This window comes from Pseudomonas bubulae (genome assembly GCF_900618535.1).
GTDB lineage: Bacteria > Pseudomonadota > Gammaproteobacteria > Pseudomonadales > Pseudomonadaceae > Aquipseudomonas > Aquipseudomonas bubulae.
Window position 1 is genome coordinate 229056 of record NZ_UYJA01000004.1, and the last position, 56097, is coordinate 285152.

Annotated in this window: 51 protein-coding genes and 1 pseudogene (2 of these 52 running past the window's edge); 24 read left to right on the forward strand and 28 right to left on the reverse strand. The window is 59.8% G+C overall.

Translation table 11 applies throughout. The annotated features are described in order from the left end of the window. The 4 genes from PPTH39_RS15555 to PPTH39_RS15570 form a co-directional block, all read left to right on the forward strand. Positions 1-731, forward strand: the 3' portion of a protein-coding gene (locus PPTH39_RS15555; RefSeq protein ID WP_095020483.1) for a M16 family metallopeptidase. The gene continues 616 nt to the left of window position 1, outside the view; the window shows 731 of its 1347 coding nt (coding positions 617-1347); the start codon falls outside the window, past its left edge; it ends in the stop codon at positions 729-731. Then, complete coding sequence (locus PPTH39_RS15560; protein WP_165446526.1) at positions 724-2178, forward strand: M16 family metallopeptidase; 1455 nt, start codon at positions 724-726, stop codon at positions 2176-2178. Before PPTH39_RS15555 ends, PPTH39_RS15560 begins: the two co-directional genes overlap by 8 nt. Positions 2179-2254: 76 nt before the next feature. Further along, positions 2255-3298: a hydrolase gene (locus PPTH39_RS15565; RefSeq protein ID WP_130872164.1), complete on the forward strand. Its 1044-nt coding sequence runs from the start codon at positions 2255-2257 to the stop codon at positions 3296-3298. Further along, the gene (locus tag PPTH39_RS15570; RefSeq protein ID WP_095020485.1) at positions 3298-4134 is read left to right on the forward strand and encodes an AraC family transcriptional regulator; all 837 of its coding nucleotides are present in this window, start codon (positions 3298-3300) and stop codon (positions 4132-4134) included. The genes PPTH39_RS15565 and PPTH39_RS15570 overlap by 1 nt, the downstream gene beginning before the upstream one ends. 10 nt (positions 4135-4144) lie before the next feature. Here PPTH39_RS15570 and PPTH39_RS15575 read toward each other — a convergent pair whose 3' ends face one another. Both PPTH39_RS15575 and PPTH39_RS15580 read right to left on the reverse strand, forming a co-directional pair. Then, positions 4145-4999, reverse strand: coding sequence for a sulfurtransferase (locus tag PPTH39_RS15575; RefSeq protein WP_095017833.1), 855 nt, complete (start codon positions 4997-4999; stop codon positions 4145-4147). A gap of 30 nt (positions 5000-5029) precedes the next feature. Beyond that, complete coding sequence (locus PPTH39_RS15580; RefSeq protein WP_095026834.1) at positions 5030-5698, reverse strand: TetR/AcrR family transcriptional regulator; 669 nt, start codon at positions 5696-5698, stop codon at positions 5030-5032. A 158-nt stretch (positions 5699-5856) separates the two neighbouring features. Between PPTH39_RS15580 and PPTH39_RS15585 the strand changes: the two genes are divergently transcribed. The 3 genes from PPTH39_RS15585 to PPTH39_RS15595 all read left to right on the forward strand — a co-directional run bounded on the left by PPTH39_RS15585 (position 5857) and on the right by PPTH39_RS15595 (position 8292). After that, the gene (locus PPTH39_RS15585; protein WP_130872165.1) at positions 5857-7287 is read left to right on the forward strand and encodes a coniferyl aldehyde dehydrogenase; all 1431 of its coding nucleotides are present in this window, start codon (positions 5857-5859) and stop codon (positions 7285-7287) included. A gap of 171 nt (positions 7288-7458) precedes the next feature. After that, entirely contained in the window at positions 7459-7941 is a 483-nt protein-coding gene (gene coaD / locus PPTH39_RS15590) for a pantetheine-phosphate adenylyltransferase (protein WP_004419754.1), read from the forward strand. Positions 7942-8040: 99 nt separating this feature from the next. Further along, complete coding sequence (locus PPTH39_RS15595) at positions 8041-8292, forward strand: YfhL family 4Fe-4S dicluster ferredoxin (protein WP_016782613.1); 252 nt, start codon at positions 8041-8043, stop codon at positions 8290-8292. 129 nt (positions 8293-8421) lie between these two features. Here PPTH39_RS15595 and mutM read toward each other — a convergent pair whose 3' ends face one another. After that, positions 8422-9234, reverse strand: coding sequence for a bifunctional DNA-formamidopyrimidine glycosylase/DNA-(apurinic or apyrimidinic site) lyase (gene mutM / locus PPTH39_RS15600; protein WP_130872166.1), 813 nt, complete (start codon positions 9232-9234; stop codon positions 8422-8424). A gap of 150 nt (positions 9235-9384) precedes the next feature. Here mutM and PPTH39_RS15605 point away from each other — a divergent pair, with 150 nt between their 5' ends. Then, the gene (locus PPTH39_RS15605; protein WP_094999786.1) at positions 9385-10581 is read left to right on the forward strand and encodes a class I SAM-dependent rRNA methyltransferase; all 1197 of its coding nucleotides are present in this window, start codon (positions 9385-9387) and stop codon (positions 10579-10581) included. A gap of 167 nt (positions 10582-10748) precedes the next feature. On the opposite strand, the gene PPTH39_RS15610 is transcribed toward PPTH39_RS15605, so the two are convergent. Beyond that, a complete protein-coding gene (locus PPTH39_RS15610) occupies positions 10749-12440 on the reverse strand; it encodes a DUF4153 domain-containing protein (protein ID WP_094999785.1) in 1692 nt (563 codons plus the stop codon). A gap of 381 nt (positions 12441-12821) precedes the next feature. Between PPTH39_RS15610 and ilvD the strand changes: the two genes are divergently transcribed. Continuing rightward, positions 12822-14669 (forward strand): dihydroxy-acid dehydratase, encoded by a 1848-nt coding sequence (gene ilvD / locus PPTH39_RS15615; RefSeq protein ID WP_130872167.1) that lies wholly within the window; start codon positions 12822-12824, stop codon positions 14667-14669. A gap of 210 nt (positions 14670-14879) precedes the next feature. On the opposite strand, the gene PPTH39_RS15620 is transcribed toward ilvD, so the two are convergent. Further along, entirely contained in the window at positions 14880-15935 is a 1056-nt protein-coding gene (locus tag PPTH39_RS15620; RefSeq protein WP_095017836.1) for an HAD family hydrolase, read from the reverse strand. 219 nt (positions 15936-16154) lie between these two features. On the opposite strand from PPTH39_RS15620, the gene PPTH39_RS15625 reads away from it, so the two are divergent. Further along, complete coding sequence (locus PPTH39_RS15625; protein WP_083369724.1) at positions 16155-17546, forward strand: L-cystine transporter; 1392 nt, start codon at positions 16155-16157, stop codon at positions 17544-17546. Between the two features lie 121 nt (positions 17547-17667). On the opposite strand, the gene PPTH39_RS15630 is transcribed toward PPTH39_RS15625, so the two are convergent. Next, positions 17668-18180 (reverse strand): dihydrofolate reductase, encoded by a 513-nt coding sequence (locus tag PPTH39_RS15630; protein WP_130872168.1) that lies wholly within the window; start codon positions 18178-18180, stop codon positions 17668-17670. Between the two features lie 90 nt (positions 18181-18270). On the opposite strand from PPTH39_RS15630, the gene PPTH39_RS15635 reads away from it, so the two are divergent. Both PPTH39_RS15635 and PPTH39_RS15640 read left to right on the forward strand, forming a co-directional pair. Next, a complete protein-coding gene (locus PPTH39_RS15635) occupies positions 18271-19653 on the forward strand; it encodes a DUF2868 domain-containing protein (protein ID WP_130872169.1) in 1383 nt (460 codons plus the stop codon). Next, positions 19646-21010 (forward strand): GTPase/DUF3482 domain-containing protein, encoded by a 1365-nt coding sequence (locus PPTH39_RS15640; protein WP_094999781.1) that lies wholly within the window; start codon positions 19646-19648, stop codon positions 21008-21010. The genes PPTH39_RS15635 and PPTH39_RS15640 overlap by 8 nt, the downstream gene beginning before the upstream one ends. Before the next feature lie 106 nt (positions 21011-21116). Here the strand turns inward: PPTH39_RS15640 and PPTH39_RS15645 are convergent, their stop codons facing one another. The 7 genes from PPTH39_RS15645 to PPTH39_RS15680 form a co-directional block, all read right to left on the reverse strand. Then, a complete protein-coding gene (locus PPTH39_RS15645) occupies positions 21117-21674 on the reverse strand; it encodes a phosphonate degradation HD-domain oxygenase (protein WP_130872170.1) in 558 nt (185 codons plus the stop codon). Then, a complete protein-coding gene (locus PPTH39_RS15650; RefSeq protein WP_130872171.1) occupies positions 21674-22801 on the reverse strand; it encodes a TIGR03364 family FAD-dependent oxidoreductase in 1128 nt (375 codons plus the stop codon). Before PPTH39_RS15650 ends, PPTH39_RS15645 begins: the two co-directional genes overlap by 1 nt. A 139-nt stretch (positions 22802-22940) precedes the next feature. After that, positions 22941-23963 (reverse strand): putative 2-aminoethylphosphonate ABC transporter substrate-binding protein, encoded by a 1023-nt coding sequence (locus PPTH39_RS15655; RefSeq protein ID WP_094999977.1) that lies wholly within the window; start codon positions 23961-23963, stop codon positions 22941-22943. A gap of 38 nt (positions 23964-24001) precedes the next feature. Further along, positions 24002-25726, reverse strand: coding sequence for a putative 2-aminoethylphosphonate ABC transporter permease subunit (locus PPTH39_RS15660; RefSeq protein ID WP_095017840.1), 1725 nt, complete (start codon positions 25724-25726; stop codon positions 24002-24004). Position 25727: 1 nt separating this feature from the next. Beyond that, the gene (locus PPTH39_RS15665; RefSeq protein WP_130872172.1) at positions 25728-26804 is read right to left on the reverse strand and encodes a putative 2-aminoethylphosphonate ABC transporter ATP-binding protein; all 1077 of its coding nucleotides are present in this window, start codon (positions 26802-26804) and stop codon (positions 25728-25730) included. 217 nt (positions 26805-27021) lie between these two features. After that, entirely contained in the window at positions 27022-27885 is an 864-nt protein-coding gene (locus PPTH39_RS15675) for a LysR family transcriptional regulator (protein WP_095017842.1), read from the reverse strand. Between the two features lie 16 nt (positions 27886-27901). After that, complete coding sequence (locus PPTH39_RS15680) at positions 27902-30175, reverse strand: heavy metal translocating P-type ATPase (RefSeq protein WP_130872174.1); 2274 nt, start codon at positions 30173-30175, stop codon at positions 27902-27904. Between the two features lie 86 nt (positions 30176-30261). On the opposite strand from PPTH39_RS15680, the gene cadR reads away from it, so the two are divergent. The 6 genes from cadR to PPTH39_RS15710 all read left to right on the forward strand — a co-directional run bounded on the left by cadR (position 30262) and on the right by PPTH39_RS15710 (position 35430). Then, positions 30262-30711: a Cd(II)/Pb(II)-responsive transcriptional regulator gene (gene cadR, locus PPTH39_RS15685; RefSeq protein ID WP_094999775.1), complete on the forward strand. Its 450-nt coding sequence runs from the start codon at positions 30262-30264 to the stop codon at positions 30709-30711. A gap of 105 nt (positions 30712-30816) precedes the next feature. Then, positions 30817-31857 (forward strand): DUF5924 family protein, encoded by a 1041-nt coding sequence (locus PPTH39_RS15690; RefSeq protein ID WP_094999774.1) that lies wholly within the window; start codon positions 30817-30819, stop codon positions 31855-31857. Between the two features lie 79 nt (positions 31858-31936). Then, the gene (locus PPTH39_RS15695) at positions 31937-33067 is read left to right on the forward strand and encodes an ABC transporter permease (protein WP_094999773.1); all 1131 of its coding nucleotides are present in this window, start codon (positions 31937-31939) and stop codon (positions 33065-33067) included. A gap of 8 nt (positions 33068-33075) precedes the next feature. Then, positions 33076-33867 (forward strand): ABC transporter ATP-binding protein, encoded by a 792-nt coding sequence (locus PPTH39_RS15700; RefSeq protein WP_153326752.1) that lies wholly within the window; start codon positions 33076-33078, stop codon positions 33865-33867. Position 33868: 1 nt separating this feature from the next. Further along, on the forward strand, positions 33869-34807 hold the full coding sequence (locus PPTH39_RS15705; protein ID WP_094999771.1) for an MlaD family protein: 939 nt from the start codon (positions 33869-33871) through the stop codon (positions 34805-34807). After that, on the forward strand, positions 34804-35430 hold the full coding sequence (locus PPTH39_RS15710) for an ABC-type transport auxiliary lipoprotein family protein (RefSeq protein WP_094999770.1): 627 nt from the start codon (positions 34804-34806) through the stop codon (positions 35428-35430). Before PPTH39_RS15705 ends, PPTH39_RS15710 begins: the two co-directional genes overlap by 4 nt. A gap of 230 nt (positions 35431-35660) precedes the next feature. Here PPTH39_RS15710 and PPTH39_RS15715 read toward each other — a convergent pair whose 3' ends face one another. The 3 genes from PPTH39_RS15715 to PPTH39_RS15725 are packed head-to-tail and all read right to left on the reverse strand — an operon-like array spanning position 35661 to position 40875. Continuing rightward, the gene (locus PPTH39_RS15715) at positions 35661-38723 is read right to left on the reverse strand and encodes an efflux RND transporter permease subunit (RefSeq protein WP_094999769.1); all 3063 of its coding nucleotides are present in this window, start codon (positions 38721-38723) and stop codon (positions 35661-35663) included. Continuing rightward, complete coding sequence (locus PPTH39_RS15720; RefSeq protein WP_094999768.1) at positions 38720-39787, reverse strand: efflux RND transporter periplasmic adaptor subunit; 1068 nt, start codon at positions 39785-39787, stop codon at positions 38720-38722. The genes PPTH39_RS15715 and PPTH39_RS15720 overlap by 4 nt, the downstream gene beginning before the upstream one ends. Next, positions 39784-40875, reverse strand: coding sequence for an efflux RND transporter periplasmic adaptor subunit (locus PPTH39_RS15725; RefSeq protein WP_130872175.1), 1092 nt, complete (start codon positions 40873-40875; stop codon positions 39784-39786). The genes PPTH39_RS15720 and PPTH39_RS15725 overlap by 4 nt, the downstream gene beginning before the upstream one ends. 117 nt (positions 40876-40992) lie before the next feature. On the opposite strand from PPTH39_RS15725, the gene PPTH39_RS15730 reads away from it, so the two are divergent. After that, positions 40993-42156, forward strand: a complete 1164-nt coding sequence (locus PPTH39_RS15730) for an AAA family ATPase (protein ID WP_095020495.1) — start codon at positions 40993-40995, stop codon at positions 42154-42156. Between the two features lie 51 nt (positions 42157-42207). Here the strand turns inward: PPTH39_RS15730 and PPTH39_RS15735 are convergent, their stop codons facing one another. The 3 genes from PPTH39_RS15735 to PPTH39_RS15745 form a co-directional block, all read right to left on the reverse strand. Beyond that, positions 42208-42990 (reverse strand): MetQ/NlpA family ABC transporter substrate-binding protein, encoded by a 783-nt coding sequence (locus PPTH39_RS15735; protein ID WP_095017848.1) that lies wholly within the window; start codon positions 42988-42990, stop codon positions 42208-42210. A gap of 222 nt (positions 42991-43212) precedes the next feature. After that, positions 43213-44109 carry a sigma 54-interacting transcriptional regulator gene (locus PPTH39_RS15740; RefSeq protein WP_094999764.1) on the reverse strand — a complete coding sequence of 299 codons (897 nt, stop codon included), beginning with the start codon at positions 44107-44109 and terminating at the stop codon, positions 43213-43215. A 49-nt stretch (positions 44110-44158) separates the two neighbouring features. Then, positions 44159-44740, reverse strand: coding sequence for an alpha/beta hydrolase (locus PPTH39_RS15745; protein ID WP_094999763.1), 582 nt, complete (start codon positions 44738-44740; stop codon positions 44159-44161). 121 nt (positions 44741-44861) lie between these two features. On the opposite strand from PPTH39_RS15745, the gene PPTH39_RS15750 reads away from it, so the two are divergent. Then, the gene (locus PPTH39_RS15750; protein WP_130872176.1) at positions 44862-45341 is read left to right on the forward strand and encodes an Mpo1 family 2-hydroxy fatty acid dioxygenase; all 480 of its coding nucleotides are present in this window, start codon (positions 44862-44864) and stop codon (positions 45339-45341) included. 100 nt (positions 45342-45441) lie between these two features. Here the strand turns inward: PPTH39_RS15750 and PPTH39_RS15755 are convergent, their stop codons facing one another. Together PPTH39_RS15755 and PPTH39_RS15760 are read right to left on the reverse strand one after the other, a co-directional pair. Beyond that, complete coding sequence (locus PPTH39_RS15755) at positions 45442-46089, reverse strand: HAD family hydrolase (protein ID WP_095024863.1); 648 nt, start codon at positions 46087-46089, stop codon at positions 45442-45444. A 21-nt stretch (positions 46090-46110) separates the two neighbouring features. Further along, positions 46111-46659, reverse strand: coding sequence for a gamma carbonic anhydrase family protein (locus PPTH39_RS15760; protein WP_094999760.1), 549 nt, complete (start codon positions 46657-46659; stop codon positions 46111-46113). A gap of 75 nt (positions 46660-46734) precedes the next feature. Between PPTH39_RS15760 and prlC the strand changes: the two genes are divergently transcribed. After that, positions 46735-48813 (forward strand): oligopeptidase A, encoded by a 2079-nt coding sequence (gene prlC, locus PPTH39_RS15765; protein ID WP_165446527.1) that lies wholly within the window; start codon positions 46735-46737, stop codon positions 48811-48813. After that, positions 48810-49088 carry a YheV family putative zinc ribbon protein gene (locus tag PPTH39_RS15770; RefSeq protein ID WP_094999759.1) on the forward strand — a complete coding sequence of 93 codons (279 nt, stop codon included), beginning with the start codon at positions 48810-48812 and terminating at the stop codon, positions 49086-49088. The genes prlC and PPTH39_RS15770 overlap by 4 nt, the downstream gene beginning before the upstream one ends. Before the next feature lie 126 nt (positions 49089-49214). On the opposite strand, the gene PPTH39_RS15775 is transcribed toward PPTH39_RS15770, so the two are convergent. The 5 genes from PPTH39_RS15775 to oscA all read right to left on the reverse strand — a co-directional run bounded on the left by PPTH39_RS15775 (position 49215) and on the right by oscA (position 53255). Beyond that, positions 49215-50195 carry a sulfate/molybdate ABC transporter ATP-binding protein gene (locus tag PPTH39_RS15775; RefSeq protein WP_095023191.1) on the reverse strand — a complete coding sequence of 327 codons (981 nt, stop codon included), beginning with the start codon at positions 50193-50195 and terminating at the stop codon, positions 49215-49217. 3 nt (positions 50196-50198) lie between these two features. Further along, positions 50199-51071: a sulfate ABC transporter permease subunit CysW gene (gene cysW / locus PPTH39_RS15780; protein WP_094999757.1), complete on the reverse strand. Its 873-nt coding sequence runs from the start codon at positions 51069-51071 to the stop codon at positions 50199-50201. Positions 51072-51084: 13 nt separating this feature from the next. Continuing rightward, the gene (cysT, locus tag PPTH39_RS15785; RefSeq protein WP_095017851.1) at positions 51085-51903 is read right to left on the reverse strand and encodes a sulfate ABC transporter permease subunit CysT; all 819 of its coding nucleotides are present in this window, start codon (positions 51901-51903) and stop codon (positions 51085-51087) included. A gap of 90 nt (positions 51904-51993) precedes the next feature. Continuing rightward, entirely contained in the window at positions 51994-53007 is a 1014-nt protein-coding gene (locus tag PPTH39_RS15790) for a sulfate ABC transporter substrate-binding protein (RefSeq protein WP_095017852.1), read from the reverse strand. 65 nt (positions 53008-53072) lie between these two features. Continuing rightward, positions 53073-53255, reverse strand: a complete 183-nt coding sequence (oscA, locus tag PPTH39_RS15795) for a sulfur starvation response protein OscA (protein ID WP_016782652.1) — start codon at positions 53253-53255, stop codon at positions 53073-53075. 431 nt (positions 53256-53686) lie between these two features. Here oscA and PPTH39_RS15800 point away from each other — a divergent pair, with 431 nt between their 5' ends. Together PPTH39_RS15800 and PPTH39_RS15805 are read left to right on the forward strand one after the other, a co-directional pair. Beyond that, the gene (locus PPTH39_RS15800; protein ID WP_094999754.1) at positions 53687-53935 is read left to right on the forward strand and encodes a TIGR02647 family protein; all 249 of its coding nucleotides are present in this window, start codon (positions 53687-53689) and stop codon (positions 53933-53935) included. Positions 53936-53971: 36 nt separating this feature from the next. Then, positions 53972-55177 (forward strand): annotated as a pseudogene (locus PPTH39_RS15805) (class I adenylate cyclase); the annotation flags it as partial. Between the two features lie 23 nt (positions 55178-55200). Here PPTH39_RS15805 and rnk read toward each other — a convergent pair. Then, on the reverse strand, positions 55201-55614 hold the full coding sequence (rnk, locus tag PPTH39_RS15810) for a nucleoside diphosphate kinase regulator (protein WP_019828269.1): 414 nt from the start codon (positions 55612-55614) through the stop codon (positions 55201-55203). Positions 55615-55906: 292 nt separating this feature from the next. Further along, positions 55907-56097: the 3' portion of a DUF1289 domain-containing protein gene (locus tag PPTH39_RS15815; protein ID WP_153326713.1), read on the reverse strand. The gene runs 28 nt beyond the window's last position; only the last 191 of its 219 coding nucleotides appear in the window; its start codon lies beyond the right edge, outside the window; the stop codon is at positions 55907-55909.

The following is a 56097-nucleotide window of genomic DNA, read 5'->3' on the forward strand; positions in this document are numbered from 1 at the left end:
CGCCCAATAACGCCACCCTGATCATCGTCGGCGATATCGACACCGAGCAGGTCAAGGCCCTGGCCACACGCTACTTCGGCCCGATTGCCTCACGCGAGCTACCTGTGATCAAGGCCCCGCTCGAACTGGCAGCTCCCGGTGAGCGCACCATGACTCAGTACATCGATCATCAAATCCCGAACCTGAGCATGACGTTCAACGTGCCAAGCCTGCACACCCAGACCGACCCACGTTCAGCTCCAGCACTGGAGCTGCTCAGCGAGTTGCTCGGTGGCGGCGACAGTTCAGAACTCAAAAGCAGATTGTGGCGCGGCGAGGAATTGCTGATCAGCGTCGGCTCACATTACAGCAGCATCAGCCGCGGTGATGAGCTGTTCAGCATCGACGCCACCCTCAACCTTAAAAAGATGAAACCGCTGAGCGAGGTTCAAGAACGGATTTGGGCCGTGATCGACTCAGTGAAAAAAACACCCCCCTCCGGCAGTGACCTTGAACGCGCCCGTACGCGGATCATTGCACGGCATGTTTTCAGCCGTGATGACCTGCAAAGCCTGGCTCTGTATCTCGGTGAACTGGACATTGCGGGCTTGTCGCCAGAGGACGACGAAAAGCGCATGCAGATATTGGCGAAAATCACCCCTGAAGATATCCAGCTCGCCGCTCAAACGTTCCTGACCCACGACCGCTTGACCCTCAGCTATGTACTGCCCAAGGAGGCGCGCCATGAATAAGCCTCACGCAATCGCAGCCAGCCGCGCCTTGCGCGTCGCTACGCTGCTGTTCACCCTTGCCTGTGTCTGCGTGCAAGCCAGAGCACAAGAACCACAAGCACGACTGCAATCGCTGCTTGAGTTGAGCACTGCCGTGCCTGCCACCCGCCTGCCGACAATCAAGGCCTGGAAACTGAGCCAAAACACCAAAGTCCTGTTTGTCGAAAGCCACACTTTGCCTATGATCGATGTGCAAATCACCTTTGCCGCGGGCAGCAATCAGGATGGCGATACACCCGGCCTGGCAGCGACTGTACTGAGCCTGTTTAACGAAGGCTCGACGCTCAAGGACGCCAACGCACTGGCCAAAGGGTTTGATAGCCTGGGCGTGGATCTGGGTAACGGTATCGATAAAGAGCGGAGTTTCTTCACCCTGCGCAGCTTGAGCGCCCCGCACATCCGCGAACCCGCCATGCAGTTGTTCACCGAGATGCTCGCCCAACCGGGCTTTACCGTCGAAGGCCAGCGACGGGTCAAAAACGAACTGTTCACCAAACTCAAAATAAACCACGAAGACCCACACGCTCTTGCACGGATGCAGATCTACAACGAACTCTATCCGGGGCAACCTTACACCCGCTCCGACTTCGGCTCGGTCGAGAGCCTGGAGCGCATAGATGAATCACACCTAAGGGCCTTTTACCGTCGCGCCTACACTGCTGCCAACGCACAGATCGTGATCGTCGGCGACCTGACCCTGCAACAGGCGCAGAGCCTCAGCCGCTCACTGGCCAATGCCTTGCCCGCCGGACCAGCACTCGCTGAAAGACACTCGGTGCCTGCCCCGCTGCCCCATGGCAAAACCCTGCATATCGAAGATGAAGCAACCCATACCGTACTGATGCTGGCACAGAATGCCTTGCCCAATCAGCACCCTGACGGGGTAGCGATCCGGGCCGGGCATATTATTTTCAGCCATATCCTCAACAGGCAGTTAAGGGAGGAGCGCAGCATCACCTATGGCGTGCTATCGCAAATTCCCCATGCGCAGGGACCAACCCCCTGGATCATCAGCCTCAATACCCCCTCGCGCTACAGCCAAAGCGCCCTGGTTCATATCAAAGCCCTGTTTGCCCAGTACCTGCAGGACGGACCCAGCGAAACCGAACTGGACGACATCAAGCAGTTCCTGCTGCGGGCGCTGCCACAGCTCACGGCCAGCAACCTGGATATGCGCAACGAACTGTCCATCATCAACCGCTTTAACCAGCCCCTGGCCTTCAACTACAAGATCCAACAGATTCAAGCCTTGACCAGTGAGCAGATCAAAGCGGCGATGAACCGTCACTTCACGACTGACGGCTGGGTCGGCGTAACCGTCGGCCCCAGTGTTGCTCAACTGCCCCTGCCCAAGGTGATGGTGCCAGAAACGACGATGGCACAAAGTTGTATGCCTGCCATCAGATAACCCCGGCACCCGCACGCAACACTTGGGTGTCGGGCCCTGATGTGGCAATTTAGACATCCGCCGTACCTGTTACTCGATGAGAACCTCCGTGCCTTTTCCAGCCAGTCATGCTTCACCCCTCAAGCCTTTTACTCCGGCTACGGGTCTGGGCAACCCCCATGTCCAGACGCTATGGGGGCCGTTGTGGCGTACCAAGCCGGTCATTGAACATCGACGTGAACGTATCTGGCTAAAGGATGGCGATTTTCTCGATCTGGACTGGCACGGCACACCCTCAGACCATGCGCCGGTGGTACTGGTGCTGCACGGCCTGACCGGCTCGTCGGGCTCTCACTATGTACTGGGGCTGCAAACCGCCCTCGCCGCACGCGGCTGGACCAGCGCCGCACTGAACTGGCGAGGGTGCTCGGGCGAACCCAATTTACTGGCCCGCAGTTATCACTCAGGGGCCAGCGAAGACCTGGCCGAGGCAGTGGCCCATTTACGTGCCGCACATCCGCTGGCCCCCTTGTATGCCGTAGGCTATTCGCTGGGGGGCAATGTGCTGCTCAAGTATCTGGGCGAAAGCGGCAGCGACAGCGGGTTGCAAGGCGCTGTCGCGGTATCGGTGCCGTTCCGGCTTGACCAGTGTGCCGACCGGATCGGTATGGGATTTTCCAGGGTCTATCAAGCTCACTTCATGCGCGAGATGCTGGCTTACGTCAAAGACAAAAAACATCGATTCCAGCTCGATGCCCAACACGAAGGTCTGGCCAGCCTGACCAGGCTTGGCTCGGTCGAAGCCCTGAGCAAAATGCGCACCTTCTGGGAGTTCGATGACCGCGTAACGGCACCTCTTAACGGCTATCTGAATGTCGATGACTACTACCGTCGCGCCTCCAGCCGCTACTTCCTCGGCGCCATCCACACGCCGACGCTGATTATCCAGGCCATGGACGATCCGTTCGTGTTCAAGCACAGCATCCCCGACACCAGCGAGCTGTCAGCCTGCACGCAACTGGAGTTGCACACCAGGGGCGGGCATGTCGGATTTCTGGAGGGCTCCCCAAGAAAACCGGGCTATTACCTTGAACGAAGAATTCCGCAATGGCTGGCCGCACTGCGGCTTGAATCTGCGTAATGGACGTAGAACAGGGTGAGTCGATCCGTTTCTGGCAAACACCCCCCCTGACGGGTGTCGAACTGCTGACGGCACGTTATATCGAACATCGCTTTGTGCCCCATGTGCATGATGGTTTTGTGATCGGCATGATCCTCGAAGGCGCCCAGCGCTATCGCTATCGCGGCGCCGAGCATCTGGCTGCCACCGGTACGCTGGTGCTGATCAACCCGGACGAAGTCCATAACGGTCACAAAGGTCATGATGCGGGCTGGCGTTACCGGGCTTTTTACCCGGACAACGTGCAAATTCAGCAGTTGCTGGAAGAACTGGAACTGCCCGCCACCCACTTGCCGACCTTCAATGACACATTGCTGTACGACTGCGACCTGTTTCGCGGGTTATTCCAGCTACATCAATTGCTCGAAGGGCCGGAGACTGCGCTGCAGCAGCAAACCGCATGGCGTCAGATGATGCTTGCCCTGCTCAACCGCCATGCCCGCCTGCCACTACCAGCCAAGCCCGGGGTCGAACACCGCGCTGTAAGCCGTGCCAAGGAAGTACTGCAAGCCCGGCTGGCAGAGCCACCCTCACTGGAAGAACTCGCCGCCGCAGTCAATCTGTCGCCATTCCACTTTGCCCGCGTATTTCAGCGCGCCACCGGCATGCCACCGCACACCTGGTTGATGCAACAGCGTATCGCCCATGCCAGAGCCTTGCTGCAACAAGGCTGTTTGCCACTCCAGGTGGCGACGCAACTGGGCTTTGCCGACCAGAGCCACCTGAACCGGCAATTCAAGAAAGTCTATGGTGTTGGCCCCGGTGCATACCGGTTGGCCAGTGTCGGCACCCCTTAAGCCAACTGGCTCAATCGCCAGTAGCAATGCCCCGCGCAGGATCATTGATCCACTCGCTCCACGAACCCGCATAAAGCTTGCCTAGCGGATAACCCGCCAAGCCCAATGCAAAAAGGTTGTGACACGCCGTCACCCCGGAGCCGCAATAGGCAACCAGCTCCTCGGGAGAGCGGCCGGCAAGTTTTTCGGCAAAGCGCTGCTTGAGCTGCGCCGCAGGCAAAAAGCGCCCCGTAGGATCCAGGTTTTCGCTGAAGGCGGCACATTGCGCGCCCGGAATATGCCCGGCGATCGGGTCAATCGGCTCGACCTCACCTCGAAAACGCGGCTGGGCACGGGCATCGATCAGGGTCAGTCCCGGCTTGGTCAGGCGCTTTTGCAATTGTTCGGCGCTCAGCAGCATATGGCTGTCGGGTTTGCCTTCGAAAGTGCCACGCAAGGTCGGTGACGCATCCAGGCTCAGTGGGAAGCCCGCGGCATGCCAGGCCTTGAGACCACCATCAAGGATAAATACACCCTCGCGCTTGCCCAGCCAGGTCAGCAACCACCATGCCCGGGCCGCAAAAGCACCCGGGCCGTCGTCATACAACACCACATCGCTGTCGGCATTGATGCCCCAGGCCTGCAGACGCTCAACCAGAGTACGTGGATCGGGCAATGGATGACGACCGGTCACACCTTTGATTACAGGCCCGCTCAGGTCGCGTTCGAGATCGGCAAATTGCGCGCCGGCAATATGCCCCTCGGCATAACTGCAACGGCCGTAGTCCGGGTCTTCGAGGGCAAAGCGGCAATCCAGGATAACCAGGCCGGGCTGCGCCTGACGTTCATTCAGGGCATGAGGGCTGATCAGTTGCGCAACGGGCATAGTGAACTCCTGTGAGGGGGTGAAATGCAGTTATTGAACGTACAACGCGTGTTCCAGAGGGACGTAGTATTCCTTGATCAACTCATCGATGGCTTCACGTGCCTGGTCGGTAACAAAACCTGATTCCAGCACCAGCAGTTGGTACACACCGCGCTTGATGGCCTGCTCGCTGAGCTGGTCACTGTTTTCACGGGTGGCGCATAAAAAACCTACCCAGGAGGTGAGAATAATCCATGCATTCAGGCTCAGGGATTCAATTTGCCGGGGGCTCATGCACAAGATTTCGGCCTCGACAAAGCCAGCGTATATGGCCTGGGCCTGTGTGAGGCAGTGCTGGGAAAAACGTCGATAGCGGATGGCCAGTTCCGTGTCGCTGTGCAATAAATGCTCGATATCTCGATACAAAAAACGGTAGCGCCACATGGCATCCAGCAGTTGCTGCAGGTAGTGGTGCTTGTCGGCAACGGTTGGCAAACGCCCGTGGGGAGGGTGCAAAAAGCTCAATACCAGCGCTTCGTACTCGCTGAACAAGACCGCGATAATCGCCTGCTTGTTGGGGAAGTGGTAGTACAGATTACCGGGCGAAATTTCCATATGGGCCGCAATGTGATTAGTGCTCACACTGCGTTCGCCCAACTGGTTGAAAAGCTCCAGGCTGCTGTTGGCGATGCGCTGACTGGTTTTTAGTCGTATGGCCATGGGCTTGCGCTTAAATTAAAAACGAAAGGCATCTTACGGCCTAACCTTGAATCGATAAACAACACGGGGCAGACCTTCAATTGACAGGTTAGAGCACAAGCTCTAAAAACATAGTGCTCTTCTACGATAAATACCGATAAAAACTGCCTGGAGCCATCATGCCTGTCGACAGCACTCACACTCACGACGCCCCGGTTCAACCGGACGCTCTCCAGTCCTTGCTCGACAAGCAGCGCCAGGCCTATGCCGCTCATCCATTCCCGCCACTTGCGCAGCGCCAGCAATGGCTCAAAAGCCTGCGCCAGCTGTTGAGCCGCGAGCGCGAGGTGCTGATCGATGCCATCAGCCAGGATTTCACCCATCGCAGCCCGGACGAGACCCTGTTTGCCGAATTGATGCCGTGCTTGCACAGCATTGATTATGCCCTCAAACACCTTAAGCGCTGGATGAAACCTTCCTCACGCAGCGTAGGCATGATGTTCGCGCCCGCCAGTGCCAAAGTGATGTATCAGCCGCTGGGGGTTGTGGGAATTATTGTGCCGTGGAACTACCCGCTGTATCTGGCCATCGGCCCGTTGGTTGGCGCATTGGCTGCCGGCAACCGGGTCATGCTCAAGCTCAGCGAGTTCACCCCGGTCACCGGGCACTGGCTCAAGGATTTGCTGGGGCGGATCTTCCCCGAAGACATGGTTGCGGTGGTACTGGGCGAGGCAGATGTGGCGGTGGCGTTCTCCGGGCTGGCGTTCGATCACTTGCTGTTCACCGGTTCCACCCATGTGGGCAAACGGGTGATGCGTGCAGCTTCTGAAAACCTGACGCCCGTAACACTGGAGCTGGGTGGTAAATCTCCCGCTATCGTGTCGGCCGATGTACCGCTCAAAGACGCTGCCCAGCGCATCGCCTGGGGCAAAACACTCAACGCCGGGCAAACCTGTATCGCTCCGGATTATGTGCTGGTACCCCAGGATCGGGTAGACGGCTTCGTCGATGCCTACCGCCAGGCCGTTCACAGCTTTTATCCGACCCTCATCGATAACCCGGACTACACCGCAATTATCAATGACCGGCAGCTGGCGCGCCTTGAACGGCTGCAAACCGACGCCACCCTCAAGGGCGCACGGTTGATCCCGCTGTATGAACAGGGCCAGGGGCGGCGCATGCCCCATACGCTGGTGCTGGATGTAAACGACGAGATGCACGTCATGCAGGACGAAATCTTCGGCCCTCTACTACCCGTTGTGCCCTACTCCAATCTGGATCAGGCAATGGCCTACATCAACCGTAGACCCCGCCCTCTGGCACTGTATTACTTCGGCTACAACAAAGCCGAGCAACAGAGGGTTATCCACACCACTCACTCGGGCGGGGTCAGCATCAACGAAACGTTGTTGCATGTGGCTATCGACGACCTGCCTTTTGGCGGCGTCGGGCATTCAGGCATGGGGCATTACCACGGCCACGAAGGTTTCCTGACCTTCAGCAAAGCCAAGGGCGTGCTGTGCAAACAGCGCCTGAACAGCTCGCCGATGATCTATCCGCCTTATGACCGGCAACTGGTACGCATGATCCAGAAGCTGTTTATCCGCTAACGGGCTTTATCGAAAAACTGGCGAGCCTACTGGGCCAACGCCTGAAAAAATCATGAAAAAGCAGTAAATTCGTCGCGTCTATAGTGCTTTCTTCTGCGAATGGCGACTTGGCCGACCGGGAATGCTGCGATACCATCCGACTCCCCAACGGATTCCCGCCAGGACGACGCGATGAACCGAGTGTTGTACCCAGGTACATTCGACCCTATTACCAAGGGCCATGGCGATCTGGTCGAACGCGCTTCGCGCCTGTTTGACCACGTGATCATTGCTGTCGCTGCCAGCACCAAGAAAAACCCGCTATTCCCTCTGGAACAGCGGGTGGAGCTGGCTCGTGAAGTCACCAAACACCTGCCCAATGTTGAGGTGGTCGGTTTCTCGACGCTGCTCGCGCACTTTGCCAAAGAACAGAATGCCAATGTGTTCCTGCGTGGCCTGCGTGCCGTGTCGGACTTCGAATACGAGTTCCAGCTGGCGAACATGAATCGCCAACTGGCCCCCGATGTCGAGAGCCTGTTCCTCACGCCGTCAGAACGTTATTCGTTTATATCCTCGACGTTGGTGCGCGAAATCGCAGCATTAGGCGGTGATATCAACAAATTCGTACACCCGGCCGTGGCTGATGCCCTGACCGAGCGTTTTCGCAAGAAATAACCACTGAAGCGGCGTCCGCGTGCACTGCGGGCGCCAATGCGGCACAATTGCCGCATTCGATTTCAGTTGCCCGGGCCGAGCGCCCCGGCCGGAGTACCCATGTCCCTGATCATCACCGACGATTGCATTAACTGCGACGTCTGCGAACCCGAGTGTCCGAACGCCGCCATTTCCCAGGGTGAAGAGATCTACGTGATCGACCCCAACCTGTGCACCCAGTGCGTTGGCCATTACGATGAGCCGCAATGCCAGCAGGTGTGCCCGGTTGACTGCATCCCGCTGGATGAAGCCCACCCGGAAACCGAAGAACAGCTGATGGAAAAGTACCGGGCAATTACCGGGAAGGCCTGATTCATCGTCTATGCGATGTATGTGGGAGCGGGCTGCTCGCGATAGATTCACTGCGATCGACCCGTTCGACCGAGGTGGTTGCATCGCGAGCAAGCCCGCTCCCACAAGAGTTCAGCGCAGGACTGGTGGCTACGTCTGGCAACGCGGGCAAAACACGCTCGCACGCTGGCCCAGTTTGACGTCACGCAGTTCCGTGCCGCAAACCTTGCACGGTTCATAACCACGCCCGTATACAAACAGCTCCTGCTGAAAATAACCGGGCTGGCCATCGCCACCAATAAAGTCGCGCAATGTGGTGCCGCCCCGCTCGATAGCGGCCGCCAGAATCCGCTTGATCTCAATCGCCAGCTTCAAATAGCGTGCCCGGGAAATACTCCCGGCGGCGCGACGCGGGTCAATACCTGCGGCAAACAGCGCTTCGGTCGCATAAATATTACCCACGCCCACCACCACCGCGTTGTCCATGATGAAGGGTTTGACCGCCATCGAACGCTTGCGCGACAGCTGAAACAGCCGCTCACCATCAAACAGGTCGGTCAGCGGCTCCGGCCCCAGGCGCACCAGCAGCTCATGGTTCAGCGGGTCAAGGCTCCAGAGCATCGCCCCGAACCGGCGCGGGTCGGTATAACGCAGGGCCAGCCCGGACTCCAGCTCGATATCCACATGCTCATGCCTGGCCGCAGGTAACCCGGCCTCCACCAGCCGCAGGTTGCCCGACATGCCCAAGTGGCTGATCAATGTCCCAACCTCGGCATTGATCAGCAAATACTTGGCCCGGCGCTCGACCAGCACAATACGCTGCCCCGACAACCGCACATCGAGATCCTCAGGGATCGGCCAGCGCAAACGACGATCGCGCACAATCACCCGACTGACCCGCTGCCCTTCAAGGTGCGGGGCTATGCCGCGGCGGGTGGTTTCGACTTCAGGTAATTCAGGCATGGGGGCTCCGCACTCTGGAATAGCTGGCGATTCTAGCGGAAATTTCAGCGCCACTGAGCCCGTGATCCGACGCAATGCGGTGAATCAGCCAAGCCTCAGGGTTGCGTCTAAGGCTATAATCGCGCCCTTTTCAATACCCGGAGCGACGTCATGTCCCTGCCAAGCCTGCGCCTTAAAGCCAATGCCGATCGACGCCTGCGCGCCGGCCACCTGTGGGTCTACAGCAACGAAATCGATGTAGCTGCCACACCACTGAACGGTTTTAAGGCCGGCGACCAAGCGGTACTCGAAACCGCCGGCGGCAAGCCGCTGGGCATCGTTGCCATGAGCCCCAACAACCTGATCTGTGCACGCCTGCTGTCGCGCGACATCAAGCTGCCACTGGACAAGTCGCTGCTGGTACACCGCCTGAACGTGGCCCTGTCCCTGCGTGAGCGTCTGTTCGACAAGCCTTACTACCGCCTGGTCTACGGCGACTCCGATTTGTTGCCGGGCCTGGTGGTTGACCGTTTCGGCGACATTCTGGTGGTTCAACTGGCCTCGGCCACAATGGAACACCACAAAGAAGACGTGATCGCAGCCCTGGTGCAAGTCATCAAGCCAAGCGGCATCCTGTTCAAGAACGACTCGGCTGCCCGTGATGCCGAAGGCCTTGAACGCTACGTTGAAACCGTCTTCGGCCTGGTACCGGAGTGGGTTGCCCTGGAAGAAAACGGCGTGAAGTTCGAAGCACCGGTGATCGCCGGGCAAAAAACCGGCTGGTTCTATGACCACCGCATGAACCGTGCGCGTCTGGCCCCGTACGTCAAAGGTAAACGCGTACTGGATCTGTACAGCTACATCGGCGGCTGGGGTATTCAAGCCGGTGCGTTTGGCGCCAGCGAAGTGTTCTGCGTTGACGCCTCGTCCTTCGCCCTTGACGGTGTTGAGCGCAACGCTGCGCTGAACGGCTTTGCCGAGAAAGTCACCTGCATGGAAGGCGACGTGTTTGAAGCTCTCAAGGAGCTTAAAGCCAACGAAGAGCGTTTCGACGTGATCGTGGCCGACCCGCCGGCGTTCATCAAACGCAAAAAAGACCTGAAAAATGGCGAAGGCGCTTACCGCCGCCTGAACGAGCAAGCCATGCGCCTGCTCAACAAGGACGGCATTCTGGTCAGCGCATCGTGCTCGATGCACCTGCCCGAAGACGACCTGCAAAACATCCTGCTGACCAGCGCCCGCCATCTGGACCGCAACATGCAGCTGCTGGAGCGCGGCGGCCAGGGCCCGGACCACCCGGTGCACCCGGCCATCCCGGAAACACGCTACATCAAGAGCATCACCTGCCGTTTGCTGCCTAACAGCTAAGACGCACATCACCTCGTAGCAGCTGCCGAATGAACGAGGCTGCGTTCGATTGCAAAGCAATCGTAAAACCTGAACTCCCGGTCTGTTAGTTAAACCGCGGGCTCAGGTTTTACGACGGCTGCGCCGCCGAACGCAGCCTTCGTTCCTCGGCAGCTGCTACGGGGGGCTCAAGGCTTGCGAAGCTTCTCCAGCTTCGGCGTCAGCTCAACCTCGCCAATCTGCAACGATTGATAAGTCGGCTTCACCACCTTCACATTGCCCTGGCGGATCTTCTCGATCAGCTCCAGCGCACTCTCATCCCCCAGGTAAGTCCCGGCTCGCCGCCATTTGCCCTGAGCATCACGCTTGAAGAAGTGCAACGGTTCGGACCACTTGTTCTTGGGTAATTGCAGGACCTCCGGCTGCCCGTCCTGATCCAGATCCACGGCCCACAGGGCGCAACCTGGCGCCAGGCACAACTGCCCGTCAAACCCCTTGTCCTCAAACTGCTCACTGCCCTCGACCTTGGGCCCGATCCATTCCAGCAACCGCTCCGACCCTCTGGGGCCATTGCCCGAACCTGCTTCCTTGAGGCGTTTCAGCAAGACTTGCCGCTGCGGCCCGGTCAGTACCAGCCCTTGCTCGACTTGCACCAACAACGCGTCATACGCCTGCTTGCCCTGAGGCCCCAGACGATTGCGCAAGGTATCTGCATCAAAGGTATCCACCGCAGTCTTGCCGCTGAGCAAGCGCTGCACCTGATTGTTCGCACTCAACTTGAGCGGGCTGAACCACGGCGTATGCAACCCCAGCAGCACCACCACGCACAGCAGCGCAATTAGCGGATTGCTGGCGCGCAAGCTGCCCAGCCAGACGGCCCTTGAAGCAAACACGGCCCAAACCGCCGCCAGGCTGTGAACAAAAATAACCAGCACCAGCACCATGGCGAGGATCCGTGACGGGGTCAGGCCGTACTGCTCGATACGCAGCCAGGTCGAATACCCTGCCAACACCACCAGCACCGGTAAACACAGCAGGCACAGGTCGATCACCCGCACCAGCCAGACCGGGTACCCGCTGCCCTGGGTGCCATCCTGAAACACGCCATTGAGCAAAAACAAACTGACCGCCACCAGCCACAGCATGATCGGCGTCGAATAACCGGTATCCCAGATCGGCTCCAGCCCGGTAAAGGGCAAAGCGAAGGTGAACACAATGACAATCAACGCACTCAACGGCAGCAAAAAGCGGCATAGCGCCAGCAGAATCCCGCGCAGCAGCCCGATCACCCGGTCCTTTTCACGCCCCATATGAACGCCCAGGGCAAACACCATCGCCGAACTGACATACATAAACCCGTCAGTTGAGAACAGCTTGTTGAGCGCCACGATGCCGAGCATCTTGAACAGCCCGCCCCACAACAGCAGCAATGCCCAGAACACGCCATTCAACAGCAACCCCAGAAGCACGATAAACACCGTGTCCCAAGCATGGCGAAACAGGTCCTGGTAGCGTGGGTAGCGCCCTTCACGGGTCGGCCAGCTCAGAATAAAAACCGTACACACATAGGTAACGACTACGGCAAAGAAGGTCCAGCTGCCCACCAGCCAACTGCCTGAGCGCCAATACTCATCGCCGTCCCAAAATACCCAGGCACTGATTGACGTCATGACTGCCGTGAGTCCGAGCACCCGCCATACCGTGCCACGCTGGCGGATATTCTCATCCAGCAGCAACAGGTTGATGCCACCCACCAGCACTGCCGTCATCAGGCCATAACGGACTCCCGGCTCGTCTATGGCGGTGCTCAGCCACAGCAACAGCCCTTGCACCAGGCCGATCACCAGATACGTTTTGACAGATCGCTCAAGCGTCAGCATTTGGAACCCTCACTACAAAACCAATCGCACACTATTACTTGATTGCCGTTAAATGGTCGTGCCACTTATTAAAAATAGTTCTTTCCCACACAAAAGCAGGCCAGGCCTTACTAGAGCTGATTGCCTCATGCAGTATCCCAAGTCGTTCATTTGTACCCTGGCGCAACCCTCGGGCCCATTCCCTCCCGCCGCCAGCCGTGTAGAATCGACGCATTCATCGCCAATCATCCCCGGCGGGTTTATGAGCTCAAGCCCAGACGCGCGGCGATCCCGCAGCGTTTACGGCAACTCGCGGATACGTGGTCATTTTCTGTGTGATCCGCCTGTCATTAGAAGCTCACTTCCCTGTTTGTTACCTGATTAGCCGCCCGGAGTTGCTCCATGCCTGACTATCGTTCGAAAACCTCCACCCATGGCCGCAACATGGCCGGTGCCCGCGCTTTGTGGCGCGCCACGGGGATGAAAGATGCCGACTTTAAAAAGCCGATCATCGCCATTGCCAACTCCTTCACCCAGTTCGTACCCGGCCACGTCCACCTCAAGGACATGGGCCAGCTGGTAGCCCGCGAGATCGAGCGCGCAGGCGGCGTTGCCAAAGAATTCAACACCATTGCCGTCGACGACGGCATCGCCATGGGCCATGACGGCATGCTGTACTCGCTGCCTAGCCGCGAGATCATCGCCGACTCCGTGGAATACATGGTCAACGCCCACTGCGCCGACGCCATTGTGTGCATCTCCAACTGCGACAAGATCACCCCTGGCATGCTGATGGCCTCCTTGCGCCTCAACATCCCAGTGATTTTCGTTTCCGGCGGGCCGATGGAAGCAGGCAAGACCAAGCTCGCCAGCCACGGTCTGGATCTGGTAGACGCCATGGTGATCGCCGCCGACTCCAGCGCTTCTGACGAGAAAGTTGCCGAGTACGAGCGCAGCGCTTGCCCGACGTGCGGTTCGTGCTCCGGCATGTTCACTGCCAACTCTATGAACTGCCTGACCGAAGCCCTGGGTCTGGCCTTGCCGGGCAACGGCTCGGCACTGGCTACCCACAGCGACCGCGAACAATTGTTCCTGCAAGCCGGACGCACCATCGTTGATCTGTGCCGCCAGTACTACGTCGAGAACGACGAGTCGGTATTGCCGCGCAATATCGCCAACTTCAAGGCGTTCGAAAACGCCATGACGCTGGACATCGCCATGGGCGGTTCGACCAACACCATCCTGCACTTGCTGGCTGCGGCCCAAGAAGCCGAAATCGACTTCGACCTTAAAGACATCGACCGCCTGTCACGTCATGTGCCGCAGCTGTGCAAAGTGGCGCCGAACATTCAGAAGTACCATATGGAAGACGTTCACCGCGCCGGTGGTATTTTTTCCATCCTTGGCTCGTTGGCCCGCGGCGGCCTGCTGCACACCGATTTGCCGACCGTACACAGCAAGACCATGGCCGAAGGCATCGCCAAATGGGACATCACCCAGACTGACGACGAAGCCGTGCACACGTTCTTCCGTGCAGGCCCGGCCGGTATCCCGACGCAAACCGCGTTCAGCCAGTCGACCCGCTGGGACACCCTCGACGACGACCGTGAAAACGGCTGCATCCGCAGTGTCGAGCACGCCTACTCGCAAGAAGGCGGCCTGGCCGTGCTGTACGGCAACATCGCTCTGGATGGTTGCGTGGTTAAAACCGCGGGCGTCGACGAGTCGATCCACGTGTTCGAAGGCAACGCCAAGATCTTCGAAAGCCAGGACAGCGCCGTGCGCGGCATTCTGGCGGACGAAGTACAGGCCGGCGACATCGTGATCATCCGTTACGAAGGCCCTAAAGGCGGCCCGGGCATGCAAGAGATGCTCTACCCGACGTCGTACCTGAAATCCAAAGGCCTGGGCAAAGCCTGTGCGCTGCTCACCGACGGTCGTTTCTCGGGCGGTACTTCGGGCCTGTCCATCGGTCATGCTTCACCGGAAGCAGCCGCTGGTGGCGCGATTGGCCTGGTGCAGGACGGCGACAAAGTGCTGATCGACATCCCGAACCGTTCGATCAACCTGTTGATCAGCGACGAAGAGATAGCAGCCCGTCGTGCCGAGCAAGACAAGAAAGGCTGGAAGCCGGTGGAAGTGCGTCCGCGCAAAGTCACCACGGCCCTCAAGGCCTATGCGTTGCTGGCCACCAGCGCCGACAAGGGCGCGGTGCGTGATAAAGCGCTGTTGGACAAATTGGTGCCATAAGCCAATACGTTGAACAAAAATCCCGGCCATGTGCCGGGATTTTTGGTTCATACACCAACTCTGTAGCAGTTGCCGTAGGAACGAGGCTGCGTTCGGCGGCAAAGCCGTCGTGAAATCAGACACTTCGGTACATCAGAAATATTGAAGACTCAGGTTTACGACGACTACGTCGCCGAACGCAGCCTTCGTCCCTCGGCAGCTGCTACGTCACTACTGGATCTGATCCGGCTTGACGATTACCCAGTTTTTATCCGCCGTTACCGGCAACCCCTCTTTGGCTTGCGCCGCCGCATTCTTGGCCATCATGCCTTCCAGTTGCGCCATGTATTTGTCTTTGCGGTTGATCCACAAGTGCACCCCGCCCTTGGCCACGTCCACGCCGTGAAATAGCATATAGCCATCACTGGACGGCGTATCGCCGCCCACCAGCACCGGCTTTTTCCACTGGTCGATATAGGTCAGGATCGCCGCCTGCTTGCCCGCCATCCATGTCGCCGGAGTCCACAGATAAGGGGTCAACTCCAGCCCCAGGTTGGCTTTCTCGTTGTATGTACCGGCGCTGATCTGTTTGCGGGCAGTGGTCAGCTCACCAGTTTTGCGGTCCTTGAGCAGCGTACTCACGCCAATCACGTTTTGCGGTTTGACGTTGTAACCGTACTTGGGATCGGCCGCGACCATGCGCACCAGCTCTTCCGAAGCCGCGGTCATGACATAGACCTCAATGCCGTTTTCCATCAGTTTGTTGAACAGTTCGACCTGTCCGGTAAACACCTTGGGCGGCTGAACCTCGGAGGTCTTGACCACATCCCCCTCGAAGTAAGTCACTGGCACCGGTTTGCCCGAGGCCATCAGCTCATCCACGTAACCCTTGAGCTGTTGCAGGGTAAAGCCGGAAAACACCTGGGCCACCCACGGGTAACACACCATGTCGTCCACTTCGCACAAGCGATAGTAGTAACTGAACAGGCTTTCTTTATGTTCGGCAGTGTCTTTGAACGGGATCAGTTTGAGCGACGGGTCGAGACTGTCACGGGTGATCAGGCCCTTGTTTTCCATAAACGGCAGCAGCGCTTCTTCCAGATCGTTGCGGTAGCTGGTGTTATCCATGTCAAAGACCGCGAAATTACCCTTGTTCGCGTTGGCAGCAATCATGGCGTCCAGTTGCCTGGCCTGATCGGCGGGCCAGTGTTTGAGTTCTGTGGCCAACACCTGGCCCGCAAGCCCCATACACAGAGTTAACGCTGTCAGCTTGGCGGTCAGGTTCATCAGCTATGCTCCTAGTCAAAAGCACAGACGCTAACAAACCTGTATGACAGTTTTTGGCTTGGGCACGACTATCATCGTCCTGTCTGCGCCACCTGCTTATTCCAAAAACCTTGGTTGTCATTCCACATCGGTATATTTGTAGATATATCAACCTGTTACGATTTCCGGTTCGCAATAGTTACATCCAAGACTGGTACAAGTCGTCCCCTCGGAGCTTTCATGAATTTCCCGCTGATCCTCAATCTGCTGGTGTTCCTCGCGTTGCTGTTCGGCTTGTCGCTGACCCGCCACACTGCGTGGAGCCTGGCGAAAAAAGTCTTGCTGGCACTGGTTATAGGCGTGGTCTTCGGCCTGTGCCTGCACCTGACCTACGGTACAGACAGCCCGACACTGAAAGCCTCCATTGGCTGGTTCGACCTGGTCGGCAGTGGCTACGTGCAATTGCTGCAAATGATCGTGATACCGCTGGTATTCGCCTCGATCCTCAGCGCCGTAGCCCGTCTGCATAACGCTTCGTCCCTCGGCAAGATCAGCTTCCTGACCATCGGCACATTGCTGTTTACCACCATGATCGCGGCACTGATCGGTATCGGCCTGACCAACCTGTTCGGCCTCACCGCCGATGGCCTGGTGGCCGGTGCTGCAGAAATGAGCCGCCTGCAAGTGATCCAGAGCGACTACGCGGGCAAGGTGTCGGACCTGAACGTGCCACAACTGCTGCTGTCGTTTATCCCGCAAAACCCGTTTGCCGACCTGGCCCGTGCCAAGCCGACCTCGATCATCAGCGTGGTGATTTTCGCGGCATTCCTGGGCATCGCCGCGTTGCAGCTGTTCAAGGACGAGCCGGAAAAAGGCGGCAAGATCCTCAGCGCCATCGATACCCTGCAAGCCTGGGTGATGCGCCTGGTGCGCCTGGTGATGAAACTGACCCCCTACGGCGTACTGGCCTTGATGACCAAAGTGGTCGCCATGTCCAACGTGCAGGACATCATCAAACTCGGCAGCTTTGTGGTGGTGTCCTACATCGCCCTGGCGCTGATGTTTGTGATTCACGGCGTGATCGTGTCGTTTTCCGGGGTTAACCCGCTGCGCTTCTTCCGCAAGGTATGGCCGGTTCTGACCTTTGCTTTCACCAGCCGTTCGAGCGCGGCCAGCATCCCGTTGAGCATCGAAGCGCAAACCCGACGCCTGGGCATTCCGTCTTCGATCGCCAGCTTTGCCGCTTCGTTTGGCGCGACCATTGGCCAGAACGGCTGTGCCGGTCTGTACCCGGCCATGCTGGCGGTGATGGTTGCCCCGACCGTGGGCATCAACCCGCTGGACCCTGTGTGGATCGCATCGCTGGTGGCCATCGTGACCTTGAGTTCGGTAGGCGTGGCCGGTGTGGGCGGTGGTGCAACCTTCGCTGCACTGATCGTGTTGCCGGCCATGGGATTGCCGGTGTCGCTGGTGGCATTGCTGATTTCGGTCGAGCCCCTGATCGACATGGGCCGTACGGCACTGAACGTCAGCGGTTCGATGGTGGCAGGCACCGTCACCAGCCAGATCCTGCACCAGACCGACAAGGCCATCCTGGCTGAAGACGATCATGGTGATCTGGCGCACGCCTAAAAGCTTGCCCTAACCCTCTCCCGGAGGGAGAGGGGATTAAAGGCAAAAGCAGATTTGCGTAACACCACAGATCAGCCCCCTCTCCCTCCGGGAGAGGGTTGGGGTGAGGGGCTTTTTGTAACTAAGCCCTTTCCCACACCTCAAAACTGAACGCCGGCTTGCCCTCTGCAGCCTCGTGCAATTCCTCTGATACCCGTTTCCACTGCGCCTGATCGAACTCAGGGAACCACGCATCGCCTTCCGGGCTCAGGCCCACTCGCGTCAGGTACAACCGGTCGGCATCCACCAATCCCTGGGTGTACAACTGCGCGCCGCCAATCAGCATCACTTCACTGACGCCTTGCTCGATTGCCCACGCCTCGGCACGCTCCACAGCCGCCTCAAGGGATGCAAATACCTCGGCACCTTCAAGCTGCAAGCCGGCCTGACGACTGACCACCAGATTAAGCCGGCCCGGCAACGGGCGGCCCAGCGAATCCCAGGTCTTGCGCCCCATGATGATCGGCTTGCCCAGGGTGGTGGCCTTGAAATATTTGAAATCCGCTGGCAAATGCCACGGCATGCTGTTGTCGACGCCAATCACGCGGTTTTCAGCGAGTGCCGCGATCAGGCTAAGGGGGAGTGTGTTTTTCATGGCGCCGAGGATACCAGAGCCACCCGCGCCGACAGTACCCCGCCTGACTAACAGCGGTTATGCTCATGGCTCACTTGAATGGACTGGCCTGTGAATCAACTTTCCCCATTACAACGCCTCTGGCTGACCGAGACCGTGCGCCTGCGCGAAGAACACGCCGGCCCGCTGGACGATCTTGAAGCCAATCGGCGCGCCCGCACCAGCGCCGGCGACCTGTCCACACGCCTGCAAAACCGCGCCCTCTGGCTGGCGGAACGGGATGGCTTGCTCGCCGCCATGCAGCACTGGCTGCAAGGTGCGCGGCTGGCGCTGCTGGTACTGGCCGTACTGGCGGTGCTCAGCGGCGCCGGGCTGGCCTTTGCCGCCCTGGGCGACGGGCAAACCCCGGTCAATGTGTTCTGGGCGCTGGGCAGCCTGCTTGGCCTCAATCTGATCCTGCTGTTGAGCTGGGCGCTGGGCCTGCTATTTGCCGGTGAACACGGCGCCAGCCTCGGCCGCCTGTGGCTGTGGCTCAGCGAAAAACTCGCCCGCGACGCCAAGGCCGCACAACTGGCCCCCGCCTTATTGCTGTTGCTGCAACGGCGCAAGCTCAATCGCTGGGCACTCGGCACGCTGGTCAACGGCCTGTGGTTGCTGGCGATGCTCAGCGCGTTGGTGATGATGCTGCTGCTAATGGCCACCCGCCGTTACGGGTTTATCTGGGAAACCACGATTCTTGGTGCCGATGTGTTTGTCGCCGCCACCCGCGCCCTTGGCGCCCTGCCCAACTGGCTGGGCATGAGCGTACCCACCGTGGAGATGATCCGCATCAGCAACGACACCAACCTCTATGACAATGAACTGGTGCGTCAGGCATGGGCAGTCTGGCTGGTGGGCGTGGTCCTTATTTACGGGGTGATTCCGCGTCTGCTACTGGCGGCATTCTGCCTGTGGCGCTGGAATGCCGGGCGCAACGCACTGCAACTTGACCTTAATCTGCCCGGTTACAGCCAGCTGCGCGAGCGTCTGATGCCCAGCAGCGAGCGCCTGGGCGTAAATGACATAGCCCCCGAGCAGTTGCATAACGTGCAGGCCGGGCACAGCGACCTGCACACCGATGGCGCCTTGATCGTGGCCATCGAGCTGGACGATCAACACCCTTGGCCACCCACGTTGCCGGCTACGGTCAAGGATGCGGGCATTCTCGACAGCCGCGAATCCAGGCAAAAACTGCTCGAACAAATGACCCGTTTCCCCCCGGCGCGCCTGGCCATTGCCTGCGACCCGCGACGCTCGCCGGACCGTGGCAGCCTGGCGCTGATCGGCGAACTGGCCCGCAGTGCCCGCGAAACCCGCATATGGCTACTGCAAGCGCCCCCCGGCCAGGCACTGGACGCTGATCGCCTGGGCGACTGGCACACGGCGCTGGAGAAACTGGGTTTACCGTTCGCCGCCAGCGCCCCCCTGAACTGGCTGGAGACAGGCCATGACTAAGCCACTGACGCTGGCCGTGGTGGGCCATACCAATGTCGGCAAAACCTCGTTGCTGCGGACCCTGACCCGAGATGTCGGTTTTGGTGAAGTGTCCCATCGTCCCAGCACCACGCGCCATGTCGAAGGCGCACGGCTGTCGGTCGACGGCGAGCCGTTGCTGGAGCTGTACGACACGCCGGGGCTGGAAGATGCCATCGCCCTGCTCGACTACCTTGAGCGCCTCGACCACCCCGGTGAACGCCTGGATGGCCCGGCGCGGGTCGCGCGCTTTCTCGAAGGCAGCGAGGCGCGCCAGCGCTTTGAGCAGGAAGCCAAGGTGTTGCGCCAACTGCTGGCCTCGGACGCCGGGCTGTATGTGATCGACGCCCGCGAGCCGGTGCTGGCCAAGTACCGCGACGAACTCAGCGTACTGGCCAGTTGTGGCAAACCGCTGCTGCCGGTGCTCAACTTTGTCAGCAGCCCGCAACATCGCGAGCCCGAGTGGCGCGAAGCCCTGGCCCGTCTGGGCCTGCATGCACTGGTACGCTTCGACAGCGTGGCCCCGCCCGAAGATGGCGAACGCCGTTTATATGAAAGCCTGGCGCTGCTGCTGGAGCATTCGCGGGGCGCGCTGCAACGACTGATTACCGACCAGGAGGCCCAGCGTGAAGCCCGCAAGCACAGCGCCCTGCGCCTGATTGCCGAACTGCTGATCGACTGCGCCGCTTGCCGACGCAGCGTGGCCAGCGAAAAAACCGCCGAACAACAAGCTACCCAGCAGTTGCGCGAAACGATTCGCCAACGCGAGCAACGCTGCGTAGAAGCCATGCTCAAGCTGTACGGTTTTCGCACCAGCGATGCGGCGGCCAGCGACTTGCCGCTGCTCGACGGGCGCTGGGGCGATGACTTGTTCAACCCCGAGACGCTCAAGCATCTGGGCGTGCGGGTCGGTAGCGGGATTGCCGCAGGGGCTGCGGCCGGGGCTGGCGTGGACTTGATGGTGGGCGGCCTGACGCTGGGCGCGGCGGCGCTGGCCGGGGCCATTGCCGGCGGTGCGCTGCAAACCGCGCGCAGCTACGGCAGCCGCTTGCTGGGCAAGTTCAAGGGCCAGCGCGAGTTGACCGTGGACGACAGCGTGTTACGCCTGCTGGCGTTGCGCCAACGGCAATTGCTGCACGCTCTCAATGCTCGCGGGCATGCGGCGGTGGACAGCATCAAGGTCGCCACCCCGCAGGACAAGACCTGGCGCGAAGGCAAACTGCCCGAAGCCCTGAACAAGGCGCGGGCGCACCCGCAATGGTCGTCGCTCAACCCGCATCCGAAGTTGAGCCAGGCTGAGCGTCAGGAGCAGATTGAGTTGTTGGCCGGGCAGATCTAAGTACCGGCTTACCCCCCGTGGGAGCGAGCCTGCTCGCGATTGGATCATCACTGATACACCGCGTCGTTTGTTTCGCGAGCAGGCTCGCTCCCACAAGAATGGGTACTTAACCCTCTAACAGGCGGACGGCTTTGGCCTTGAGGATTTGCAGGTCGATAACTGGCACATGCATCTGCTTGGCCTGTTCATCCCATACCCGCATGCGCAGGCTCAACCCGCACAACGGGTCCTGCTCGAAGGCATCCGCCTCGGCCTCGCTCATCACCCCGCCCTGATAACCCAGGGTGCGAATGCTCGCCTCACTCAACAAATCGAAATACCCCGGCTGACGCAAAGTCAGGTAACGCTTGGCCTGTACGTGGTATTCCACCAGTTTGGCCAGCCGCTCGCTAAACCCGGCACGGCGCAGATAATCGGCGCCCACCCGCTCATGGCTGACTACACCGTATCCATCCATGTTCTTCGCATCATTGACGCAAAAGTGCCCGATATCGTGAAAGAACGCGGCCAACACCACTTCATCGTCATAACCTTCATCCAGCGCAAGCTGCGCGGCCTGGGACATATGCTCGATCTGTGACACCGGCTCGCCGATGTAATCATCGGTACCGTATTGCCGGTACAAACCAAAAATGTCTTCAACCACTTGCTGTGCGTGTGTCATCACATCTCCTCCAGCATCCGGGCGATATTGCCCTCGGCCATCGCCGGGCCCACGCTCATGCCCACGCCCGTGTGCATCAGCGCCGCATTCAGACCGGGCGCCACCTGCAGCCAGGTAAAAGGCCTGGCCCCTTTGGCACCATAGACGCCCTGCCAGCGCTCGACCACCTGCACTTCACAGCCCAGTGTGTCTTCGCACAGTTGCAGCATCCAGTTATCCACCTGTTCGCCGTTGAAGGGTGAGGGATCCTCACTGTAATCATGAGAATCGCCGACGATCAAATCACCATAAGGTGTCGGGCTGATCAGCAGGTGAATGCCGTGCTGCTCCAGATGCGGGCTGTCACGCAGGATTTCGGCCTGCACTGGCGCCGCTTCGGGCAAGTCGGCAAAAGCGCCGTAATGCACACAGCTCAGGCCGGTCAGCAGGGCGTGTTGCAGCCTCAAGTTGACCTTGGGCCGCACGCGCAGCATTTGCAGGCGACAGATCTTCGGGTTGAGCCGGGCCAGTGGCTCGGCCAGCAGGGTCAGGTAATCGTGCCCCGAGCACACAATCACCTGCGAACCCTTGAAACTCCCCGCCGTGGTATGGACCTGACCGGGTTCGACTTCGCGCACCAGGGTCGAAAAATGAAATTCGACGCCCAGCTCACACTGCAAATAGTTGATAAGGGCCGGGATGGCTTCGCGCGAATACACCTGCTGGTCGTCAAGGCCATGCAAAGCGGCGCGATGATGGCTGAACTGGCCACCGTACAGCGCATCCATTTCTGCACCGCGCAATAATTCGGCGCGGTAGCCGAACTCGCGTGCACGACCTTGGCAGAACGCCTCAAGCAAGTGCTCTTCGGCTTCGGTGCGGGCGAACAGGTACGAGCCGTTGCGCTTGAGCTCAAAGCCTGCGCGCTGCGCCCAGACTGCCCAAATGTCGCGGCTGGCACGGGCCAGATCGAGCATCACGCCCGGTGGTTGGCCGGTGACCAGCGCCTGGCCGAAATTGCGCACCGAGGCGCCCAGTGGCGTGGCGGTGCGTTCGAAGACGCGTACCTTGAGACCGCGTCTTGCAGCGGCGTAGGCGTGGGACAAGCCCAGAATGCCGGCGCCGACGATAAGGATTGGTTGAGTCATCACGATGTCCTGAAGGGCAACTTCACTTCCCTTGTGGGAGCGGGCTTGCTCGCGATACAAGCGCCGCGGTGCGGCTGTCCAACCACAGCGATCCAATCGCGGGCAAGCCCGCTCCCACAGGTCTTTTGTGGCTACAAAACTACTGCGCCGCTTTCTCGGACTTGCCGTCATAGCGTTTGCGCCACTCGGCCAGGATGCTGTCGCGATTCTGCGAGGCCCAGGCGAAGTCGTTCTTGATCAGGCGCTGCTCGTAGTCGGCTGGCAGCTCGGTCTGTGGCTTGGCGATGCCGGGCTGGGCGAGTACCGCGAAGTTCTCTTTATAAAGCTCCATCGCCGCGGGGCTTGCGGAGAAGTCAGCCAGCTTTTTTGCTGCCTCTTCGTGCGGCGTCCCCTTGATTACAGCCGTCGCTTCGATTTCCCAACCCAGGCCTTCTTTAGGCAACACGATATCCAGCGGTGCCCCCTGACGCTTGAGCTGTACGGCCGGGTATTCAAAGGAGATACCGATCGGGAATTCCCCCGCAGCTGCCAGCTTGCAAGGCTTGGAACCTGAATGAACGTACTGGCCGATGTTCTGGTGCAGGTCGTCCATAAATTGCCAGCCCTGTTTCTCGCCGAAGGTCTGCAGCCAGGCGCTCACATCCAGAAAGCCGGTGCCGGACGAGGCCGGGTTGGGCATCACGATTTTGCCCTTGTATTCAGGCTTGGTCAGGTCCTGCCAGCTCACCGGCTTGCTCAGGCCCTGTTTTTCCGCCTCGATGGTGTTGAAGCAAATGGTCGCGGCCCACACGTCCATGCCCACCCAGGCCGGCGGGTTGGCCGCATCGCGGTAGTTGCCGCCGATCTTGGCCAGGTCCCTGGGGGCGTAGCTTTGCAGCATGCCCTGCTGGTCGAGGATCGCCAGGCTGGATGCCGCCAGGCCCCACACCGCATCTGCTTGCGGACGGGCTTTTTCCGCCAGCAGCTTGGCGGTGATGATGCCCGTGGAATCGCGCACCCACTTGATCTCGATGTCCGGGTTGGCCTTTTCAAAGGCCTGCTTGTAGGTCTTGAGCTGTTCGGCTTCCAGGGCCGTGTACACGGTCAGTTCAGTTTTGGCAGCGAACGCATTGAAGCTAAAAGCAGTGAGGACAGCAGCGGCAAGAGCAAGAGGCTTGAACATGGTGCGGTTCCTTTTGGGGTGTAGGGGCAGGGTTGTTGTTATTGCGCGGGCGCACCCTGGCGCCAGGCCTGGGAGCGGCGCAGCAAACCGCGCGAAGCCCATGCCAGCAGCAAGGACATACCCGCCGAAGTGAACAGGATCAGGGTCGACATCGCCGCCGCGCCGCCAACGTTGCCGGCGTCGTCCATGTTCAGCACCGCCACCGCCGCGAGGATGGTGTCGGGGCTGTAAAGGAAGATCGCCGCCGACACGGTGGTCATCGCCGAGACAAACAGGTAGCGCATGATGTCCAGCAGTGCGGGCAGGCAGATCGGCACGGTGACGCGCCAGTAATGGCGATAGAGCGGCGCCTTGAGCGACAGTGCGGCGGCTTCGAATTCGCCGTCGAGCTGGCGCAGGGCCGTGGTCGCAGTCATTTGTGCAGTGGTCAAATAATGCGCAATGGTGCAGGCCACCAGCAGGGTCATGGTGCCGTAGAGCACATGCAGCGGGTTGCCCGGCAGGTTGAAAAAGAACACGTAGCCCAGTCCCAGCACCAGCCCCGGCACGGCCATCGGCACAAAGCTGAGCATGCGCAGGGCCAGGTTGAGGCCTTTCTGGCTTCTGGTTTTCTCCATCAGATAGGCGCCGGTGAAGATCACCAGGCTGCCAATCACCGCCGTACACAGCGCCATCGTTACACTGTTGCGATAGGCCAGCCAGCCGCCGCCTGCGGTGTCGTTGAACTGGTAGTGGTTGAGCGATAGCGACAGGTTATATGGCCAGAACTTGACCAGCGACGAGTACACCGCCATCCCGAAGACCAGCAGCAGGGTGGCGCAAATCAGCAGCACAATGGCCAGATAACAGCGGTCACGGCCCTTCGACGGCACGGGTTTGAACACCTGGGCGCGGCCACTCATCGAATCGCCATGCTGGCGGCGCAGCCAGGCATCAACGCCGAAACTGAACAGCGCAGGCAACAGCAGGACCATGCCGATCAAGGCGCCGCGACCGAATTGCTGCTGGCCGACCACGGCCTTGTAGGCTTCAAGCGCCAGCACCTGATAGTCGCCACCCACCACCACGGGCACACCGAAGTCGGTGATGGTCAGGGTGAAGACCAGGCAGAACGCGGCAAACACGGCCTGTTTGGTGCCCGGCCAGGTAATGCTGCGAAAGGCCTTGAAAGGCCCGGCCCCCATGCTCGATGCAGCGTCAAACAAACGTGCATCGGCCAGAGACAAAGCCGACAGCAAAATCATCAAGGCGTGCGGGAAGGTGTAGATGGCCTCACCGAGAACGATGCCCCAGAAGCCGTAGATATTGTCGCTAACCAGCCCACGTAACATGCCCTGGTTACCAAACAGATACACCAGCGCGATGCCCGGCAGCATTGAAGGTGCCATCAGTGGCAGCAACGACAACCCGCGCCAGATGCGTTTGCCGGGGATCATGGTCCTTTGCAGGGCGTAGGCAAACAGATACGCCAGCGGTACGACGATGGCCGCCACGCTGAGGGAAACCTTAAGGCTATTACCCAGTAGCCAGTGAAAGTTGGCGCTGGTGACCAGTTCTCGCGCCGCGACCCAGCCGCCGCCCTGGCCGTCTTCGGCACTGAAGCCGCGCCAGAAGATTGCCAGCAACGGCATCAGCACCGCCACGCTCAACAACAGCAGTAACAGCAGCTTGCCGCCGACCACGAAGATACGGTCACCGAGTTCCGCTCTGCTGGCTTGGCGGGACATTTTGCCGGGCAATGGCAGGGCCATTTCAGCGGCCATGTCAGGCAAACACCTGCAGGCTGCCGGGTGGCAGGGCGACAAAAATATCCGGTGTGCCGAGGCGCGGCAGGTCCTGACTGCCGACTTCGGCCGTCAGGGCATGACCCGGCAGGTGGTTGAGTTCGAAGCTCATGCGGCAGCGATTGCCAAGAAAGCTAATTTCCCGAACCCGGGCCGGGAACAGGTTTTCCTGATGCAGCACCGGATTGACGCTGATGGCTTCGGGACGGCAGAACAAACGCCCCGAGGCGGCGCGGCCAGCGTCATCTGCCAGGCGCATGTTCATGCCGCCGACCTGAGCGTGGGTGGCACTGTTGCGCAAAAACGGTAGCCAGTTGCCCTGCCCCACAAATTCGGCGACAAACGGCGTGGCCGGCTTGTCGTAGATTTCTTGCGGGGTGGCGTACTGCTCGACCTTGCCGTTGTTCATCACAGCAATACGGTCGGCCATCAGCATGGCTTCGTCCTGATTGTGGGTGACCATCAGCGTGGTGATGCCCAGGCTGCGCTGCAATTGGCGCAGTTCGGTACATAAATGCTCACGGACGCGGGCATCCAGGGCCGACATTGGCTCGTCGAGCAATAGCAGAGACGGCGATGGCGCCAGGGCACGGGCCAGGGCGACCCGCTGCTGCTGGCCACCGGAAAGCTGACCCGGGAATTTCTTTTCGCTGCCGGTCAGGCCCACCAACTCCAGCATGTCGCCGACGCGCTTGCGCACCACCTCACGATTGCTGCCAGCCAGGCCGTAGGCAATGTTGGCCTCAACAGTCAGATTTGGGAACAAAGCATAGGACTGAAACAGAATCCCGTAATCACGGGCCTGCGGCGCCAGCTCGGAGACATCGCGATCACCCAGGTACAGTGCGCCGTTGTCCTGATGCTCCAGGCCTGCGATACAACGCAACAGCGTGGTCTTGCCGCAACCGGACGGGCCGAGCAGACACACCAGCTCGCCTGCAGCCACCTCCAGCGAGACGTTATCCAGCGCGGTAAAGGCGCCAAAGCGCTTGCTCACATTGCGCACCTTCATCGGCACGCCGGGCTGGGTAAAAGCGGTTGTGTTCGAGCTGTTCATGGATGCACCTCATCAAGCAGATAAGGGCCATCCTAGAGATGCAATGCGTACAAGATGTGGCAGCAAGGCCAAAGCACCCGATAGTGGTATTGGTGGATTTGGGTATGGGTGCAGGGTCATTGTGGGAGCGGGCTTGCTCGCGATGGCCTTACCGCGTTTTGCCTGACAAACCGCATCGTCTGCATCGCGAGCAAGCCCGCTCCCACAGTGGTTGTGGTCAGGCCGGGGCCATTTCCTGCGCCAGCCCCAGAAACGCCGCCGGCAAACGCGCGGCTTTTCGCTCTTTGAGGCAGTACAGGTACTCATGGATCACTGGCGCATTCTCAAGGGTCAGTACCCGTAACTGCGGGTCATGAGGTACTTCCTGGCGAGCGATGATGCTGATGCCGATATTGCGCAGCACCGCTTCGCGGATCGACTCCCGGCTGCCAATTTCCAGCAGCGGACCAAAACTCACCCCGGCATTGGCCAGCAGGTCTTCGGTCAACTGGCGCGTGGTCGAACCTTGCTCACGCATCAACAAGCAATGCCCGGCCAGCGCACTGAGCGGTACATGCTCTAGCTTGGCCAATGGGTGATTGCGATGCACCGCCAGCACCAGCGGATCGGCACCCAGGACGCGGCGGATCAGGCGCGGGTCTTCCACCAGTTGTGAGGAAGCCGCGATATCGACCCGGTATTCGTCCAGTGCCTCCAGCACCTGCTGGGAGTTGCCGATATCCACCGCCACCTCGATCTGCGGCAAGCGTTCGCGAAAGGCTTTGACCAGATCCAGGATGTAATACGGCGCGGTCGCGGCAATGCGCAGCATGCCGGTGCCCTGGCCGCTGTTGCGCAAAAAGAATTCGATATCGGCTTCTTGCTGCAGCAACGCCTTGACCATCGGCAGCAGGCGTACGCCGTCATCGCTGAGGGTCAGGCGCCGGCCGCCACGGTAAAACAGCTCTACACCGTACTGGCTTTCGAGGTTGCGGATTTGCGTGGTCACAGTCGGCTGGCTCAGCCCGAGCTTTTTGGCGGCCTGAGTAATGCTGCCCAGTTGGGCCACCCGGTAAAACGCTTTCAGCTCGGCACTCAGCACAACAGCCCCTCTTGATCTATTTGCGCAACAGGCGCAAACCGTTGAACACCACCAACAGGCTGACGCCCATGTCGGCAAACACGGCCATCCACATGGTGGCCAAACCGAGGAAGGTTACCGCAAGAAAGATCGCCTTGATGACCAATGCCAAGGCAATGTTCTGTTTCAGGATGCTGGAGGTCTGCCGTGACAGGCGAATAAAAGCCGGTATCTTGCGCAGATCGTCGTCCATCAGGGCAACATCGGCGGTCTCGATCGCGGTATCCGTACCTGCCGCGGCCATGGCAAAACCGATCTCGGCACGGGCCAGGGCCGGAGCGTCATTAATGCCGTCGCCCACCATGCCTACATGATGGCCCTTGGCATACAGCGCTTCGATCGCCTTGAGCTTGTCTTCCGGGAGCAGGTTGCCCTGGGCTTCGTCGATACCGACCTGGGCGGCAATGGCGTTGGCCGTGTGAGGATTATCGCCGGTCAGCATCAGGGTCTTGATGCCCAACTCATGCAACTCGCGGATCGCTTCACGGCTGGTTTGCTTGACTGTGTCTGCCACGGCGAACAGCGCCAGCGGGCCTGCGCTGTCGCACAGCAAGATCACGGTTTTGCCCTGTTCTTCCAGCGCAAACAGCTCTGTCTCGAGTTCAGGAGAGCACAGGCCCAATTCTTCAACCAGGCGGTGATTGCCCAGGTGGTAGAGCTTGCCGTCGATTTCGCCACGCACTCCGCGTCCCGCCAGCGCGGTGAAGTTATCCACAGCACTCAAAGGCAGATTCTTATCCACAGCAGCATTAGCCACAGCCAGCGACACCGGATGATCGGAACGGCTTGCAAGGCTGGCGGCCAACAGCACCGCGCTGTCAGTGACCAGCGGATCAAGGGGCAGGTAATCGGTTTGCACCGGTTTGCCGTGGGTGATGGTGCCGGTCTTGTCCAGGGCCAGGAAGTCGAGCTTGTGGCCGCCTTCCAGGTACACCCCGCCCTTGACCAAAATCCCCTTGCGGGCCGCAGCCGCCAGGCCGCTGACGATGGTTACCGGCGTCGAAATCACCAGCGCACAAGGGCACGCCACCACCAGTAACACCAGCGCACGGTAGATCCAGTCAAACCATACGCCGCCCATAAACAACGGCGGGATCACCGCCACTGCCAGGGCAAAGGCAAACACCAGCGGGGTATAGATTTTCGCGAAGCTGTCGACGAAACGCTGGGTCGGTGCCCGGGCGCCCTGGGCCTGCTCTACAGCGTGAATGATCCGCGCCAGGGTCGAGTTGTTGGCCGCTGCCGTCACCCGGTATTCCAGGGCGCCGGACTGGTTGATGGTGCCCGCGAAGACTTTGTCGCCCAGCGCTTTCTCGACAGGCAGGCTTTCACCGGTGATCGGCGCCTGATCGACTGTGGAGTTGCCCGCTACCACTTCACCGTCCAGGCCGATACGCTCGCCCGGCCGTACCCTGACCAGGCTGCCCAGGGCGATGTCTTTGACCTCAAGCTCAATCCAGCTGCCATCCGCCTGCTGCACGGTGGCCTTGTCCGGCGCCATTTGCATCAAGCCACTGATGGCATTGCGCGCACGATCGAGGGATTTGGCTTCGATCAGCTCGGCCACAGTAAACAGGAACATCACCATCGCCGCTTCCGGCCATTGGCCGATCAGCACGGCCCCCGTCACGGCGATGCTCATCAGTGCATTGATGTTCAGGTTGAGGTTTTTCAGGGCGATCCAGCCCTTTTTATAGGTGGTCAGGCCGCCGCTGAGGATCGACACCAGCGCCACCAGCGCAATCACCCAGGTGGGTGCAGCATCGGTAAAGTGCAGCACTTCAGCCGCCAACGCGCCCGCACCGGCAACGGCCAGAGGCCACCAGTGTTTTTTCGCAGGCAGTGCAGGCGGGGCCGCATCCGCACCGGAATTGATGGGCTCGGCGTGCATGCCGAGGGATTTGATTGCGTCGACAATCGGCCCGACGGACGGCAGGTCGTGGGTCACGCCCAATACCCGGTTGATGAGGTTGAATTCCAGTTGCTGCACACCCGCCAGCTTGCCCAGCTTGTTCTGGATCAGGGTCTGCTCGGTGGGGCAGTCCATCGCTTCAATGCGAAAGCTGCTCAGGCGCGCGCCCGCAGTGGCCGCGGCGGCCAGCTTGACGACGCTCGGTCCCGCTGCGCCAGGGCAGCAGCTATGGGCGTGAGCGTGCGTGTCGCCATGCCCATGTTCGTGATCGTGATCGTGATCGTGATCGTGATCGTGATCGTGATCATGCTTGTTCGGTGCGTGAATGGAATCGCTCATCAGATTGCGTCCGGGAAAGGTGCCTGTTGCCAAGTAAAGACCCTGTAGCCACTATAGGGTCAAGCATCCTTTTGGAGATCTGCTTGATGAAAATTGGCGAACTGGCGAAATTGACCGACTGTCAGGTCGAAACCATCCGTTATTACGAACGCGAAGGGCTGCTGCCAGAGCCTGCGCGCAGTGAAGGCAACTACCGTTTGTACACCCAGGCCCATGTTGAGCGGCTGACGTTTATCCGCAATTGCCGCAGCCTGGACATGACCCTGGAAGAAATCCGCAGCCTGCTCAACCTGCGTGACAGCCCCCAGGACCAGTGCGAAAGCGTGAATGCGCTGATCGACGAACATATTCATCACGTCAAGGCGCGGGTCGACAGTTTGCTGGCCCTGCAGGCGCAATTGCTCGACCTGCGGCAAAAGTGTGGCGAGGGGCCGGACGGGGAGCATTGCGGGATTTTGCAGCAGCTGGAAGTCAGCGGCTCGGTCAGCCCGCCGGAAGGCGAGCCCAGCCATGTGGGCAGAAGCCACGGGCATTGATTGCAGGGCGCCGATGCAGGCCTTGGCCCTTCAATCGTGCCGGACGCGGAGCGCCTAAAACGCTATTCTGTCCAGGTTTTCCCCTTACAGAATGTGAACTGCCAAATGCCAGACTGGAACCACTACCTACAGCGCATCCTTGAGTTGATGAAGCGCTATCCAGGGCTGATCGCGGCGTTTGGCTTTTGCTCGGGGGTGGGCAGTTTCATTCTGGTGGACCGCCAGCAAGGCATGGCCCGCTGGATTGCGGTGATCCTGCTGGTGAGCTGGGTCTGGTTGATGCTGGAAAACACCTTCACCCGGCTGTTCAGCCGGGTGTTCAAGCGCGAAATACCTGAACCGCTGCTGCGCTATGCCACCCAGATGATCCACCAGGAAAGTTTTTTTTTCGTCCTGCCATTTTTCTTTATCACCACCACCTGGAACAGTGGCCAACTGGTCTTTACCGGACTTCTGGGCGTGTGCGCACTGATCGCCATCACTGACCCGCTGTATTACAAATGGCTGGCCCCCCGGCGCTGGCTGTTTCTGGCCCTGCACACCCTGGCCCTGTTCGCGGCCATGCTGACGGCGTTGCCGATCATCCTCAACCTCACCACCTCCGAGAGCTACAAACTGGCGCTGGGCACCGCCGTGCTGCTGTCAATTCCCAGCCTGGCCGTGAGCCTGCCGCTGAAAACCTGGCGTGGCTGGCTGGTATTGCCCTTGATAGTCCTGGCCCTGGGCGGCACCGGCTGGCTGCTGCGATCCTGGGTGCCACCAGCTACGCTGTGGATGACCGAAGTGGCCGTCACCACCCAGTTGCAGGACCGCACGCCGGGCGAGAGCATCAAGCACATCAGCGTCAGCGAGCTGCGCAGTCGTGGCCTGTACGCCTATACCTCGATCAATGCGCCCCGGGGTTTGAATGAGCGGATTTACCATGTGTGGCAACTCAACGGCCAGGAGGTCGACCGCATCGCCCTGGATATTCATGGCGGGCGCAAAGAGGGTTATCGCGCCTGGACCCACAAGCAGAATTTCCCACCGGACCCGGTGGGTCGCTGGCAAGTCCGGGTGTTGACCGAGGATGGGCAACTGATCGGCGTTTTGCGCTTCAGGGTTAACCTGGATCAATCTGCGCCTGCGGTTGTTAAGGCAAACTGAAGCACTTTTGCCGGATTGTGCTATTACATAAGGTCTGCGTTCAAACGTACCGAGCTGGGAGCTTAAGACTATTACGGCCATGGCGGGCAATGCCCAACTAGACACTTCCGGTAATCCGGCGCGACTGCTGATCAGCGGCGACTGGACGCTTGCCCATTACACACGCCTCAAGCAGCAGACCGAACAACTGGTCGGCAAGTACGATGCCCAGACCGCCATCAACCTGGACGACGTGTCCAGCATCGATACGGCCGGGGCTTCGCTGCTGGTGGAGCTGCTGGGGGCAGAGCGCGTCAGCCAGTTGACCGACACCGCCCAAAAACTCCCCGCCGCCGACCGCGCCTTGCTGCAAACGGTCTATTCCTCGATGCGTGATTTTTGCGTGCCGGTCGCAGCCCAGGAACAGAACGTCGGCATCCTCTTGCTCAGCCGCATCGGCAGCGCGGTCTACAAGCTGTGGCAAGACTCCCTGCAACTGCTGGGGTTTATCGGCCTGATCCTGCAGACCCTGGCGCGCAACCTGTTTCGACCCAAACAATGGCGCATCACCCCGGTGGTGGCGCATATCGAGCAGATCGGTCTTAACGCCGCGCCGATCGTGGTGTTGCTGACCTTTATGGTGGGCGCCGTAGTGGCGTTTCTCGGTGCCACGGTACTGGCCAACTTTGGTGCGGGGATTTTTACCGTTGACCTGGTGGCGTTTTCCTTCCTGCGTGAATTTGGCGTGTTGCTCACCGCCATCCTTCTGGCCGGGCGCACGGCCAGTGCCTTTACCGCGCAAATCGGCTCGATGAAGGCCAACGAAGAAATTGACGCGATCCGCACCCTGGGCCTCGATCCGATGGACTTGCTGGTGTTGCCACGGGTGCTGGCGCTGTTGATTTCCCTGCCGCTGCTGACATTCATGGCCATGATGGCGGGCATCCTCGGCGGTGCCGTGGTCTGCGTGGTGTCCCTGGGTATCTCGCCGGACATGTTTATTTCGCTGCTGCACTCGGATATCGGCGTGCAGCACTTTTTGGTGGGCATGGTCAAAGCGCCGTTCTTTGCCTTCCTGATTGCCGCGGTGGGCTGCCTTGAAGGCTTTAAAGTCAGCGGCAGCGCCGAGTCGGTGGGCGCCCACACCACGTCCAGCGTGGTCCAGTCGATCTTTATCGTGATCGTCCTCGACGCCGTGGCCGCGTTGTTCTTTATGGAGATGGGCTGGTGAGTACGTCCCTGCGCAAACCCGGCGAGACCGTGATCGAGGTGCGTGACCTGTGCAACCGCTTTGGTAGCCAGACCGTGCATGAACACCTCGACCTAGATGTGTACAAAGGTGAGATTCTCGGCGTGGTCGGCGGCTCCGGCACCGGCAAATCCGTGCTGCTGCGCAGTATTGTCGGTTTGCGTCGGCCCACTGAAGGGCAGGTCCGGGTGTTTGGCCAGGACTTGATGAGCCTTGATGAACAGGCGCGCTCGATGATCGAGCGGCGCTTTGGTGTGCTGTTTCAGATGGGCGCGCTGTTTTCTTCACTGACGGTAAAAGAGAACATCGCCCTGCCCCTGATCGAGCACGCCGGCCTGAGCCGGCCTGATGCCGAGCACCTGGCGTGCGTCAAGCTGGCGCTGTCGGGATTGCCCCTGTCGGCAGCAGACAAGTACCCGTCTTCACTGTCCGGTGGCATGGTCAAGCGCGCAGCGCTGGCCCGGGCGCTGGCGCTGGACCCGGACATCCTGTTTCTGGACGAACCCACCGCTGGGCTGGATCCGATCGGCGCGGCGGCCTTTGACCAACTTATCCTGACACTGCGCGATGCGCTGGGGTTAAGCGTGTTCCTGGTCACCCACGATCTCGACACGCTGTACACCATCACTGACCGGGTGGCGGTGCTGTCGCAAAAACGGGTGCTGGTGGCGGCACCCATCACTGAGGTCGAAGACTACGACGACCCGTGGATTCATGACTATTTCCATGGCCCCCGTGGCCGCGCCGCGTACGAAGCGGCAACCCACCTCAAGGAGCAATGACATGGAAACCCGTGCCCATCATGTATTGATCGGCCTGTTCAGCGTCCTGATTGTCGTCGGGGCCATGCTGTTTGGCCTGTGGCTGGCCAAGGCGAGCATGGACAGCACGTTCAAGGATTACGAAGTGGTGTTCAACGAAGCCGTCAGCGGCCTGTCCAAAGGCAGCTCGGTGCAATACAACGGGATCAAGGTCGGCGACGTGATCGAACTGCGCCTGGACGACAAGGACCCGCGCCGGGTACTGGCGCGCATTCGTCTGGCGGCCAACACCCCGGTCAAGGTCGACACCAAGGCCAAGCTGGCGCTGACCGGCGTGACCGGGACTTCGATCATCCAGCTCAGTGGCGGTGACCCCAACAGCCCGCCCCTCAAGGGCAAGGACGGCAAGCTGCCGGAAATCGTGGCTTCGCCCTCGCCCATTGCCCGCCTGCTCACCGACGGCTCTGACGTGATGGCCAACGTCAATATGCTGCTGCATAACGCCAATGCGTTGTTCTCCGAAGACAACGTCAACCGTGTCAGCAAGACCCTGGACAACCTTGAGCAAACCACTACGGCCATTGCCGGTCAGCGCGGCGATATCAGCCAAACATTGAAACAGCTGGCCCAGGTCGGCAAACAGGCCAGCGTCACGCTTGAGCAAACCAACGTGCTGATGCGCAACGCCAACGGCCTGTTGAGCACCGAAGGCAAACAGATGTTCAACAGCGCCGAGCAGGCCATGAACTCGCTGCAGCAGAGCACGGCGACGATCAACAAACTGATCAACAACAATGAGGACTCGCTCAACAGCGGCCTGCAGGGGCTGAATCAGCTCGGCCCTGCAGTCAATGAACTGCGCGAAACCCTTGGCACATTGCGCTCGATCTCACGGCGCCTGGAATCCAATCCAAGCGGTTACTTGCTGGGCCGCGAGCAGAACAAGGAATTCACCCCATGAAGCGCACCTATCGCCTGGCAGGTTCCATCGCCCTTGCTACTGGCCTGAGCCTGCTCAGCGCCTGCTCGATTTTGCCCAAACCCGAGATAGTCGACGTGTATCGGCTGCCGGCGGCGCAAGCACCCATGGCCGTCAGCCAGAGTACGCCAGTGAAGTGGTCATTGCGTCTGGAAAAGCCGATGACCACTGGCGCGTTGAACAGCCAGAACATCGTGGTGGTGCCTGAGGGCAACCTGATCAGTAACTACAAAGGTGCCCGCTGGAGCGATACGGCCCCGGTGCTGTTGCGCAACCGTCTGCTTGAGGCCTTCTTGCAGGATGGCAGGATCCAGGGCTTGAGCACCGATGACAGCAACTTGCAGTCCGATTACGAACTGGGGGGCGAATTGTTGGCGTTTCAGACCCACTACAACGGCAAAAGCCCGGAAGTGCTGATCCAGTACAACGCCCGCCTGGTACGCAGCAGCGATCAGCGGGTGATTGCTTCCAAACGCTTTGAGACGCGCCAGCCGCTGAGCAACCCGATGGTACCAGGCGTGGTCGCAGGTTTTGGCCAGGCCAGTGATGTGCTGATGCCACAAGTGGTGCAGTGGGTGATGCAGCAGGGGCAGGCGCAGCGTTAAAAACGCCCGAAGCAAGAGCCCAAAGCCCCTCCCCCCAACCCTCTCCCTGCGGAGAGGGTTGAAACCAGGTTCACACCTCCCTTCAATTAAAGACCGCTGTCTTGATACCGGCATTCGTAAATTCACACTAATCACCCTGCTGTAGGAGCGGGCTTGCTCGCGATGGGATCGACGCGGTGTGTCTGTCAGACCACGTCGTCCGAATCACGAGCAAGCCCGCTCCCACTGGGTTACGCATGTTCTGGCGGCGGGTTCTTGTTCTCCTTGATCTTGTACGAAGCCACATACAGCGCTGGCAAAAACAACAGCGTGAGCAAGGTGGCCGATAGAATGCCGCCGATCATGGCGTAGGCCATCGGCCCCCAGAACACGTCCCGGGCAATCGGAATCATGCCCAGGCTGGCCGCTGCCGCGGTCAGCAGAATTGGCCGACGACGATGCTGGGTGGCTTGCATCACCGCGTGCCACGGATCGAAGCCGTCGCGTTCGTACTGGTCGATCTGGGTCACCAGGATCACCGAGTTACGCACGATGATGCCCACCAGCGCCAGAATCCCCAGGATCGCCACAAAGCCCATCGGCGTGCCGGTGGGCACCAGCGCCAGCACCACACCGATCAGCCCCAGCGGCGCGACACTCACCACCAGGAACATCTTGTGCACGCTTTGCAGCTGGATCATCAGGAAGGTTGCCATCAAGAACAGCATCAACGGCACGACTTTGGCGATCGGGCCCTGGGCCTTGGCGCTTTGTTCTACCGTGCCGCCGGTTTGCACGTTGTAGCCTTCAGGCAGGTTGGCGGCAAACTTGTCGACTTCGGGCTTGAGCACCTTGACCAGATCGGTCGGTTGCATCGAGCCGCGCACCGAGGCCTTGAGGGTCAGGGTGGGGATCCGGTCACGGCTCCAGATCAGCGGCTGCTCCAGCTCGTAGCGCACCGTGGCAAAGGCCAATAGCGGGATCGAGGTGCCGCTGGGGGTGGTGATCTGCAGGTTGAGCAGGGTTTCCGGGGTACCGCGCTCGTTGCTGTTGGCCCGCCCGACGATATTGATCAGGTAAATGTTGTCCTTGACCTGGCTGACGGCGGCACCGCTGACGATGCTGTTCATCACATGGGCCACGTCTTCGGATGACAGCCCGAACTGGCGGGCCTTGTCCTGGGCAATGTCGATACGCAGCACCTTGCCGGGCTCGTTCCAGTTGAAGATGGTTTCACCGACATTGGGGTTGGCGTCGAGCACCGAGGCCAGGTCGATCGAGTACTTGCGCACCAGGTCGATATTCGGCCCGCTGACCCGATATTGCAGCGGCTGGCCCACCGGCGGCCCCAGTTCCAGGGTGTGCACGAAGCTGCCCACCCCCACAAAGTCCTCGCGCAAGCGTTTGTTGAGCCGTTCGATCAGGGCATCACGGCTTTCCAGGCCTTTGCTGACAATCACCAACTGGGCATAGAAAGGGTTTTGCAGTTGCTGATCGAGCGGCAGGTAGAAACGGATCGCGCCTTCACCGATGTACGAGCTCCAGCGCACGATATCGTCATCGCCCTTGAGCGACTCTTCAAAACGCTGGGTGACCTTGAGCGTCTCCTGGATCGAGGCGTTTTGCGGCAGGTTCAGGTCCACCAGAATCTCGGGGCGGTCAGAGGCCGGGAAAAACTGGTTCTGCACCAGGCCCATGCCGAACACCGCCAGTACAAACATCAGCACTGTCGCGCCAATGGTCGTCCAGCGATAACGCATGCACCACAGCAGCGCGGTGTCGAAGGCCTGGGCCAGGCGCCCGGGTTTCTCGGGCTTGGGTTTGACCTTGGCGCTGAGGATATGCACGCCCAGCACCGGCGCGAACAGCACGGCCACCACCCACGACACCAGCATTGCCACGGCAATCACCGCGAACAGGGTGAAGGTGTACTCCCCCGCCGAGCTGTTGTTAAGGCCGATGGGCACAAAGCCTGCCACGGTCACCAGTGTCCCGGTGAGCATCGGGAACGCCGTGGAATGATAGGCAAAGGTCGCCGCCTGCTCCTTGGTTTCCCCAAGTTCCAGCCGGGTGATCATCATCTCCACCGTGATCATCGCATCGTCCACCAGCAGGCCCAGGGCGATGATCAGCGCACCCAGCGACACGCGCTGCATGGCGATGCCGGTAAATTCCATAAACACGAACACCAGCGCCAGCACCAACGGGATCGAGATCGCCACCACCAGACCGGCGCGCAGGCCCAGGCTGATGAAACTCACCGCCAGTACAATCACCACCGCCTCAAACAGGGCGCTGGTGAAGCCGCTGACAGCCTCCTCGACCACTTGCGCCTGATCGGACACCATATGCACGCCAACACCTACCGGTAACTGCGCGGTCAGGTCGTCGATGCGCTGCTGTAGTTGCTTGCCGAACTCCTGAATGTTGCCACCATCAATCATGGCGATTGCCAGACCAATGGCCGGCTTGCCGTTGTAATGGAACATGGGGGCCGCGGGGTCGACATAGCCACGGGTGATTTCGGCAATGTCGGCCAGGCGGTAAAAACGGTCGTTGACCCGCAGATTCACGGCGGCCAGATCCTCAACGCTGTGGAACTGCCCCGAGGTGCGTACCGACATGCGCTCCGGCCCGGCCTCGATTACCCCGGCGGGAGTGACGGCGTTCTGCTCTTGCAGGCTTTCCAGAATGTGCTGTTGGTCGAGGCCCAAAGCTGCCAGTTTGCGAGTCGAGAAATCCAGGTAGAAAGTTTCGTCCTGTTCACCGATGGTCATCACCTTGCCGCGATTGGGTACATCGCGAATGCCGGTGCGCACTTGCTCTACATAGTCGCGCAGCTGACGCATGGTGAAGCCGTCGCCGGTGAAGGCGAAAATGGTGCCATAGACATCACCGAACTCATCGTCGAACCCCGGGCCTTGAATGCCCTGGGGAAAGTCGCCGCGAATGTCGCCGATCTTTTTGCGCACCTCATACCAGATATGCGGGATGGCATCGGCTTTGGTGGTGTCCTTGAGGAACACAAACACCGTCGACTCACCGGGCCGGGTGTAACTTTGCACGTAGTCGAGAGAATCCAGCTCCTCAAGCTTTTTCTCGATGCGATCGGTGATTTGCAGGCGGGTTTCGTCGACCGTAGCACCGGGCCATTTGGACTGGATGACCATGGTTTTGATGGCGAAGGACGGGTCTTCAGCGCGCCCCAGATTGATGTATGAAAAAATCCCGGCGACCACCGCGACAAACATCAAATACCACACAAATGACTGATGCTTCAGGGCCCACTCGGACAGGTTGAACTTCCCATTCATTGCGAGCTTTCCTTATCGAGTCTGACTTTCTGCCCGGGGGTGAGGCTGTACACACCTGCACTGACCACCCTGTCGCCGGTTTTGATACCACCCGACAACAGCACGTTGCGGGCGTCGCGACGCAGTACGCTGACGTCACGCGGGCTGACGGTTTGAGTGGCGCTGTCAATGATCCATACGCGGCTGTGGCCGTCGACTTCCTGCAGGGCAGTGAGCGGCAGCTGGAAGTGCTCGGCCGTCGGGCTGCTGACGGTCACGCTCACCGAGCTGCCAAGACGGAATGCCGCCGGCGTCTGGTCCAGTGTCAGGCGGGTGCGCCGGGTGCGGGTGGCGCTGTCGGCTTGCGGGGCGATTTCGCGGACATGGGCGCGGGTGTTGATAGTCGGGTCGAGCTGGCCGGCGACGAGGAATTCGATACCTTTGGGCAGTGCTTCGGCCAACGGACCCGGGAGGTCGATGACCGCCTCCTTGATTTCAGGGCGGGCCAGTGTGACCACTTCCTGGCCAATGCTCACCACTTGCCCGGCCTCGGCATGCCATTGGGTAATCACGGCATCATGGTCGGCGCGCAGGTTGCAGTAGCTGAGCTGGTCCTGAGCCTGATTGACCGCAGCCTGCGCCTGCTGCATCGAAGCCTGTGTGGTCTTGAGGTCGGCTTGCGCGGTGTCCAGTTGGGCCTGGGCGCCCACACCACGGTCGAACAGCTCTTGCTGACGACGGGCATTGGCCCTGGCGTTGATCAATTGTGCCTGTACCTTGGCCAGATCACCCTGGGCCGCACGCAGCTGGTTTTGCTGATCGGTGGGGTCGAGGTTGGCCAGAATGTCACCCTGTTTCACCACCGCACCCACATCGTAATAACGGCGCACGATGCGCCCCGGAACACGAAAGCCCAGGGTGCTTTCATAACGAGCTTCGATACTCCCAGCAAAGCGGCCCAGATCCTGAACCAGCTCGGGCCGGGCAATCACATACAGCGCCGGGCGAACGGGTTCCGGCGGCTGTTTCTCCGAGCAGCCCATCAGCATTGCAGCAGCCAGCGGCATCATCCATAAACGCCTCATAGCTGCACCCCTTCGGCCGGTGCGGGGACGATTTCAACTTTCATGCCCGGGTGTAACAACTGCCCCCCTGCAACCACGACTTTTTCTCCATCCTTGAGGCCTTCGCTGACAATCACGCTGCCGGTCAGGTAGCGCCCGACCTTGACCCGTTGCAGGCGTACATTGCTTTGCTCGTCGGCGATCCATACGGCGGGCTCGCTGATGTCCTTGGTCAGGGCCGACCATGGCAGTTCAATGCTGGCGCTGGGCGGCGGGGTCAGGTTGACACTGACAATCGAGCCCAGGTCCATGCCCTTGGGCAAGGCGTCGAGCTGCACCTTGATCTGCAACGTACCGCTTTGTGCCGCAACCGTGGGAGTGATTTCACGGATCTGGCCGTTGACCTTGATTGTCGGATCGCTCAGCAGCGTGACCTGTACCGTGGGGTCTTTGGGCGGTTCGATAAACAGCGATTCATACACGTTGAACACGGCATCCCGTGCGCCATCGCGGGCCAGGGTAAAAATCGGCATGGTGGCTTGTACCACCTGCCCGACTTCGGCCTGGCGCGCGGTGATGATGCCCGGTGCCTCGGCCTCCAGGTTGCTGTAACTCAGTTGTTCGCGGGCGTTGGCCAATTGCGCCTGGGCCGCTGCCAGGGCACTTTTGGCGCTCAGTTGGGCGGCATTGGCAGCATCGTATTCGCTTTGGCTGGTGTAGCCCTTTGGCAGCAGCTTTTGCTGACGCACAAACGCTGCGCGGGTTTGCACCACTTGCGCCTGTTGCGCGTTAACGCTGGCCTGGGTGGTCTCGACCTGGATCTTCAGGTCTTTGGGGTCGAGACGGGCCAGCACCTGATGGGCCTGGATATGGTCACCTACATCCACCTTGCGCTCGATAATCTTGCCACCCACCCGGAATGACAGCTGGGTTTCGACCCGGGCCTGAATATCACCGCTGAGCTGGATCGGTGGGGCGAACTCACGGGTACTCACCTGTTGCACATACACCCGGGGGGACAGAGGCTCTTTGGGGCCCTCCTTGCCGCACGCGGTGAGAAGCGCCAACAGGCTCAAGCCCAAAATGCCCGTGTTCAGTGGACCAGCCATGCAAGCTCCTTTGCGTGATGCCGTTTAACATGCGGATACGGTTGATAGCGTAGAACAGTGTTCAGCGTCTGTGGGACTCTATTACCGCCTATCAGTTTCACGAAATGAGGTCACCCCATGCTCACCACCCTGGCCGTGGCCAACTACCGTTCCATCAATCAGTTGGTGGTGCCCCTGGCCCGGCTGAATCTGATCACCGGCCCCAATGGCAGTGGCAAATCCAACCTTTATCGCGCCCTGCGCTTGTTGGCCGAAACCGCCCAGGGGGGTGTGGTCAATGCCCTGGCCCGTGAAGGCGGCCTGAGCTCGACGTTCTGGGCCGGGCCTGAGGTGATCTCCCGCCGCATGAAGCTGGGCGAGGTTGATGTCAACGCCAGCGTGCGCCAGGAAGCCAAGCGCCTGCGCCTTGGTTTTGCCGGAGAAGACTTCAGCTACGCCATCGCCCTGGGCTTGCCGATACCCGGACGCACGCAGTTCAACCTCGACCCGCAGATCAAGCATGAGAGCCTCTGGGCAGGGCCTTTTTACCGCCCGGCCAGCGAGCTGGTTGAACGTAAAGGCCCCATGATCCGCGCCCGTGACGGCCGCAACTGGCAGGTGTTGGCACAGCACACGCCGCTTTTCGACAGCCTGTTCGATCAGGTCGGCAGCTTGCAGGCATCCCCTGAAGTGTTGCAGTTGCGCGAGTCCATCCGTGGCTGGCGTTTTTACGATCACTTTCGCACTGACCCCGACGCGCCTGTGCGCCAACCACAACTGGGCACGCGCACGCCGGTGCTGCATCATGATGGCCGTGATCTGGCCGCTGCGTTGCAAACAATCCTTGAGGTCGGCAACCCTGAAGCCTTGCATGCCGCGATCAGCGATGCATTCCCTGGCGCACGGCTGGAAATCGAATGTGTGCCCGGCGGGCATTTTTATATCGAGTTTTATCAAGAGGGGCTGCTGCGCCCGTTGTCTGCCGCCGAGCTCTCGGACGGTACCTTGCGCTATCTGCTGCTGGTTGCGGCTTTGCTGACCCCGCGTCCGCCGAGCATGATGGTGCTCAACGAACCGGAAACCAGCCTGCACCCCGACTTGTTGCCCGCGCTGGCGCGGCTGATCATCAGTGCTTCGCAGCACTCGCAGGTGTGGGTGGTATCCCATGCCCGGCGTCTGATCGCCGCCCTGCAACAAGACCCTGAGTGCAACTGCATCGTGCTGGAAAAAAACCTTGGCCAGACAGAAGTGGTCGGCCAACGCATGCTGGACCAGCCCGCCTGGTATTGGCCCGACAAATAAAAACGCCGACGCTATAAAAGCCGTCGGCGTTTTCAGTAGCCTGGCGTGTAATCAGAACGCTGGCAGTACCGCACCTTTGTATTTTTCAGCAATAAAGGCTTTTACTTCAGGGCTGGTCAGGGCCTTGGCCAGCTTCTGGATTGCGACGCTGTCCTTGTTGTCAGGGCGGGCAACCAGGAAGTTCACGTATGGCGAATCAGCACCTTCGATGATCAGCGCGTCAGTGGCCGGGTTCAGGCCTGCTTCCAGCGCGTAGTTGGTGTTGATCATGTCCAGGTCAACCTGGTCCAGCACCCGTGGCAGCAGTGCGGACTCAAGTTCCTTGAACTTGAAGTTGTGCGGGTTCTTGGCGATGTCCTTCGGGGTCGACACAGCGTTGGTCGGGTCTTTGAGTTCGATCAGACCGGCCTTTTGCAGCAGAATCAGGGCACGGCCGCTGTTGCTGCCTTCGTTAGGGATAGCGATGGTTGCGCCGTCTTTAAGCTCGGACAGGTTTTTGACTTTCTTCGAGTAGCCACCGAAGGGTTCAACGTGAACACCGATCACGGTGGTCAGGTTGGTGCCTTTGCCTTTATTGAAGCTTTCCAGGTATGGAAGGGTCTGGAAGTAGTTGGCGTCCAGGTGTTTTTCGGCCACTTGCACGTTAGGTTGCACGTAGTCGGTGAACACTTTGATTTCCAGATCCACGCCTTCTTTGGCGAGGGTTGGTTTGATCAGCTCAAGGATTTCGGCGTGAGGCACCGGCGTAGCGGCAACCACCAGTTTTTCGCCAGCCTGTGCCAGGCCTGCAGTCAAAGCAGCCGCCAATGCGGTAAACAACAGAACCTTTTTCATGCGATACCCTTATGTGTGTGACCGTTCGTATGACGGTTTTCCTGGAAGACGAAGCGGACAATACCGAGTTTCTTTATTCCAGAACAATAATATTTATTCAGCTTCTTATGCCATTTTGTTCACTTGAGTTTTTTTGGGAGCGGGCTTGCCCGCGATAGGAACGCCGTGGTGTGACAGATACACCGCGTCGCTGCCATCGCGGGCAAGCCCGCTCCCACAGGGTCAAGGCAACAACTGCCTGATCGCCGCCAACTCCTGTGCCGTGGCGCCTTTTATAAACAGCTCGATCTGGCTCAGAGCGTCAGGCAGGTTCAAGTGCTCGGGCTGGATCTCCTCGCCGGTGCTCACCAGTAATGCAAAATGAATCACGTTTTCCAGCTCACGGGTATTGCCCGGCCAGCTGTGGCGCTCAAGTACCCGCTGGGCTCTGTCGCTGATAAACGGCACGGGCAGGTTCAGGCGCTGGCTGTAAATGCCCAGGAAATATTCGGCCAGCGAAAGGATGTCCCCCGGCCGCTCGCGCAACGCGGGCAAGTCCAGCCGCCCTTCGCTGAGGTAGTGATACAGCCGCTCGTGGAATTTTCCGGCAGCCACCGCCTGCGCCAGATCGATACTGGTGGCCGCCACCAGGCGCACGTCCACCGGGCTCGGTTGATGGGCGCCCACACGGGTGACTTCGTGGGTTTCCAGGGCCGCCAGCAGCTTGGTCTGGATTGCCCACGGCAAGTCGCCGATTTCGTCCAGATAAAGAGTCCCGCCATTGGCCGAACCAAACCACCCGGCGCGGCTGCTGGCCGAACTGCTGTGTGTTCCGGCGGCATAGCCAAACAGCTCGGCGTCAGCGTAAGTGGGGCTGATGGCACCGCAATTGACTGACACAAACAGGCCGGTGCGGTCACTGGCGCGGTGGATATGTCGAGCGAGCAGCTCTTTGCCGCTGCCGGTTTCACCACGAATCAGCACGGGCAAGGCGCGCGGCGCGAGCAGCTCCAGATCGTTGCGTAATTGGCGCGAGCGGGGGTCGACAAACACCAGCGCTTTGGCGCGAATGCTCAGCGGGCTTTTTTCCGCGTCAGGAAAGGTCAGCAGCGGCTGACCGAAGGTTTCATGCAGGCTCATGGCAGGCTCCCGCCCGCCGCCGGAGGGTGGGCGCGGGCGTTACAGGAATTCACGCGCGACGCAGGGCGCCGTGCTCGATACGGGTTTGCAGGCGGTATAAAAAGGCGAAGCCTTGCTCCCAGCGCTGGTGTCCGGATTTAACGTTGATATGCCCGGCGCCGCTGATGATGCCGATCTCGGCGCCCCATTGACGGGCAAATTCCATAGCCCGTGGCGCGCTGACAGCACCATCGTTATCCGAGCTGACGATGTGGCTTGGAAAAGGCAACGACCGGGTCGGGATCGGGGCAAAGTTGCGCAAGGCCGGCGCACAGGCCGGGCGCTCGACGTCTGCCGGGGCCACCAGCAACGCGCCGCGCACTTGGTTTAACAGGCTTTCTGGCGCACGCTCGGCCCAATGGGCTACGGTAATGCAACCCAGGCTGTGGGCGATCAGGATCACGGGGGTGCTGTCGGCAGCAATGGCTTCGGCCAGGGCGGCGATCCAGTCTTCGCGGCGGGGCGTCAGCCAGTCGGCCTGCTCCACCCGAGCACTGTTCGGCAAGCTGTTTTGCCAGTGGGTTTGCCAATGATCGTCGGACGAACCTTGCCAGCCCGGCACTATCAAATAGCGAATCGAATCGTTGCCCATGGGTGTGCGCCTCCAGCGGTATGTGTGTTACCGAGTCAGTATAGGGACGGTTTTTAGATTCGCTAAGGAATAAGAAGCTATTTGTTTATAACTAAAAATAAAAACTTGAGGGTTCTGCACCATGAAAAGCCTGGTCGACCATTTGAGCCAATATGCTGCCTATCACCGCGACCCGCACAATATCGCCACGCATTTCGTGGGCATCCCGCTGATCGTGATTGCCGTTGCAACGCTGCTGTCGCGCCCGCAATGGATGGGTATTTCACCGGCAGTGCTGGTGATGCTGGCCAGTGCCGTGTTTTACCTGCGCCTTGAATTGCGCCTGGGGTTGTTGATGACGCTGCTGCTGGCTTTGACGGTGTGGCTGGGGCACGCGCTGGCAGGTTTGGGCACCGCTGCCTGGCTGGGCTGGGGCATTGGGCTGTTTGTGGTGGGCTGGGTGTTCCAGTTTGTCGGGCACTACTACGAGGGGCGCAAGCCGGCGTTTATCGATGACGTCACCGGGCTGATCGTCGGGCCGCTGTTTGTGGTGGTGGAATTGGGTTTTTTGCTGGGCTGGCGCGAGGATTTGCGTCGGGAGATCGAACTGCGCGCCGGTTAGCGCATTGTGGGAGCGGGCTTGCTCGCGATTAAGCCACCGCAGGGTGAAAGAGTCACCGCGTCGTGGCCATCGCGGGCAAGCCCGCTCCCACAAGGGCAGGTCAGTGTTTGAACGCCTGATGCAACTGCGCCAGGGTTTCGAAGTGGTACTTGGGTGCAAACGAGTTCAGCTCTTCAAAGCTGCCAAAGCCATAGCCCACCGCCGCTGCGTCCATGCCGTTGTCGCGGGCACCGATCAGGTCGTGCTTGCGATCACCGATCATCAGGGTTTGCGCCGGGTCCAGTCCTTGTTCGTTGACCAGATGGGCAATCAGCTCAACCTTGTTGGTGCGGGTACCGTCCAGCTCGCTACCGTAGATCACCTTGAAGTGCCTGGCGAAATCAAAGTGGCGGGCAATTTCGCGGGCATAGATATGCGGCTTTGAGGTAGCGATAAACAGTTGGCGGCCCTGTGCAACCAGCTCTTCCAGCAAGGGAGTGACACCCTCGAACACTTCGTTTTCGTACAGCCCGGTCACGGCAAAACGCTCGCGGTAAAAGCCCATCGCTTCCCACGCCTTCGCCTCGTCGAAGCCATAACTGGCCATGAACTGTTGCAGCAGCGGCGGGCCGATAAAGTGCTCGAGCTTGCTCAGGTCTGGCTCATCAATGCCCAGTTTGCTCAAACCGAACTGGATCGAGCGGGTGATCCCTTCCCGTGGGTCGGTCAGGGTGCCATCGAGGTCGAACAATACGTTCTGGTAATGCATGCAGGGCTCCAAAAAGGGGGCTTAAACGGGCTGGTCGTAGCCTTCGGCCAAGTGCTGGTCCTTGAGCTTGACGTAATTGCCGGCACTGTAGGTAAAGAAGGCCTTTTCTTTTTCGGTCAATTCGCGCACTTGCTTCACCGGGCTGCCCACATACAGAAAGCCGCTGGCCAGGCGTTTGCCCGGCGGCACCAGACTGCCCGCACCGACGATCACGTCGTCTTCAATCACGGCGCCGTCCATCACGATGCTACCCATGCCGATCAGGATGCGGCTGCCCACGTTACAGCCGTGCAACATGACTTTGTGGGCGATGGTCACGTCATCACCGATCAGCAGCGGGAAGCCTTCAGGGTTGAAGGGCCCGGCGTGGGTGATGTGGAGTACGCAACCGTCCTGCACGCTGGTGCGCGCACCGATGCGGATGCGGTGCATATCGCCGCGAATCACGGTCAGTGGCCAGATGGAACTGTCGGCGCCGATTTCGACGTCACCGATCACCACCGCCGAGCGATCGACAAAGGCACGCTCGCCCAAGGTCGGTGTGTGCTGCTGGAATGGACGAATGGACACAAATAGCTTCCTTCTTTAGCCGTAATAGGGCGTTGCAATGCTGCGGTCAGCGTCGATTGTAATTAAGATGAGCCAATGTTTCTTCCAGCCAAGGTGCCAAACGTGAGCGAGAACAACCCTCTATTGCAGCCCTATGACCTGCCGCCGTTCTCGGCGATCCGTCCTGAGCACGTACAGCCGGCCATCGAGCAGATCCTCGCCGACAACCGTGCCGGCATTAAAGCCATCCTCAAGGATCAGGGCCAGAACCCGACATGGGCAGGCCTGGTATTGGCGATGGATGAGTTGAACGACCGGCTGGGCGCGGCCTGGAGCCCGGTCAGCCACCTTAACGCGGTGTGCAACAGCGCAGAGCTGCGTGAAGCCTATGAGGCCTGCCTGCCGGCATTGAGCGCTTACTCCACCGAGATGGGCCAGAACCGCGAACTGTTCCAGGCCTTTGAAGCCCTGGCCCACAGCCCGCAAGTCGGCGACTTCGACCAGGCCCAGAAAACCATTCTTGAGCATTCGCTGCGCGACTTCCGCCTGTCGGGTATCGACCTGCCGGAGGCCGAGCAAAAGCGTTACGCCGAGGTACAAAGCAAGCTTTCCGAGTTGGGCAGCAAGTTCTCCAACCAGTTGCTGGACGCCACCCAGGCCTGGACCAAGCACATCACCGACGAAACAGCACTGGCGGGCCTGACCGACTCGGCCAAGGCGCAAATGGCGGCTGCCGCACAGGCCAAGGGCCTGGACGGCTGGCTGATCAGCCTCGAGTTCCCCAGCTACTTCCCGGTGATGACCTACGCCGAAGACCGCGCCCTGCGCGAAGAAGTCTACGCGGCTTACTGCACCCGCGCCTCGGACCAGGGCCCGAATGCCGGCAAGTTCGACAACGGCCCGGTGATGGAAGAAATTCTCGACCTGCGCCAGGAGCTGGCCAAGCTGCTGGGTTTTGCCAGCTTCGCCGAACTGAGCCTGGCCACCAAAATGGCCGAGACACCGGATCAGGTGCTGACCTTCCTGCGTGACCTGGCCAAGCGCAGCAAGCCGTTCGCTGCCCGCGACCTTGAGCAACTGCAAGCCTACGCCAGCGAGCAAGGTACCCCTGAGCTGAAAAGCTGGGACACCGGCTTCTTTGGCGAAAAACTGCGTGAGCAGCGCTACAGCGTGTCGCAAGAAGCCCTGCGCGCCTACTTCCCGATCGACAAGGTACTGGGCGGGCTGTTCGCCATTGTCCAGCGCCTGTACGGCATCGAAATTGCCGAAATCAAAGGTTTCGATACCTGGCACCCGGATGTTCGCCTGTTCGAAATCAAGGAAAACGGCCAGCACGTCGGGCGCTTCTTCTTCGACCTCTATGCCCGCGCCAACAAGCGTGGCGGTGCCTGGATGGACGGTGCTCGCGACCGTCGCCGCACCGCAGCCGGCAAGCTGCAAAGCCCGGTGGCCAACCTGGTGTGCAACTTCACTCCAGCCGTTGCGGGCAAGCCTGCACTGCTGACCCACGACGAAGTGACCACCCTGTTCCACGAATTCGGCCACGGCTTGCACCATATGCTGACCGAGATCGAACACGCGGGTGTGTCGGGCATCAACGGCGTAGCCTGGGATGCGGTCGAACTGCCGAGCCAGTTCATGGAGAACTGGTGCTGGGAACCTGAAGGCCTGGCGCTGATTTCCAGCCACTACGAAACCGGCGAAGCACTGCCAAAAGACCTGCTGGATAAAATGCTCGCAGCCAAGAACTTCCAGTCCGGGCTGATGATGATTCGTCAGCTGGAGTTCTCGTTGTTTGACTTCGAACTGCACGCCACCCACGGTGACGGTCGCAGCGTTGCGCAGGTGCTTGACGGCATCCGCGACGAAGTTTCGGTGATGCGTCCGCCTGCCTACAATCGCTTCCCGAACAGCTTTGCGCATATTTTCGCCGGCGGTTACGCCGCGGGTTACTACAGCTACAAGTGGGCAGAAGTGCTGTCGGCCGATGCGTTCTCGCGTTTTGAAGAAGAAGGCGTGTTCAACCCGCACACCGGCAAAGCGTTCCGCCAGGCGATCCTGGCCCGTGGCGGCTCGAAGGCCCCGATGGAGCTGTTCAAGGACTTCCGTGGCCGTGAGCCGTCGATTGACGCCCTGTTGCGTCACAGCGGCCTGACCGAGGACTCGGCAGCATGAGTGATGCACCGGTGAACGTGAGCAAAAAACGCTTTATCGCCGGGGCTGTCTGCCCGGCGTGCAGCGAACCTGACAAGTTGATGATGTGGAACGAAGACGAAGTGCCGCACCGCGAATGCGTGGCCTGCGGTTATTCGGATACGTTGAATGAACAGGGTTTGTCGGTGCCCAAGGAGTTGGGTACGCGGGTCAATACGTCAGCGCTGAAAAAAGCACCGGATCCCAAGGTGCAGGCGGTGCAGTTTTTTCCTAATCCGAAACTGAAAAAGCCCTGAAGATCAACAGCCCCTCACCCTCTCCCGGAGGGAGAGGGGACTGAAGTCAAAAGCAGATTCACGCAACGCCATAGATCAAGCCCCCTCTCCCTCCGGGAGAGGGTTGGGGTGAGGGCGCTCGTGCTTTTAAGCCTTCTGCCACACCTTGGGCTTGAAGAACAACGTCTCGCCCCGCGCCAGATCGGTCAGGCTGTCATGGTCCTTGACCACTTCCACTTCGATCAACTCGCTCTGCCCTTCAACCTTCAATGTCACCCGGGTGGTTGCACCCAATGGGCGAATGTCACGCACCTCTGCAGCATGATGGTCTTCGATCTCGTGACGCGACAGTGACACTTCATGCGGACGGAACAGCACATGCTGGTCCTCACCGATATGCAGGCGGTTGGAGTCACCCAGGAAGTGATACACAAAGTCGCTGGCCGGGTTTTCATAAACTTCGCCCGGTGAGCCGATCTGCTCGATTACACCCTTGTTCATCACCACGATACGGTCGGCGACTTCCATCGCTTCTTCCTGGTCATGGGTCACGAACACGGAGGTCAGGTTGATATCTTCGTGCAGGCGCGCCAGCCAGCGGCGCAGTTCTTTACGCACCTTGGCGTCCAACGCACCAAACGGCTCGTCCAGCAGCAGTACCTTGGGTTCGACGGCCAATGCTCGGGCCAGGGCGATACGCTGACGCTGACCGCCTGACAGCTGCTCAGGGTAGCGATCCGATAACCAGTCCAGTTGCACCATGTTCAGCAGTTCATGGACTTTTTCGGCAATGCGGGTTTCGCTCGGGCGCTCTTTTTTCGGCTTCATGCGCAGGCCGAACGCCACGTTGTCGAACACCGTCATATGGCGGAACAAGGCGTAATGCTGGAATACAAAACCGACGTTGCGATCACGCACGTCGTGACCCGAAACGTCTTCACCGTGGAACACGATGTTGCCTTGGTCCGGGGTTTCGAGGCCGGCGATAATGCGCAGCAAAGTGGTCTTGCCGCAGCCCGACGGGCCGAGCAGGGCCACCAGCTCACCGCTATGAATGTCCAGATTGATGCTGTTCAGGGCCTTGAAGGCATTGAAGTTCTTGCTGACGTTACGGACTTCGATCGACATGGTTTATTCCTCCGCGGCGCTGGCGCGCAGGCGGTTAATACGGGATTCGCTCCACTGCTTGAGCAGCAGGATGAAGAGCGCCAGGATCAGCAACAGGGTGGCCACGGCGAAGGCGGCAACGTGGTTGTATTCGTTGTAGAGAATCTCGACGTGCAGCGGCAGGGTGTTGGTCACCCCGCGAATGTGCCCGGAAACCACCGACACCGCACCGAACTCACCCATCGCCCGCGCAGTACACAGCACCACGCCGTAGATCAGGCCCCATTTGATATTGGGTACGGTCACGTGCCAGAACATTTGCCAGCCATTGGCGCCCAGCAGGCGTGCGGCCTCCTCTTCCTGAGTGCCCTGCTCCTGCATCAGCGGGATCAGTTCCCGGGCCACAAAGGGCACGGTCACGAAGATGGTGGCCAGCACGATACCCGGCAAGGCGAATACGATCTGGATGTCGTGGTCCTGCAACCACGGACCGAGAAAGCCCTGCGCGCCAAACATCAGCACGTAGACCAGACCGGCGATCACCGGTGAGACCGAAAACGGCAGGTCGATCAGGGTGACCAGGATGCTCTTGCCGCGAAAGCTGTACTTGCTCACGCACCAGGCCGCGCTGACGCCGAAGACCACGTTCAGTGGCACCGAAATCACCACGGCGATAATGGTCAGCTTGAGGGCCGACAGGGCGTCGGGTTCGAGGATGGCGTCGAAAAAAGTACCGACCCCCATTTTCAAACCCTGGGACACCACGATCAGCAGCGGCAGCAGCAGGAACAGGGTGAAAAACAACCAGCCGAAGCCGATCAGCAGGCGCCGCGACAGCGGGCTGCCACGGCGGGCGGCATTGGCCACGGATGAAGCGCTCTGTGTTGAGCTGGACATGGTCAGGCCTCCTTCACGGTTTTTCGATGCGACGCTGAATCAAATTGATGATCAGCAGCAAAATGAAGGAAACCACCAGCATCATCACGCCAATGGCCGTGGCGCCGGTGTAGTCGTACTGGTCCAGCTTGACCATGATCAGCAGCGGCAGGATTTCGGTTTTGAACGGCATGTTACCCGCGATAAAAATCACCGAGCCGTACTCGCCCACACCGCGGGCAAAGGCCAGGGCAAAACCGGTCAACCAGGCGGGCAGCAAGGCTGGCACCAGGATGTAGCGGAACACTTGCAGGGGCTTGGCGCCCAGGCAGGCAGCGGCTTCTTCGATTTCACGGGGGATATCGGCCAGCACTGGCTGCACGGTGCGCACCACAAACGGCAGCGTGACGAACGTCAGTGCCAGGGTGATGCCCATCGGGGTGTAGGCAATCTTGAAACCCAGGTCGTTGGCGAACTGGCCGATCCAGCCGTTGGGGGCGTACAGGGCTGTCAGGGCGATACCGGCCACGGCAGTCGGCAGGGCAAACGGCAGGTCGATCATGGCATCGATGACCTTGCGTCCGGGGAAGGTATAGCGCACCAGCACCCAGGCCAGCACGGTGCCGATCACGCCGTTGATAATGGCGGCGACAAAGGCGGTGCCAAAGCTCAGTTGCAGGGCGGCCAGCACCCGGGGGGCAGTGATAATGGCCCAGAACTGGTCCCAGGTCAGTTGGGCGGCATGCACGAACATCGCAGCCAGCGGGATCAGCACAATCAGACTGAGGTACACCAAGGTGTAGCCCAGTGTCAGCCCGAAGCCGGGTATGACGGGGGAGATACGACGAGACATAAGAGTCCTTGGTTAACGCACGAAGCCCGCAACTCGGTCGCGGGCTCTATGTTCTAGCTTTCAGCGAGGCCAAAGGCCCCACCCCACAGGTTACTGCGCCTGGTAGATCTGGTCGAACACACCACCGTCATTGAAAAATTTCGGCTGCGCAGTTTTCCAGCCACCGAAGTCTTTGTCGATAGTCACAAGTTCCAGTTTCGGAAACTGCTGTGCGTACTTGGCAGCGATTGCTGCGTCACGCGGGCGGTAGAAATTTTTTGCAGCAATTTCCTGGCCGGCCGGGCTGTACAGGTGTTCGAGGTAGGCTTTGGCGATTTCGGCATTGCCCTTTTTATCGGCGTTTTTGTCGACTACAGCCACTGGCGGCTCAGCCAGGATCGACAGGGAAGGTACGACGATGTCGAATTTATCGGTACCGCCATCTTCCTTGAGTGCCAGGAATGCTTCGTTTTCCCAGGCCAGCAACACATCACCCTGACCGTTGTTGACGAAGGTGATGGTCGAACCGCGTGCACCGGTGTCCAGCACTGGCACGTGTTTGAACAGGGTTTTTACATATTCTTTGGCTTTTTCTTCGTTGCCGCCGTTGGCTTTCAGGCCGTAAGCGTAGGCGGCAAGGAAGTTCCAGCGCGCGCCGCCGCTGGTTTTAGGGTTCGGGGTAATGACCGATACGCCGTCCTTGGTCAGGTCGCCCCAGTCCTTGATGCCTTTAGGGTTGCCCTTGCGCACCAGGAACACGATGGTCGAGGTGTACGGGGTGCTGGCGTCCGGCAGGCGGGTTTGCCAGTTTTCCGGCAGCGAGCCCTTGTTCAGCCTGGCGATTTCGTCGATGTCACCGGCCAGGGCCAGGGTTACCACGTCAGCGCGCAGGCCGTCGACCACGCCGCGGGCCTGTTTGCCCGAGCCGCCGTGGGATTGCTGGATTTTGACGTTGTCACCCGGGTGGCTGGCTTTCCAGAACTGGGTGAACTCAGTGTTGTAATCCTGGTACAGCTCGCGGGTTGGATCGTAGGAAACGTTCAACAACTCGTAATCTTTGGCTACAGCGGAGCCAGCAAAAATGGCACTGGCCAGCGCGGCCAAAGCGTAACGGCGTAGGGACATAGGTGAGGCTCCAAAGCATTTTTTAATTTTTATTGAGCGCACTCAGGTGAATGCGCTTGAACGATTCAGGCGTTTTTCTGACTCGGGTTTTGCAGGCGGAATTTCTCTTTGCGTTCGATCTGCACCACTTGCGCGTTATGCACAGTGATTTCCACAGCACCAAAGCGCAGGTCTCGCAGCGCGCTCTGGATTTCCCGCAGGATGGTTGCTTCGTCCTGGCCGTCAACGCTACGCAGAGATGCGCTCATGGTGCTGCTCCTGAAAAATGGGGTGCCGACAGGGTTGCTGGCGTAGGGGCAATAGTAGTGAGGTGTAGATATTCTTAAAAATACTATTTAAGAATGTTTATATAACTGAAAGCTCAAAATAGGCGCTTGAGCACCATGTGTAGCAGCTGCCGAGGGCTGCGTCCGGTTGCGAAGCGACCGTAAATACTGCGCGCGATGTTTTTCTGACACAGCCCAGGGTTCGGTTTTACGACCGCGGCGCGGCCGGACGCAGCCTCGTTCCTTCGGCAGCTGCTACGAATTTCCCAGCGGCAAAGTGGGACGCGACTACACTCCAACTGCCTTATAACGACAGGATGTTTTGCAAAGGTGGGAACTGTTGCTGGACAGTCAGCACAAGTGGGATCACCTTAGAGCGGCTGTCGTCTTTTCCTGCATAGTCTGGAGTCTTTATGTCGTTTACCCCTGAGTTGGTTGCCGAACTGGAAGTCCTTGCACTGTTTGACTTGGAAAGTACCCTTGAGGGCCTGAAGATTCATCAACATGCCGCGCCAGAAAAAGTCGCCGCGGCGCAGCGCCTGTTCGAGAAAAAACTGATCGATCAACCCGATGGTGGCTATCTGACAAGCCTGGGACGTGATGCTGCCGAAAGTGTCCAAGTACTGCTGTCGATTCTTGTTGAATCCAAAGAAGTTGCCTGACGCCACGCCCCGCCCTCGGGATCTGAACGATTAATGATTCCGCGGGCACACTTATCTCCGCCCGCACTGAACCAGAGAACTGAGCGACAGGTTCTCCAGCAGTTGCGTGGGCGCTTTTTGCGCGTCAATCAGGGTCGCCTGGCCCGAGCGGTAGAGGGGTTGGCCCCTCGCCAACAAGCGCTACTGAACCTGTTGGCGCTGCTCTTTCATATCAATCACCCGCTCTTGCCCGGTTATGTGTCTGACGCACTCGCCCTCGCCTCTGCCCGACATCTGGTTCACGACTTTTCTTGCAGCATGGGCAACGCTTGCCAGTCACAACCGATCCATGGGCTTTTTTTGATGGGCAGCCTCGGCACATTGGCCCAGACCGCGCAAAGCGATATGGACGTGTGGGTTTGCCTCGCTCCGGACTTGAATGATGCCGCCGTGTCGGCCTTGCGCAAAAAATGCCGACGCCTGGAAGCCTGGGCGACGAGCCAGGGCTGTGAAGCACACTTCTTTTTGATCGATGCACAATTGCGCAACGACGAGGGCGACGAGCCACGACAGAGGTTGCTGCTCGATGAGTTTTATCGCACCGCCATCTGGCTCGCCGGGCGCACACCGATGTGGTGGTGGGTGCCGGTGCATGAGGAAGCGCGGTACGCTGAATTCGCCTGTGGGCTACTGGAAACAGGGGTAATCGACCGTGACGAAACCATTGATCTTGGCCACCTAGCCCATATTGCCCCCGGCGAGTTTCTGGGCGCCGGGCTGTGGCAATTGCTCAAGGGCATTGAGGCGCCCTACAAGTCGCTGCTCAAGCTGCTGCTGATTGAGGTGTACGCCAGCGAGCACCCGCAGGTGAGCTGCCTGAGCCTGGGGTTCAAACAGAGGGTGTACGCCAATCAACTGGACCTGGATGAGATGGACCCCTACGTGGTGGTTTACCGACGTATTGAGCGTTACCTGGAGGGCCGGGGTGAGTTGCAGCGGCTGGAACTGGTTCGCCGCAGCCTCTACCTGAAGGTCGGCCACGAGTTGAGCAATGGCGAGGCAGGCATGTTGTGGCAGCGGCGGTTACTCAAGCGCCTGACCCGCGAATGGGGCTGGGATGAGCAGCACCTGGCAATGCTCGACAATCGCTCGCAATGGCAGGCGCAGCAGGTCAGTCATGAGCGTCGGGCCCTGGCCCGGGAGCTGAGCGTCAGCTACCGGTCTTTGCGTCAGTTTGCCCGTGACGAGCAAACGCCTGCGCTGTGACATGACTGATCCGGAAGGTCTTAAGCGCTGAAATCGCTTGCTGCTTTTGGCTGGTATTCCACTTCAAGCAGTTCCAGCTTGAGGGTCTTGCCACCGGGAGCAGGCCAGTTGATGTGCTGGCCAACTTGCAGCCCCAGCAACGCGCTGCCCACAGGGGCCAGAATCGAAATCTTGCCTTCGTCGGCGTTGGCGTCTTTTGGGTATACCAGCGTCAGGCGGTAGTCCTTGCCACTGCTTTCTTCGCGACAATGCACACGGGAATTCATGGTCACGACGCCGGCAGGCACTTCTTCGTGGCCAACGATGGTTTCGGCGCGATCGAGCTCGGCTTGCAGTGCCTCAATGCCAGGAGTCGTTTCTGGCAAGCTGTCGATCAATTGCTCCAGACGCTGTACGTCCAGGCGGGTGAGGATGAGTGGGGTTGGTGTGCTCATGACCTGGCAGACTCCTTTTTTCTGCACGAAAAAGCAAAACCCCGCCGGAATATGGCGGGGTTTTGACGAACCTCGTTAGTGCGAGGCGAACCCGGACACTACCACAGCAAAATAAATACACAAGCAGGGGGGACACTGCCCCCTGATTGCGTACGACGATTATCCGTAGCAGCTGCCGCAGGCTGCGTTCGGCGACGCAGTCGTCGTAAAGTCAGGCTCTGCGGTGTGTCAGTTGAACAAAGGGCTCAGGTTTTGCGATTGCTACGCAATCGAACGCAGCCTGCGGCAGCTGCTACGGGAGCCGCTGCCGCAATTGGGCCTGTTCACAAATCACCCGGCGCCGCTGGTCGTCTGCCGAGCGCCACTCGCGAATATCTTCAACGTGGCGAAAACAGCCCAGGCAGACTTTGTGCTCATCCAGCCGGCAGGTGCTGATGCAGGGGGACGGCACTGCCGGACTGACGTTACTGTAGAGCGGTTTTG

Excerpts from the sequence above, each read along its gene's own strand:
- PPTH39_RS15560 (WP_165446526.1), top strand. The coding sequence starts at position 724 with ATGAATAAGCCTCACGCAATCGCAGCCAGCCGCGCCTTGCGCGTCGCT.
- PPTH39_RS15565 (WP_130872164.1), top strand. The coding sequence starts at position 2,255 with ATGAGAACCTCCGTGCCTTTTCCAGCCAGTCATGCTTCACCCCTCAAG.
- PPTH39_RS15570 (WP_095020485.1), top strand. The coding sequence starts at position 3,298 with ATGGACGTAGAACAGGGTGAGTCGATCCGTTTCTGGCAAACACCCCCC.
- PPTH39_RS15575 (WP_095017833.1), bottom strand. The coding sequence starts at position 4,999 with ATGCCCGTTGCGCAACTGATCAGCCCTCATGCCCTGAATGAACGTCAG.
- PPTH39_RS15580 (WP_095026834.1), bottom strand. The coding sequence starts at position 5,698 with ATGGCCATACGACTAAAAACCAGTCAGCGCATCGCCAACAGCAGCCTG.
- PPTH39_RS15585 (WP_130872165.1), top strand. The coding sequence starts at position 5,857 with ATGCCTGTCGACAGCACTCACACTCACGACGCCCCGGTTCAACCGGAC.
- coaD (WP_004419754.1), top strand. The coding sequence starts at position 7,459 with ATGAACCGAGTGTTGTACCCAGGTACATTCGACCCTATTACCAAGGGC.
- PPTH39_RS15595 (WP_016782613.1), top strand. The coding sequence starts at position 8,041 with ATGTCCCTGATCATCACCGACGATTGCATTAACTGCGACGTCTGCGAA.
- mutM (WP_130872166.1), bottom strand. The coding sequence starts at position 9,234 with ATGCCTGAATTACCTGAAGTCGAAACCACCCGCCGCGGCATAGCCCCG.
- PPTH39_RS15605 (WP_094999786.1), top strand. The coding sequence starts at position 9,385 with ATGTCCCTGCCAAGCCTGCGCCTTAAAGCCAATGCCGATCGACGCCTG.
- PPTH39_RS15610 (WP_094999785.1), bottom strand. The coding sequence starts at position 12,440 with ATGCTGACGCTTGAGCGATCTGTCAAAACGTATCTGGTGATCGGCCTG.
- ilvD (WP_130872167.1), top strand. The coding sequence starts at position 12,822 with ATGCCTGACTATCGTTCGAAAACCTCCACCCATGGCCGCAACATGGCC.
- PPTH39_RS15620 (WP_095017836.1), bottom strand. The coding sequence starts at position 15,935 with ATGAACCTGACCGCCAAGCTGACAGCGTTAACTCTGTGTATGGGGCTT.
- PPTH39_RS15625 (WP_083369724.1), top strand. The coding sequence starts at position 16,155 with ATGAATTTCCCGCTGATCCTCAATCTGCTGGTGTTCCTCGCGTTGCTG.
- PPTH39_RS15630 (WP_130872168.1), bottom strand. The coding sequence starts at position 18,180 with ATGAAAAACACACTCCCCCTTAGCCTGATCGCGGCACTCGCTGAAAAC.
- PPTH39_RS15640 (WP_094999781.1), top strand. The coding sequence starts at position 19,646 with ATGACTAAGCCACTGACGCTGGCCGTGGTGGGCCATACCAATGTCGGC.
- PPTH39_RS15645 (WP_130872170.1), bottom strand. The coding sequence starts at position 21,674 with ATGACACACGCACAGCAAGTGGTTGAAGACATTTTTGGTTTGTACCGG.
- PPTH39_RS15650 (WP_130872171.1), bottom strand. The coding sequence starts at position 22,801 with ATGACTCAACCAATCCTTATCGTCGGCGCCGGCATTCTGGGCTTGTCC.
- PPTH39_RS15655 (WP_094999977.1), bottom strand. The coding sequence starts at position 23,963 with ATGTTCAAGCCTCTTGCTCTTGCCGCTGCTGTCCTCACTGCTTTTAGC.
- PPTH39_RS15660 (WP_095017840.1), bottom strand. The coding sequence starts at position 25,726 with ATGGCCGCTGAAATGGCCCTGCCATTGCCCGGCAAAATGTCCCGCCAA.
- PPTH39_RS15665 (WP_130872172.1), bottom strand. The coding sequence starts at position 26,804 with ATGAACAGCTCGAACACAACCGCTTTTACCCAGCCCGGCGTGCCGATG.
- PPTH39_RS15680 (WP_130872174.1), bottom strand. The coding sequence starts at position 30,175 with ATGAGCGATTCCATTCACGCACCGAACAAGCATGATCACGATCACGAT.
- cadR (WP_094999775.1), top strand. The coding sequence starts at position 30,262 with ATGAAAATTGGCGAACTGGCGAAATTGACCGACTGTCAGGTCGAAACC.
- PPTH39_RS15690 (WP_094999774.1), top strand. The coding sequence starts at position 30,817 with ATGCCAGACTGGAACCACTACCTACAGCGCATCCTTGAGTTGATGAAG.
- PPTH39_RS15695 (WP_094999773.1), top strand. The coding sequence starts at position 31,937 with ATGGCGGGCAATGCCCAACTAGACACTTCCGGTAATCCGGCGCGACTG.
- PPTH39_RS15705 (WP_094999771.1), top strand. The coding sequence starts at position 33,869 with ATGGAAACCCGTGCCCATCATGTATTGATCGGCCTGTTCAGCGTCCTG.
- PPTH39_RS15710 (WP_094999770.1), top strand. The coding sequence starts at position 34,804 with ATGAAGCGCACCTATCGCCTGGCAGGTTCCATCGCCCTTGCTACTGGC.
- PPTH39_RS15715 (WP_094999769.1), bottom strand. The coding sequence starts at position 38,723 with ATGAATGGGAAGTTCAACCTGTCCGAGTGGGCCCTGAAGCATCAGTCA.
- PPTH39_RS15720 (WP_094999768.1), bottom strand. The coding sequence starts at position 39,787 with ATGAGGCGTTTATGGATGATGCCGCTGGCTGCTGCAATGCTGATGGGC.
- PPTH39_RS15725 (WP_130872175.1), bottom strand. The coding sequence starts at position 40,875 with ATGGCTGGTCCACTGAACACGGGCATTTTGGGCTTGAGCCTGTTGGCG.
- PPTH39_RS15730 (WP_095020495.1), top strand. The coding sequence starts at position 40,993 with ATGCTCACCACCCTGGCCGTGGCCAACTACCGTTCCATCAATCAGTTG.
- PPTH39_RS15735 (WP_095017848.1), bottom strand. The coding sequence starts at position 42,990 with ATGAAAAAGGTTCTGTTGTTTACCGCATTGGCGGCTGCTTTGACTGCA.
- PPTH39_RS15740 (WP_094999764.1), bottom strand. The coding sequence starts at position 44,109 with ATGAGCCTGCATGAAACCTTCGGTCAGCCGCTGCTGACCTTTCCTGAC.
- PPTH39_RS15745 (WP_094999763.1), bottom strand. The coding sequence starts at position 44,740 with ATGGGCAACGATTCGATTCGCTATTTGATAGTGCCGGGCTGGCAAGGT.
- PPTH39_RS15750 (WP_130872176.1), top strand. The coding sequence starts at position 44,862 with ATGAAAAGCCTGGTCGACCATTTGAGCCAATATGCTGCCTATCACCGC.
- PPTH39_RS15755 (WP_095024863.1), bottom strand. The coding sequence starts at position 46,089 with ATGCATTACCAGAACGTATTGTTCGACCTCGATGGCACCCTGACCGAC.
- prlC (WP_165446527.1), top strand. The coding sequence starts at position 46,735 with ATGTTTCTTCCAGCCAAGGTGCCAAACGTGAGCGAGAACAACCCTCTA.
- PPTH39_RS15770 (WP_094999759.1), top strand. The coding sequence starts at position 48,810 with ATGAGTGATGCACCGGTGAACGTGAGCAAAAAACGCTTTATCGCCGGG.
- PPTH39_RS15775 (WP_095023191.1), bottom strand. The coding sequence starts at position 50,195 with ATGTCGATCGAAGTCCGTAACGTCAGCAAGAACTTCAATGCCTTCAAG.
- cysW (WP_094999757.1), bottom strand. The coding sequence starts at position 51,071 with ATGTCCAGCTCAACACAGAGCGCTTCATCCGTGGCCAATGCCGCCCGC.
- cysT (WP_095017851.1), bottom strand. The coding sequence starts at position 51,903 with ATGTCTCGTCGTATCTCCCCCGTCATACCCGGCTTCGGGCTGACACTG.
- PPTH39_RS15790 (WP_095017852.1), bottom strand. The coding sequence starts at position 53,007 with ATGTCCCTACGCCGTTACGCTTTGGCCGCGCTGGCCAGTGCCATTTTT.
- oscA (WP_016782652.1), bottom strand. The coding sequence starts at position 53,255 with ATGAGCGCATCTCTGCGTAGCGTTGACGGCCAGGACGAAGCAACCATC.
- PPTH39_RS15800 (WP_094999754.1), top strand. The coding sequence starts at position 53,687 with ATGTCGTTTACCCCTGAGTTGGTTGCCGAACTGGAAGTCCTTGCACTG.
- rnk (WP_019828269.1), bottom strand. The coding sequence starts at position 55,614 with ATGAGCACACCAACCCCACTCATCCTCACCCGCCTGGACGTACAGCGT.